We start from the raw sequence: 57671 nt of genomic DNA, 5'->3' as shown, positions 1-57671 counted from the left end.
AGCAGCTTTTTCGCCGGCCAGTTTGCGGGTCTCACCGGCAATCAGACGCGGCATCATGACATTTTCCAGGGCACTGAATTCCGGCAGCAGTTGGTGAAACTGAAAGACAAACCCGACGGTACGATTGCGAAAAGCATCAAGGGCGTGCCCGCGCAGGGCAAATAATCTTTCGCCTTCAACCCTGACGTCTCCGGACGTTGGTGCATCAAGCCCACCGAGGATATGCATCAGCGTGGTTTTCCCTGCTCCGGAGGTTCCGACCACCGCCACCCGTTCATTGCGTTTAATCTGCAGATCAATCCCTCTGAGCACCTCGATAACCCCACCCGGCGTCTGAAAGGATTTGTGCAGTTGATGCACTGCGACCATGTGAACATCAGTCATAACGCAGGGCCTCTGCCGGATCCATACGTGAAGCGCGCCAGGCGGGATAAATGGTGGCCAGCAACGAGATGGTCATAGCCATCACCACCACTGCTATCACCTCGACCACAACGATCTCTGAAGGGAAGCGCTCCATGCCGTAGACCGATTGATCAAAGATCTGAATACCAAACATACCCTCGACCCCCTTGATCAGAGCGTCGGCATAATGGGCCAGAGCCACCCCCAACCCTGTGCCCAACAGGGTCCCCATGGTGCCGATAATCAGTCCTTCAAACAAAAAGATTTTCATAATGCTGCGAGCATTAGCACCCATGGCACGCAAGATAGCAATATCACGAGTTTTTTCCATCACAACCATAATCAGAGTCGTAGCAATATTAAAGGCAGCGACCAGGACAATAATCGCCAGAACAATAAAAAGTCCGAGTTTTTCCAGCTTGAGTGCCGACAAAAAAGAGCCGTAGAGACTCTGCCAGGGGCGTACAACCGTAGGGAAAGCAAACTGCCCGGAAAGCTGATCAGCGACAGCAGGGGCGCGTTCAAACAAATCAACCTCAATTTCAATGCCGCTAACGACACCTTCAGACTCAAAAAACACCTGAGCTTCCGGCAAGGGGATATAGGCATAAAAACTGTCGATCAGGCTGCTCTGCTTGTCAAACACAGCAACCACCCGAAAGGGTTTCATTTTCGGCATCATCCCAAAAGGAGTGACGTTAAATAATGGGGGAATAACGTTCACCAACCCGCCCACATCAACACCAAGGGTTGTCGCCGTATCCATTCCAATGATAATGCCGGGACGGTCCTCCGAGTCAAAAAACAGCTGGTTGATCTGGTTACCTTCCCAGGTTCTAAGCGACTGAGCAAGGATTTTGTGGTCTTCGTCCACCCCTTTGACACTGACGGCAGCAACATTGCCGCCGGCCAGCAACATAGCCTCACGGGAAACAAACGGGGTCGCCGAGATCACATGGGGAAGTTGCCTTGCCGCGTTAACCAGTTCACGCGGGTTATCAATACCTTCACCATAGCGCTGGATCAGGACATGAGGGACATTACCGAGAATTTGCTGGCGCACGCCGTCGGTAAATCCGGTCATCACTGCCTGGACCAGAATCAACGCGGCAACGCCCAGGGTAACCCCGGCAATTGAAATAAACGAAATGACCGAAATAAAGGTCTGCTTGCGCTTGGCACGCAGATAGCGCAGGCTGATAAACCATTCATAGGACATGAAATATTAAGCCTTATCCTGCCTCGGGGCGCATTTGCGGAAAGAGAATGACATCGCGGATACTGGCGGAGTTGGTCAGCAGCATCACCAGACGGTCTATGCCAATCCCTTCACCAGCCGCCGGCGGCAGACCGTACTCCAGCGCACGGATATAATCTTCGTCCATGGCATGTGCTTCTTCGTCGCCGGCCGCCTTTTCTTTGAGTTGATCAAGAAATCTCTGTTTCTGATCGATGGGGTTGTTCAATTCGGAGAAGGCGTTAGCCAGCTCACGACCGACGATAAACAGCTCAAAACGATCAACGACATCCGGGTTTTCATCGTTTTTGCGCGAGAGGGGTGAAATCTCAGTGGGATATTGGGTAATAAACACCGGATTCCACAGCTTCGGCTCCACCACCTCATCGAAGATCTCTGCCAGCAGTTTGCCATGGCCGATGTGGCCGTCAAGTTCCAGCCCCAAGGTATCGGTGGCATACGCCAGGGAACGATCACGATCATTGAGTAATTCCAGCTCAACCTCGCCATACTTGACGATAGCATCCTTAAGGGTCAGCCGCTCCCATGGTGGAGTCAGGTCAACCGTCTTTTCACCATAAGGAATCACCAGCGAACCGCACACCTGTTGAGTCACATGACAAATCAGCTGTTCGGAAAAATCCATCAGGTCATCGTACGTAGCATAGGCCTGGTAAAATTCCATCATGGTAAATTCGGGGTTATGCTGAATCGATATCCCCTCATTGCGAAAGTTGCGATTGATTTCAAACACCCGGTCAAAACCACCAACCACCAGTCGTTTTAGATACAGTTCCGGAGCAATCCGCAGAAACAGATCCATCTTCAAGGTGTTGTGACGGGTGACAAAGGGCTTGGCGGTTGCACCACCGGCAATCTGATGCATCATCGGGGTTTCGACTTCAAGATAATCGTGCTCAAGCATGAAGTCACGGATCAGATTAACGATACGGCTGCGCTTGCGAAAAACCTCGCGCACCTCGGGATTCACCATCAGATCCAGATAACGCTGGCGGTAGCGGGTTTCGACATCGGTCAGACCGTGCCATTTCTCCGGCAGGGGCAGTAATGATTTGGTCAGCAGCTTGACTTCGCCGGCGCGGATCGACAGCTCGTCGGTCTGGGTGCGAAAGGGAACACCACAAACCCCGACAATATCGCCGATATCCAATTTCTTGAAATAATCGAAGGCGTCATCGCCAATTTCTTTTTTGGCAACGTAGACCTGAATCCGGCCGCTGCCGTCCTGCAGTTGGAGAAAAGCAGCCTTGCCGAAATCACGTCGAGCCATAATCCGGCCGGCAAAACGATATTCGACAGTGGAGCCTTCGAGGTCCTCACGCGATTCCTGCTGGTGATTGTCATTAATCTGGCCGGCGTTATGCAGTACTTTGAAATCATTGGCAAAGGGATTAACCCCGGCGCTGATAAAGGTATCGATTTTCGCTCTGCGCTGTTGCAGCAGATCGTTTAGTTCTTCCATGAGTTTCATCCTTAACTGATCAAAAAAATTAAGAGAGGAACAATAGCGCTTGTACACTGGTGCGTCAAGCAGGAAACCGGAGCTAAAACCCTAACCACGCCGAACCAAAAGCATTTAACCGACCAGGGGGAGGCTTTCCAAGGCAGCGCGAAGTTGTGGCGGCATCCTGCAGGGTTTGCGCTGCTGATAATCGAAACAAACCATCACCGTAGTGCCTTCTGCAGTCACCTCACCGGCGCGGGTGATCTGATATTCCAGGGTGAAGGCGGCACGCTTGAGGCCGGCCACCCGGACGCCGATCTGCAACTGATCGCCATGGAACATCTCCTGCCGATAATAAATGTGCGCTTCCGGCATGATCAGCCCACAGCCACCCACCTCCGTTTCGGAAAATGGGCCCAGCTGTGCTAAAAAAGCCAGCCTGGCATCCTGAAAGATGGTTAGAACGGCGGCATTACTGACATGTCCGCCAACATTGATATCACCGATGCCAACCCGATAGGAATAAGAAAACTGCTCCATAACCGCTACCTCTGACAATGACTGCAATAAAAGGTTGAACGCTGGCCGATGCGACAGGAGTGGATGGCACGACCACAATAACAACAGGGGCCGGAACGTCGACCATACACCAATAACTCCTGGCGAAAATAACCGGGGCGTCCTTCGCTGTCGGCAAAGTCGCTGATGGTGGTACCACCAGCATCGATAGCCGCCCTTAATACCTCCTGGATAGCTATCACCAGGCGTTGATAGCGTTGCCGCCCAATCCGTCCGGCCGCACGCACGGGATGAATACCGGCACGAAACAACGCCTCATTAGCGTAGATATTACCAACCCCGACAACAACCTTCTGATCCATGATAAAAACCTTTATTGGCTGCGCTTTGCCGCGTGACAGATGATACAACATCTCCCCGCTAAAGCTGTCGCTCAAAGGTTCCGGGCCAAGGTTTTTAAGCAGAGGATGGTTCAGGAGTTTGTCAGGGGAATAAACAAAGGTGCCAAAACGGCGCGGATCGGTCAAGCGCAGACAGGTGCCATCGGTAAAAATCAGGTCGACATGATCGTGCTTGTTCTCGGTGGTTCCTGCCGGAAGAAGACGCAACACTCCGGTCATCCCCAGATGGATCAACAGTCCACCCTGATCGGTTTCCAGCAATAGATATTTCGCTCGCCGCGACACCGTGGCAATAGTCTGCCCTGGAAGAATCCGACACAGTTGGGGATCCAGCGGCAGGCGCAGTTTGGGAGCACGCAGGATCAATTCCTGGATGGCTTTGCCGATGACGTGGGGAGCGATGCCGCGACAGACGGTTTCAACTTCCGGCAGTTCAGGCATAATTAGAAGCGCACCTTATGAGAAGCCTCAGCAAAATGACTGAAATCAACCAGCACGGCCGGCACTGACACATCCCGGGCATCGAGCTTCTGGGCTGAGTGATAAAGCCACCCTTGGCTGGTTTCTATCAGCAGGGCCAGTTCAACCATGCGGCTGATCGTACCTTCATGAGAACAATCCAGGACCTGAATACACTCGACCTGACCGCCATCAAGGCGGCGCTTTTGGGTACATTGCCAGGCAACAAGTGTGACGGCAGTAAGCTGTTCGAGGGCAAAAACAAGATAGCTGGACAGATCAGGAAAATGCTGGAGAAAGGGTGCCTGGGGATGATAACTCGCGTAGATGGCAGCGTAATCACCGCGACGAAGGGCCTCGAAGCGCCGGCGCAAACAAGCTGTCGGGGTCATGAAAGAGGTCATTCTTTAATTCGTGGGTCAAGGGCGTCACGAATCCCTTCCCCCAACAGATTGTAACCAAGAACGGTAATCAGTATCGCCACCCCCGGAAAAACCGACAACCACCAGGCGCTGCCAAGGGTCTGCTTACCGATAATCAGCATATTCCCCCAGGACGGAGTGGGCGGTTGGACACCGATCCCCAAAAAAGACAGGGCACTCTCGGTAAGAATGGCGCCGGCAACGCCCAGGGTCGCCGAGACCAGCACCGGTGACAGGGCATTGGGCAGGATGTGCCGAAAAATCAGGCGCACATCAGAGGCTCCCAGAACCTGGGCGGCAAGGACGAAATCGCGCTGGCGCAGGCTCAAAAATTCCGCCCGAACCAGACGGGCGACCCCCATCCAGCTGGTCAGCCCGATCACGATCATGATGTTCCAGATTGACGGATCAAGAAAAGCAATGACCGCCAGAATGAGAAAAAAAGTCGGAAAACACAGCATGATATCAACAAAGCGCATCACCACGGCATCGACCCAGCCGCCATAATAGCCGGCCAAAGCCCCGCAGAGGATGCCAATCAGGGTCGATATCCCCACCGCAACAAAACCAACCAGCAGGGAGATGCGCGCGCCATAGAGCATCCGCACCAGCACTTCTCGCCCCAGGTCGTCCGTTCCTAAGGGATGTTCCCAGCTGGGAGGCTGTAAGCTCTTACTGACATCGATGGCCGCCGGATCGACGCTGGTAAAACTCGCCGCCACCGCCATGATAAACATGAACAACACAATAGCAGCACCCGCCAGCGCCATGCGATTATTCAGCAAGCGCCGCCAGACAACGTCGCGCAAAAAACTGCTACGGGGCAAGGATCCCATCAGACGCCATTGATCCTTTCAATATCTGTCTTGGTCAACAACCCTTTTTCTCTTAATATCTGCAACAGCCGATCAAATCGAACGTCAACGTCCGGAGTTAAGTCAAGCAGGGTATTATCCATAAGGTCCTCCAACCCTGGATCTGATTCCTGAAATTGCAGATCATCATCGGTGTTCATTCGAATGGCGTGGAGAATGTCATCCTCGGTTGCCACCAACGGCAGAACCCGACAGCCGGTAATAAATTGCAGGTTTTCAATCAACCGCAGATCGGTCGGATCGGTCATCGCCACCCGCAGGATTTTTTCATTTTCCTGATAGCGCAACTGAACCGGAAAAACCGTTAATTGCTCCATTCGTTTAAGCGGCAACAACTCCATCAACGCCGGATCGATGGTTAATTCATCGAGACCGACCCGTGAATAAAGCTGTTGTGCTTCAAGAAACTCGGCTATCGTCTCTTGTGGCAGGTAGCCAAGTTTAACCAGCGCGGCACCTATCTGTCCTCCGAGATTGCGCTGATAAGAAAGGGCCGAATCGAGCTGAAATTGATCGATCAGTCCTGCCTCCAGCAGCAAATCTCCCAGCATATTCGATTTAATATCCATAGCGCCCCCGTGTGCGAAGATCTTTCATTAACCTTTTCCCGTAGTTTGTTGGCCATGACGGATGCGCGGATCAGCCAGGGCATAACAGATATCAGCGAGCAAATTCCCCAGCAAAGTCAAAACCGCACCCATGACCAGAATTCCCATGATCAGGGGATAGTCACGCATCATCACGCCATCAAAAAACAGCTTCCCCATGCCGGGAATGGCAAAGATTGTTTCAAAAATCACACTGCCGCCGATCAGTCCCGGTACCGACAAACCGAGGATAGTAATAACCGGCAACAGGGCATTGCGCAAGGCGTGCTTATAAATCACTGTATGTTCTGATAACCCCTTGGCACGCGCAGTGAGAATATAATCCTGACGGATCACCTCGAGCATATTTGAACGCATATAACGGGAAAATCCGGCCAGCCCACCGATGGCGGAAACAAAAACCGGCAGAATCAGGTGACTGATGCGGTCCAGAATCTGTCCGGAAAAACTCAGGTACTCATATCCCAGGGATTTAAGCCCCGAGATCGGCAGCACACCCAGACGCACGCCAAACCAGTCCATCAACAGCAGGGCCAGCCAGAACGACGGCATGGCAAAGCCGGTAAAGACCAGAATCGTCGTGGCACGATCAAACAGGGAGTTGCGCCGTACGGCCGAGAGGATCCCCAGGGGAACGGAAACGGCCAGAATAAAAGCGATCGACAATAGATTGATCAGAATGGTCACCGGCAGGCGTTCAAGAATCTTATCAATCACCGGACGCCGATCGCCAGCAAAGGACTCTCCGAAATCGAGCACGGCCAGACGACCAAGCCATTGTCCGTATTGAACATATAGCGGCTGGTCCAGGCCGTATTGACGGCGTAACCGCTCCTGCAATTCCGCACTGGCCTGGGGATTCATCTGGGTCTGCAAATCGGTCGGCTCCCCCGGGGCCAGATGGATCACAACAAAGGAGATCAGGGTGATTCCCAAGAGCAGCGGGATTAACAGCAACAGACGTCTGGCGAGATAAGGTAACATCGTATCCTAGCGAGTGTATTTCTGTTCGGCCGCAGGGACAAACCAGTGCTGAAAGTTGTAACGAATTCCCGCCGGTGCCGGCTCAATCCCGCGAAAGCGTCGGGACACCGCCGGTAGTGCCTCGGAAACATACAAAAAAGTGTAGGGTTGCTCCTCGGCGAGAATTTCCTGGAAACGATCATAATAGAGCTTGCGTTGCTCCTGGTCGAACACCCGGCGCCCACGCTCCAGCAGTTCATCGATCTCAGGATGCTCAAAGCCGATAAAATTCAATTGCCCTGGGGCGGTCTTGCTGGAATGCCAGATATTGTACTGATCCGGCTCCGGTCCACCGCTCCACCCGAGGATGGTCGCGTCAAAATTGCCCGGGTTGATAAAATCTTTAAGGAATGTCGCCCATTCAATCACCCGCAAACGCACATCCACCCCTATTTCGCGAAAACGCCGCTGGATAATTTCCCCGGTTTTGATGCGCAGATCATTCCCCTGATTGGTCACAATGGTAAACGCCAGGGGCTTACCATCTTTTTCGAGAATACCGTCGCCGTTTGCATCATGCCAGCCGGCCTCTGCCAGCAGTTGCCGCGCTTTTTCAGGGTTATAATGATACGGCATGACCTCCGGATTATACACCCAGGTATCAGGTTTATAGGGACCGGTAGCAGCGACACCATAACCGAGCAGGACGCCATCAATCAACTCCTGTTTATCAATCGCGTAAGCCAGGGCCTGTCGCACCCGCCTATCGGCAAACAACGGCCGCCGTAAATTATAGCCAAGGTAGGTATAGCCAAAACTTAAATATTGGTATTTATTATAATTTCTGCGGAATGCCGGGGTATCGGTCTGACGATCAAACTGCAGCGGCGTCAAGCCCATAAAATCCAGGCTACCGGTCTGCAATTCAAGAAACTGAGTCGAGACATCGGGAATAATCCGATAAACCACCCGGCGGATATAGGGTGACCCCTCGAAATAGTCCGGATTGGCCTCCAGCACAATCTTCTCGCCACTGACCCATTCACTAAAGCGATAGGGACCAGTGCCAACCGGGCTGCGTGACAGGGGGCTGCGCAAAATATCTGTATCTTCAAGCAGATGCCGGGGATGAATGGCCGTCGCCCAACTCAAGAGGGCCGGCGCATAAGGGGTATCGTAATAGGCAATAAAGGTATAGGGATCGGGCGTTTCGACCCGGGTCACCTGACTGAACGACTCGGCATAGGCGGTCGGGATCTCGGGGTCAATATACAGTTGGTAAGTAAACTTGACATCGTCAGAGATAAAGGGGCTGCCGTCGTGCCAGCGAACATCACGACGCAGATAAAAGGTCAGAATCCGGTTGTCATCTGATACCTCCCAGCGTTCGGCCAACTCACCCTCCAGCTCGAGTTGACCGTTGTAGCGCAGCAGACCATTGTAGACGAGACTGTTGATGGCACTGGAAGCAGAATCTGACGAAAGTACCGGCAGCAGATTGCTGGCATCACCAATGGACGCCTCAATGAAGGTATCACCATATTCCGGGGCCAGCGCCTCAGACATCCCGGGTAGTGACACCTCCGACTGGCGCTCACAGGCTCCCAGCAATAGCAGTAGTGCTGCAACGACACCCAATCTAAATAACATATGCAACATATCGAGCCTCCTGTTTATTGTCAGGGAATCGGCTCAATAGCGATGTTCTCTGGCGCTTGCAAAGAAAATCGCTCAGCCGGGATATCGCCATTAAGGGTCAGATCGTTAATGTTCAGCGCCAGACTGACATCTTCCTCGGGCATATGCAATGCGATGCGCCGGGGAAAACCGTCAGTTGATGAAAAACGCGAATAATTAACGGCCAGTCGGGTTTGTTGATGATGCACATATTTACTGCCGGTCAATCGCAGCTGGCCATCAAAATAGAAGGTCTGGCTGAAGAAGCCATCAACCAGCAGCAACTCCAGCAGGTCACCCCGCTGCTGTACCTGGGCCTGTTGATAATCAACAATCGGCGGTTCATAGAGCAACAAAGCCACCAGTAACTGCGGTGGCAGCGGCAACCTGACAAAGTGCGAAAAGTTTTCTTGCGTGGCGCTGCCCCGATAGAAACGTGGCGGGCTGGTCGTGTTCAACAGAACCGACAGAATCTCACCGTCGCTGGTCAATTGCATGACCAGTTGCCCGAAACCGGTCAAGGCGTCTACGCGAACGCGGTCGGGCTGCTCGGCCAGAATAAACTGCTGGGTGGAAAAATGTTTCCCCTGGGCAGTAATGGAGACCGAAGCCGCAGTGTCAAGTCGGCTGTTGCTGCCGACCCGAGCCTGTAGAATCTCCACCAGTTCGCTTGCCGCAGGCACCTCAGTCCAGAGAGGCTCGGGTGGACGGGCGCAGGCATTAAACAGCAACGGCACCAGCAACAGCAGCCACTTCATGGTCTAAACTCCCGCTGCAGTTGGTCGAGTTTCTCCTGCACCCCTTGCGCCTCGGGGTCGACCGCCAGAGCATCACGATAAGCCTGGATGGCTTCAGCATAAAGCTCCATCACTTGATAGAGATCTCCCAGATGCTCCAGGATGACCTGATCATCCGGCTGCGTAGCGGTGGCGCGCTCTAGGTGAATACGACTTCGGGAATAATCTCCAAGTTTAAAATAGACCCAGCCAAGAGTGTCTTCAATATAGCCGGCAGGTTTCAACTGCAGCGCCAGTTTTGCGCGCTCTAGCGCCAAGGGGAGATTAAGGCCGGCTTCTGCCTGGGAATAGGCCAGAAAATTTAAGGCATCGGCATGTTCAGCATCAATCAACAAAACCCTCTCCATGACCTCCAGAGCCGCCTGATGATTCTTCCGGGCCTCGAATATCAGGCCCTGCTGGTATAACAGGCGCGCGTCCTCGGGGTGGAGAGAAATCCCTTCCCGGGCAAAGTTCAGTGCCGATGTCAGATCCTGCTGCTCCTGATAAAAGGCAACCAGATAGTAATAAACCTCGCTATCATCGATCCCCTGTGCCAGCAGATCTTGCAATAACCGTGTCCCCTCGTCCACCATTCCTTCCTGCAGTTGCAGGTAAGACAATTGCAGCATGGCGTCTCGATATATGGTTGCTTCGGGTGGCACCTGTTGCAGCTGCTCTATCGCCGCCGGATAGCGCGACTGACCGATCAGGGCAAGGGCAAGAAAGTATCGATTGTTACCGGCCGCATCCCCTCTGTCGACCAGCCGGCGGAACTCTTCACTGGCTTGCTGCCACTGATTCAAGTGCAGATAGAGCAGACCGATCTGATTACCTCCCAGCAGTGACGGCAACTGCTCACGCACGATTAACAGCTGTTCAAGAGCCAACTGTGGCTGCTGGCGGGCAAGATAAAGCTGCGCCAGCTGTTGGCGAATTGATGGGGCAAAGGACACTTGGTCAAGGGTTTTCAGGTACAGACTGACAGCACTGGCCGGGTCATGTTCCTGCAATACCTGTCCCAACTCCAACACTACCGGCAAACGCACCGGATATGTCTCCAGATAGCGGCGATACACCCGGATAGCTGCATCCGGTTGCCGGCTGTCACGATAAATGCGGGCCAGAGACAGCATGGCCTGATCGGCATCCGGGCGTTTCTGCAGTAATTCTTCCAGGGTAGCCAGGGCTTCTTCAACCCGTCCAAGCTGGACAAACGCCATGGCAAGGCGCAAGTGTAAAGATTCGTTGTCCGGAGCCAACTCAAGTGCCTGATTAAAGTGATCGACAGCATCAAGTCCACGTTGCTGCATCAGGTAAATATCGCCAAGCAACAGATGTGGTTCAGGGACAAAAGGGGGCTGGTTAATCAGTTGGGTCAGTAATATCTCGGCAGCATCAGGGCGCTCCAGATGCAGATAGACGCGCGCCAGCAGCAGTTGTAAATAGGTAGATTGCGGGTCAAAGGCCAAAGCACGTTCCAGAGCACCAAGAGCAGCCTCCCAGTTATTATCGGCACTATAAAGACGAAACTGGGCAAAAGCCAAAAGCGCTTGCGAACCGGCAGTTCGTAACGAATGGTCTGTGTCGTGATCAACCGTTGCCCCTAGAGCAGCCTGACTTTGTCCCCCGGATGTCGACAAAACAGCGCCACAACCGGCCAAAGGCAGCAAAAACACAAGGAACATTGTGGTAAAATAAACAAGTCGGGCAATGCTTCGATCGTTCAAGTGGCAATCCTTAAAATAACTGTTTCTGACAAAGATGTTCTTGCCCTTACTCATACCATATGCCTGGAGATTACAAAAGAAGGCGCAAAGGGAAAACCGTCAATCAGGATCAGAAACCCTGCAGCCCCAAAACGGCCGACTTTTATTGCCGGTTGTAATTATAGATGGGGGGAGTTAGTCTGTAAAATCATGAGCTAAACCCAACCCAGGAAGATTGTAAGGCTCGCACCCCTGACGGGGGGAAGGCATCACCATGAAACAGCATCGTCCTGACAACACCCTGCGCGAAGCCTGGATCCTGTTTATGATCCTTGGAATGATTATGATTAATTTCCCCTTTATCCATATATTTAATGGCGACATGTCCCTCTTAGGCATTCCCAGACTGGTTGTCTATTTCATGTACGGCTGGCCGGCTTCTATTGCTGTTATCTGGCTCTTCGTCCGGCGCCTTGAGCAGGAAAGTCAGGCACAACAAAACAACAACAATAATGATCTGATCACCCGCTGACATTCATAATGGCCAGGCGATGGACACCATGACGGTTATTTCAGCAGAAAAAATCATTATCGTCTCCCTGTGCTACTTCGCCCTGATTTTTTTTGTAGCCTATTATGCCGACCGGCGCCGCAGGATGGGGCGCAGCCTGCTGTCCAACCCCCACATATATACCCTGTCAATCGCTATTTACTGCACCAGCTGGACCTTTTACGGCAGTGTTGGCAAGGCCGCTACTTCCGGACTTGATTATCTGCCCATCTACCTGGGGCCGACCCTGATCGCCTTTGGCTGGTGGTTCCTGTTACGCAAAATGGTGCGCGTCAGCAAAGAACAAAATATTACCAGCCTTGCTGATTTTCTAGCCAGCCGCTATGACCGCTCTGCCGTCCTTGGTGCCATTGTGACCCTGTTTGCGGTCTTCGGCATCACGCCCTACATTGCCCTGCAGCTCAAAGCCATCGCGCAAACGCTGGATATTCTCTTTTTACCATTGAAAAGCCTGCCGGAACCAACCTCCGGCCTGATCCCTTATCTGCCGGGACAAATCGACTCAGCCTTTATCATCACTCTGCTGCTGGGATTGTTCGGTATCCTCTTTGGGGCCCGTCATCTCGACTCTTCAGAACGGCATGAAGGACTGGTGGTCGCCGTGGCCCTGGAGTCCCTGGTCAAGCTGGTAGCTTTTGTGGCCGTTGGCATCTTTGTCACCTACGGGCTGTTCGACGGTTTTATCGATCTGTTCCAGCAATTTCATCAACGCTTCCCTGATCGCAGCTATCTCTTTGCCGTTGGCACAGCCGAGGTACCCTACACCAAATGGTTCACTCTGATCATTATTTCCATGGCAGCGATCATGTTTTTGCCGCGTCAGTTTCATATCATGGTGACGGAAAACGCCAACGAGGAACATATCAAAAAAGCCATGTGGCGCTTTCCTGCCTATCTGTTTCTGATCAACCTTTTCGTCCTGCCTATCGCTATGGGGGGCTTGCTGCTTAATCATGGCGACACCACCCAGGCCGATTATTTTGTCCTGACCCTGCCATTAGGCGCCAACCAGCCCTGGCTGGCCTTGCTGGTCTTTATTGGTGGACTTTCAGCTGCGGCCGGCATGGTCATGGTTTCTTCAGTGACTCTGGCTACCATGATCCTCAACCACCTGGTCATGCCGGTGATTCTCAAATTAAAACTGCGGGCACAGGATCTTTCCGGCATCCTGATCAACATCAAACGTCTTGGCATCGTTGGTGTCGTTCTGTTGGGCTACCTTTACTTTATCGTCATTGGTGATTCCTACGCTCTGGTTAATATCGGCCTGATCTCGTTTATGGCCGCGGCCCAGTTTGCCCCCGCCATGATTGGTGCTATCTATTGGAAACGCGCCAACAAATATGCCGCCACCTGGTCGATCAGTCTGGGGTTTGCGGTCTGGGTGTATACCTTGCTGATCCCCTCTTTTGCCCGCTCAGGCTGGATCAGCTCCGACCTGCTCCAATATGGCCCCCTTGGCATCTCACTACTTAAGCCTCTTGAATTGTTTGGCTTAAGTGGTTTTGACATGTATACCCACTCCCTGTTCTGGAGTCTGATGTTCAATCTGGGCGTTTATTGCATGGTATCGATTCTGACCCGACAAAGTGATGCAGAAAAAAAACGGGCGATCATGTTTGTTGATGTGTTTGTTGATCAGGACCAACCCGACGAACGCCTGACCCGCATCAGTAAGGCTCCAACGATTGTCGAATTTGTCGATCTGATGTCAAAATTTATCGGAGAAAAACCGGCCCAAACAGCCATTTCAGCCTTTCTGGCCGACAAGGAAATCGATCATCGCGGCAGTCTCAATGACCAGGATATTTTCAGTCTGAAAACCTTTACCGAACGGACTCTGGCCGGTCACGTCGGGGCTGGTTCGGCCCGCATAATCCTGGAAAACTACCTCGCGGCGCGCGGCAGTGAGATGGAAAATATTTTTGATATCTTCGGCTCTGTAACCATCGATGGGGCAATCAGTCGTGAACACTTAAGCGTCCTGTATGATGTATCTCAGCTGGTTTCCAGTGGTGACAGTTTTCAATCAAAGCTCGACCGCATCCTTGAACTGCTGGCAGAACAGTTTAAATTTGATCTCTGTGTCATCCGCTTTTTAGAACCTAAAACCCGCACCCTGCTGGTCAAAAGTCTGGTTGGGGAAACCTTCAATCATTTCGGCAAATCTGAGCGCAATCTCTCCAACGAAACCTATATCGGCCAGGCCTTCCTTTCGAATGTCACCATGGTTGTCAATGACACGGATGAGCTGGAAAAACCGGCATCATCAGCCATTATTCAGGCCGAGGGCATTACCTGCTTTGCGCATCTGCCGATTGTCCTTGAAGGGGAACCGGTGGGCATTCTGTCGGCTTTTTCACGTTCCGGCAAAGGGCTGTTTACCATCGAGTTTATTGCCTTACTGGAAAACATTGCCGGACAGATTGGTATTGCCCGGCGTAATGAACAACAGATCGGGCGACTGGTGCTGGTACGTGAGCAGGAACGGGAGATGCAGATTGCCAAAGAGATTCAGATGGCTCTTTTGCCTGCATCTTTGCCGTCCCTGGAAGATATCCAGGTCGCTGGTCTCTGCGTCCCAGCCCATCAGGTCGGCGGTGACTATTACGACTTTATTATCCGCAAGGATGGTCGCTATGATGTTGTCATCGCCGATGTCTCCGGACACAATATCGGATCGGCACTGATCATGGCAGAAACCCGCACCTTTATCCATTCCAGGGTTGATGGTATTAACAATCCGGCAGCCATGCTCCAGGCCCTCAACGATTATTTTCTTAAGGATCTTGATCGCTCTGATCTGTTTGTCACCATGTTTTATCTGCAGTACAATCTGGATGACCATCAACTGATTTACAGTAATGCCGGCCACAATCCGCCACTACTCTGGCGCCAGAAGGTGCAGCAGATTGAACCACTGGATGCAGAAGGTCTGATTTTTGGCATCCATAAAAAAATCAATTTTGAACAAAAAAATACCCGGCTGGAGCCAGGCGACATCCTGCTGCTTTACACCGATGGCATTGTCGAAGCGGAAGACAGCCATCAGAACTTGTTTGGCCAGGAACGCCTGGAAAAATTGCTCAGCGAAGAGCAGCAGTCAACGCCACAGGAACTGATCGATCAGATTCTCACTCAAGTCAGGCTTTTCACAGGCTATCGCCACTTCAATGATGATGTTACATTGTTGGCGATGAAAATCCTGAAATGACACCAGGGGTCACCAGCCATCTCACAAACTGAGGTATAATGTGACCACTATCAACATGAGTTTTTTTCGCAACCGGCAAAAAAGGAGTCTATGCAATGCAATTAAAAATCAACGAACAGGAAGACAACGTCATTATCACTGTGGAAGAAGAACGGATGGACGCTCATAACAGCGGCAACCTAAAAGAACGGATGTTGCAGCTTTTTGATGAGGGGAAATACCAGCTGGTCATCGACCTGACCGCCGTTCGCTTCATTGACTCCTCCGGCCTTGGGGCCCTGGTTTCCGGCTTCAAGAATGCCAGCGCCCGTGACGGCAGTCTCAAACTCTGCTGCCTGCAACCACAGGTGCGATCCATGTTTGAATTGACTCGCCTGCATCGCGTTTTTGAAATTTTTTCGACCCTGCAAGAGGCGCTTGACAGCCAGTCCTGAGCTATCGCCACAACCCTGCCACAACCCTGTTGTAAAGAAGGTTTTTATGCCTAAGCGGGTAGAACTCAACATCAAGGTACCCAGCCAGACTCGCTATCTCGCCCTGATAGGTCAGATAGGTGAAAGCCTGGCTTTCTCCTTGAACAACTACCAGGGAAACCGGCGTGAACTGGCCTATCATCTTAACCTCTGTTTGACAGAAGGGTTGACCAATGCCATCTGCCACGGCAACAACTCCGACCCGGATAAGGATGTCCACATCAGCATCTCGGCCTCCGATGATGACCTGGTCATCAGAATTTATGACCAGGGTCCGGGTTTTGATATCAGCGCCCGCAGAAAAACAAAAGCCCACCCCTGCGATGAGGGTGGGCGAGGTATCAACATTATTCTGAAACTGATGGACAATGTGAAGTATTTACAAGAAAACGGGGCTAATGTGCTGGAAATGACAAAAACGTTTCATTGATTAATAGAATCCGACAGGTTCAAATGCTGGAGCAGATCCAGATGATGGCTCAACACCTTAGCAACGCTTTTTTCCCGCACAAACCGCTCTCCATAGCCGGCAAAATGAAATGACCCGGCCGCAGCTGCAGCCTGATCCAGCTCTGAATCACCGATAAAAAGACAGGTGAATGGCTGGTAACCGAGTTGGCGAGCCGCCAGCAGAAGCATATCCGGCGCCGGCTTGGGCTTTTTTACATCACGGCTGGTCACCACCGCAGAAAAAAATTGATCGAGGCCAAAATGCTCTAAAATCGGCATAACGCTGCCCCCACGATTAGTAGCAATCGCCAGGGGATAGTGATTAGCGACAACCTCAAGGACCTGATGCAGATGAGGCATCGGCTTCATCAACGGAATAAATTCCCGATAATCGATCTCTGCCGCAAAGCTGAGTGCAGCAGGCACATCAGTTGCTCGCATCAAACCGGCTAATACCACGGGCGAACTGGCGGTATGGCACAGATAGGCCTTTTCCTGTTGGTCTACGGTGATCGGAGGATAGCCAAAAGCTGAAAAAATTTGATTATAATAGGCCAGATTGGCAGCGTGGCTTTCAAACAGGACCCCGTCGCAATCGTAGATAATGGCTTCAATTTCTTTCATCGTTCTGCCCTTTTAATAGCCATAACAACAAGAACCCACCAACGACCATCATCGGCAGGGATAACAGCTGCCCCATAGTTGCACCGCCCCATAAAAAACCCAGGTGGATATCGGGTTCACGAACAAATTCAACGATGAAACGGGCAAGACCATAACCCAGCAAAAAAACGGCCACCGGGACACCACGCTTAACGCCGAAGCGATGGAGACCATAAATCACCAGCAACAGCACAAATCCCTCGAGAAACGCCTCATATAGTTGACTGGGGTGGCGGGCTTGCAAGTCGGCGGCAGGAAAAACCATCCCCCAGGGCAACTCGGTAGGCCGTCCCCATAATTCTCCGTTGATAAAGTTGCCTATGCGTCCCAGTCCTAAGCCAATGGGCACAGCCGCAACAGTCAGATCACCAAGTTGCAGCAGCGGTATATTGCGCCGTCTGGCAAACCAGAACAGGACAATAAAAACCCCCATCAGGCCACCATGAAAACTCATCCCCCCTTGCCAGATATAAAATATTTCAAGGGGATGCTCAAGGTAGTATGCCGGCTGGTAAAAGAGTGTGTATCCCAGGCGACCACCGGCTACTACTCCGATAACCGCATAAAACAGCAGATCGGCTACCGCCTCACGATTGAGCGGATAGCGGCGCAGGTTACAGATATGCACCATCATGAAATAACCACCGACAAAGCTCAGCAGGTACATCATGCCATACCAGCGTACAGCCAGTGGGCCTATGGTAAAAATAATCGGATCAATTTGAGCTGCTATCATTACTTGACCTCTTTTAAAAATTGCAGAGCCTGATCCATGTCTGCCGGCATCGGCACAGACACTTCAAGCGGTTGTGCGGAAAGCGGGTGTAAAAACTTAAGCCGCTGCGCGTGCAGCATGGGACGGCTTATCATCATACCATCGAGCACCATGGGGCCGCCATAGCGCTGGTCCCCAAGCAAGGGACATCCCAACTCTGCCATGTGAGCCCGAATCTGGTGAGAGCGCCCGGTCAATATCTGCACCTCCAGTAACGAACAGCTGTTGAGCCGGGATTTCATCCGGTACCGGGTAATGGCCGGCTTACCACCTGTGGTGACGCTATGGACTCGATTTTCCCGCCGCGAGCGCGCCAACAATGAACGGATTTCGCCATGGGCAGAAGCGGGCTGTCCAGACACCAGTGCCAGATAGATTTTATCCACATGACCGTCTTTAAACAGCTCCGTCATTTTTTTATGGGCCTTAGGGTGAATGGAAAAGACGATAAGCCCGGAGGTCGAGCGATCAAGACGCTGAACCATACCTATCTCTGGTTTTTGATGGGGACGAAAAGGGTCCTGCAAATACACCTGCAGGGCTTCATAGAGGGTCCCCTTGTAACGGGCATGGGTCGGCTGGGTTTCAATTGTAGCCGGTTTATTGATAACAATCAGATAGTTATCCTGAAAAACCACATCCTGTGAGCTGATCCGCCAGGGCACCAGAGGTAGATGATCAAGGTACAGTTCAACCAGATCACCACTTGCGAGCATTCTTGAAGCTGTCCGAATGCGCTGACCATTGACATGGACTCCGCCGATGTCAATGACCTTGCGGACCAGAGAGCGTGACAACGCAGCCACCCCCTGCGGCAAAAACTGATCGAGTCGCATTCCAGAATGGACAGCATCAACCGTCAGACGATAAATATCCCATTTTTTGGTTACGTTATTCATGTGATTTAGCATCTACAAATAAAGATTAAATCTATTGACAGAATAAGCGCGAATGGTAGTATGACAACAAAGAGCGCAATCAAGTTTTCTGGGATGCGCGGGAAGTGTGCCGAGACTTTGACCAACGTTTTCTGATGACCTTAATCTGTTCGTGTGGTTATGGTGAGCAAGCCGACTCTCAAGCCGGAAGCCTGAAGTAGCCACCACAGACAAAGCTTGCTGAAGGTCATAGCCCGGTACCAACCCGTCATCCTGGAAACCATCAGATAAAAAGCCCTGAATCAGTGATTCAGGGCTTTTTCCCGTTTGTGGGACGACGACAGAAATGCGTTAAAGAGAATCCACCCGCTCACGCAACTCTTTGCCGGTTTTAAAGAAAGGTGTTTTGCGTGAAGCAATTTCAACCACTTCACCGCTCTTTGGGTTTCTGGCCTCACGGGCACTGCGCTCGCGCACAGAAAAAGAGCCAAAACCGCGAATTTCAACCCGATCACCTTGAGCCAATGCCGAACCAATCCCGTCAAAAATGACGTTAATAACTGCTTCTGCCTCTTTTTTTGTCAACAATTCATGCTCTTCCGAAAGCTTTTCAATCAATTCACTTTTAGTCATTATCAACCTTCCACATAGGTAAGTGCTGGTCACTGATTTACGGCCCAGTCCATAGATACTTAGGCCCCAAGGTATCCTTGAACCCCAGGTCGACTCCGCCGAAACGCTTCAGTAGAATATTTAAATAGCGTTGTAAAAATTCCTGTCTTTCCGGTGGCGGATAAACAAGGTCAGGCTTGCCGACGATGCCGACACGCAGTGCAGCATGATCAACAGCGTCATTAAAACTGCCAAGCTGGTCAATCAAGCCAAAGTTCAGAGCCTGACGTCCGGTAAAAATTCGGCCATCAACGTAGGGCGCAAGTTCTGCAACCGGGATATGACGACCGTCACTGACAGCTTCCACAAACTGAAGATGAACGTCAGCGATCATACCCTGCAGCAGGTAACGCTCATCATCGGTCATGTTACGGGATGCAGAACCGATATCCTTAAAGGGACCACTCTTGATAACCTCAGATTTGATCCCGACCTTGCCCATCAACTCCTGGTAGTCAGGAAAACTCATCACGACGCCGATACTGCCGGTAATTGTGCCGGGATTTGCAAAGATCCACTCCCCCGCCATCGCCAGATAGTAGCCGCCTGAAGCAGCAACGGCGCCGAACGAGACAATGAGGGGCTTTTCCTGCGCCAGCTTCTTCAGTTCGTGATAAATCTCCTGCGAGGGACCTACCGCACCCCCCGGAGAATCGATACGCAGGACAATCGCCTTAACCGACTTATCGTCCCTGAAAGTATCTATCTGTTTGATGATCAACCGCTCATTGCTGACCATGCCGGAAATGTCCAGGACACCAATGCGACTGGATGAGGTCGGCAGGAATGTGCCACTACGAAAAAAACCGGCGGCGACGAATACCAGCAGAAAAAACAAAAAGATGCCGCCAATCAGCATGGTTGCAAGAAAAAATGGACGTTTTTTCATTTCTTGCCCACAAAAAAGGGCCCAGTACAGGCTGGGCCCTTTTTTTTAGAGTTCAACAAGAATCAGTCGTCGTTTTTACGGCCCATTGCTCCCTGAAGCAACGCACCAAGGCTTGAGGTCGCCTGCTTCTGCGCACCCATGAATTCATTGACTTCAGCCTTTTCTTTCTGTTCATCAATGTTTTTAACCGACAGGGCAATCTTGCGATCAACCGTATCAACCTGCAGGACAGCCGCTTCAAGAACGGTTCCGACTTCAGCAAAATCTTTCGGATTGTCGATCTTTTCCTTGCTCAGTTCGGAAACGTGGATCAGACCCTCAATGCCTTCTTCGAGTTCAATGAAGATGCCGAAATCCGTAACCGAGGTAACCTTCCCTTTGATAATCGTGCCACGGGCATAGCGTACCGGTACCGATTCCCATGGATCAGAGCTTAACTGTTTGATTCCCAGAGAAAAGCGCTCGTTTTCGCGATCGATATTAAGAACCACCGCCTTGACCAGATCACCCTTTTTAAAGGCATCGGAAGGATGTTTAATGCGCTTGGTCCAGGACAGATCTGAGATATGAACCAGACCGTCAATCCCTTCATCAACCCCGACAAACACACCAAAGTCGGTAATATTTTTGACCTGACCCTCGATAATCGTACCAATCGGGAATTTCTCGCCGATCACTTCCCAGGGGTTGGGTTCAATCTGCTTCAGTCCCAGAGAAATACGACGATTATCTGAATCAAGGGCAAGCACTACGGACTCAACTTCATCACCAATGTTTAATACCTTGTTCGGATGCTTGATCCGCTTGGTCCAGCTCATTTCAGAGACGTGGATCAGCCCTTCAACTCCCTCTTCCAGTTCAACAAACGCACCGTAATCGGTCAGACTGACTACCTTGCCGACTACCCTGGATCCGATCGGGTATTTTGCTGCAACATCGAGCCATGGATCCGGCGCAATCTGCTTAAGCCCCAGAGACACACGCTCTTTATCACGATCGAATTTAAGCACCTTGACATTGATCTTGTCGCCGACCGCGAGGATATCCGAAGGATGCTTGACGCGTCCCCAGGACATATCGGTAATGTGCAGCAAACCGTCAATACCGCCCAGGTCAATAAAGGCACCATAGTCGGTAAGATTTTTAACAATACCCTCAACAACCTGGTTTTCTTCAAGGGTTTTGAGCGTTTCGCCACGCTGTGATTCACGCTCGTTTTCGAGCAGAACCCGACGTGACAGGACAATATTGCCGCGACGCTTGTTCAGCTTGATAATCTTGAAATCGAAATTCTGGCCGATCACCTTGTCAAGATTGCGTACCGGGCGCAAATCAACCTGAGAACCAGGTAAAAAGGCATTAACACCGATGTCAACTGACAGACCACCCTTGATGCGACTGACAATACGGCCTTCGACCACAGCCCCTTCTTCAAGAGAGTTCCAGATTTTCTGACGATCGGCTTTTTCCTTGGAGAGGACAATCAGACCACTGTCGCTCTCGCCACCGCCAAAGAGAACATCGTAGACGTCGCCTACCTTGACGTTGATCTCCCCTTTTTCGTCAGCAAATTCCCGCAAGGGAATCATCCCTTCCGATTTGTAACCGACATCAACAACAACCGCATCAGGTGTTACCTGGACAATCGTTCCTTGAACAACGTCGTTACGCTTCAGCTCGAAGCCACCCTGCTCATAGTCCTTAAGCAGTTCTTCGAAATTTTCCTCACCTTCCAGATCCTGCATTTCATTCTCGTCAAACATGTCTTTGTCTTCTACCATTGGAGATGTTACCCCCTTGCGAATTTTCCGACGCCTTGCGACGGCGGACTCAAAATTTGAGAATGCGCAAGTTAGCACAGCATTTAAAAAAAAACAAACCAATATTTTTCAAGCAGTTATTCTTATTATTCAGGGATTCCTGATTTGTTTTGGTTTTTTTCACGCGCCCTGACCAGATCTTCCATCAGCACCAGGACCTCATCAATCGTCATCCGGGTTGAATCAACAACAACCGCGTCCGCCGCCTGTTTCAGGGGAGCCTGGGTGCGATTCATATCGGCCTGATCTCGCTCACGCACTGCAGCTATCGTTTCGTGCAGATCAACGTTTATTCCTTTTTGTTGAAGTTCGGTGTAGCGCCGGCGACCACGTTCTTCGGCCGAAGCACTGAGAAAGAATTTCACCTGCGCCTCGGGAAAAACCACCGTGCCGATATCGCGCCCCTCAAGGACCACCCCGCCGGATGCCCCCAATTGGCGCTGCAGCAGCAGCATGGCTGCGCGAACGGCAGGTGACGCGGCAACCAGGGGGGTTAATTTACTGATTTCCGGTGTCCGGATTTGCTGCGTAACATCTTCCCCCATGGCATAAACTTTCAGTCCCGCAGCCGTTGCAACCAGATCGATACGCACATCACTACATAATTTTTTTAATGATTCTTCATCGTCAGGGTTTAGCCTGCGTTGTGCTACCAGGCAGGCGACAGCACGGTACATGGCTCCGGTATCAACATAAAGATACCCTAAATTCTCGGCCAAACGGGTACTGATCGTGCTCTTGCCGGCACCGGCCGGGCCATCAATCGCTACGACCAACCCTCGGGCTGAGGTCGCTTTGGGGTGTTTGTCATGGGTCATGATATCAGTCCTGACGGATCTGGTTAAGTAGATCCCAGAAGCCCGGAAAGGAGGTTTCAGTGCAGCTGGTGTCTTCAATAGTCACCTGGCCGTCGGCAACCAGCGCCGCAATCGCCATACTCATGGCGATGCGATGGTCGCCATAGGAAGTCACCTGCCCGCCAGATAGATGCCCGGTCCCGGTAATCATCATCCCGTCAGCCAGCGGCTCCGCTCGCCCCCCAAGCTGATTCAGGCAGCTGCAGACGGCCTCAATGCGATCGGTTTCCTTGACCCGCAACTCGGCAGCATCGGTAATAACCGTTACCCCGGTGGCAAAGGTCGCGGCAACGCTGATCACCGGAAACTCATCAATGGCCCGCGGCACCAGCTCTCCATTGATGTCAATCCCCGTCAATGAACTGCTTTTGACCAGCAGATCAGCTACCGGTTCGCCACACTGCTCACGTTCGTTAAGCAATTCAATCGACCCACCCATCAGCCGCAAAATATCGATAATACCGCTGCGGGTCGGGTTGATCCCGACATTTTTCAGCAACAGTTCGGCGTCAGGAACAATCAGTCCGGCAACCAGAAAGAAAGCCGCCGAGGAGATATCACCAGGCACCACCAGGTCGCGCCCTTCAAGTTCAACCGGTCCTGTTACCCGCGCACCACCGGGGAAGGACTCCAAGGGCACCCCGAAATAACGCAACATGCGCTCACTGTGATCACGCGACAGATGTGGCTCAAAAACCGTAGTAGTGCCCCGGGTCTGCATGCCGGCCAGCAACACGGCCGATTTCACCTGGGCACTGGCGATGGCAGAAGAATAGTCAATCGGCTTGAGGGCCCCGCCGACAATTGCCAGCGGGGCACGGCTATGCTGGTCGCGCCCGTAAATCCGGGCTCCCATTTGGGTCAAAGGTTCGACGATGCGCCGCATCGGGCGCTTGCGCAGATACTGATCGCCGGTCAGCACCGAAAAAAACGGCTGGGCGGCAAGAATCCCGCTGATCAGGCGCATGGTGGTGCCGGAATTACCGCAATCAATCACATTAGCTGGCTCTTGCAGTCCGCTAAGCCCGACTCCATGAACGCAGAGATGGGAGTTGTCCCGACTGTCAATCTGGACCCCCAGGGCACGAAAAGCGTTCAAAGTGGCGTGGCAGTCCTCCCCCTGTAGCAGGCCGCTGATCTGGCTTTTACCTCGCGCCAGGGAGGCGAACATCAACGCCCGGTGCGAAATTGATTTATCCCCCGGCACACGAACCTCGCCACGCAAGTTGGTACCGGCCTTAAGAGTCCTTTTTTCTAATTTTTCCATAGCTAATTGTCCTTTATAAAAAAACCAGGGCGGCGACAGAACACTAACGGGCTACTACAGAATTGCGTCGCGCATCTGCTTGGAGCGCAGAAAGAATTCAAACAGTTTGTCGCCGTCACCCGCTGCAACATCGGCTTTGAGTTCAGCAAAAAACACCTCGAACTGTTCCATCATCTCCAGCAAAGCCTCTCGATTGGTCTCAGCGATGTCGCGCCACATAGTCGGGTCAGAGGAGGCAATGCGGGTAAAATCGCGAAATCCCCCCGCAGAATATTCAAGAATATTTTCCTCGTAGTGATCATAAGAACCAACCGCGTTGACCAGGGAGTAGGCGACCATATGGGGAAGATGGCTGATCGCTGCCAGGATCCGGTCGTGCTTGTCCATCGGCATCTTAACGACGATACTTCCGGCCAGCTGCCACATCTGTTCGATCAGAGCAAGGGCCTGCGGATCGGTTTTTGCGGTTGGTGTCAGAATACAGCGCTTGCCCCGATAGAGGCCGGCAAATGCTGCCTCAGCACCGCTCTGTTCGGTACCGGCAATGGGATGGCCGGGCACGAAATGGATCACATCAGGCAATAGGGGTTCGATGTGGCGCACCACCTCTGCCTTGACACTGCCTCCATCGGTAATGATCGCTCCCGCCTTGATCGCCGGCAGACACTGCTCGACCACCGCTCCCAGGGTTTTTACCGGTGTGGCGAGAAAAATCAGGTCAGCATCTGCAACCGCCTCACGGGGATCACGGGTATAGCGATCAATAATGCCGAGCTCCACTGCTTTTTCCAGATTCGGTTTGCCGCGGCCGCAGCCAATCACCTCACCAACAGCGCCGGCCTCTTTAAGCGCCAATGCCAATGAACCACCAATCAGACCAACCCCCATGATCGCCATGCGTTTAATCAACAGATGATCAGACATCAGCCAAGCTCCGTCTGCGTGGCACCAATATGAGCCTGCGGATAGGACCCGAGAATCTTGAGAAAGTGACAGTGGGGACGCAATTCCTCAATCGCGGCGGCGATCTGTTCATCATCACAATGCCCCATCAGGTCAAGGAAGAACACATACTCCCAGGCCTTTTGTTTCATCGGCCGACTTTCAATCTTGGTCAGGTTGATCTGGCGTTTGCTGAAGGGCTCAAGCATCCGGTAGAGGATTCCCGGTTCATCCTTGATGCTGAACATGATCGAGGTCTTGTCATCCCCCCCCTTGCCTGGCGATTTTTTACCGACCACCAGAAAACGGGTGAAATTATGCGGATTATCCTCAATCCTGGCCTTGACCACCTGCAGCCCATATTGTACCGCAGCAGCCGAGCTGGCAATAGCGGCGGCACTCTCATCCTCAGCTACCATCTGGGCAGCGGCGGCGGTACTTGAGACGTCAACCAGGGGGATATCGGGCAGATTGGTTTCCAGCCAGTGACGACATTGAGCCAGAGGCTGAGGGTGGGAAATGATCTTGGTGATCTGCTCGAGACGTCCTGACTTCGACAGCAGATGGTGGGATATTTCCAGCATGATTTCGGCGATGATCTTCAACTCCGAATTGATGAACATATCCAGGGTATGGTTGACCACCCCCTCGGTGGAATTTTCCACCGGGATGACGCCGTAGTGGGCACGCCCACGCTCGACCTCTTCAAATACCGCCGGTATACTCTTGAGCGGCACCAGGGATGCTGACAAACCGAACTGCTGCATCGCCGCCTGGTGGGTAAAGGTTGACTGGGGGCCTAAAAAAGCCACCTGCAGCGGCATTTCCATATTCAGCGAAGCAGAAATAATCTCGCGAAAAACCTTGCGCACCGCGTCATTCGGGAAAGGCCCCGGATTGCTTCCGGTCAGGCGCTCATAGATTTTCTTCTCCCGACTCGGGACATAAAAAAGGCCATCATCGCGCTCCTTGAGGTGTCCGACATCAAGAACAATTCCGGCCCGCTGATTGAGCAAATCGAGCAACTGATCATCGATCCGGTCAATCTGCTCCCTGAGTTTTTGGAGTTTATCGGCTGTCGTCATTATTTACTCCATTGACGGTGGTCAGTACAGTTGGGTGCGGGAGCAGCAATGTAGCCTAAAGACCGGCAGAAATCAATTTGCCGCCGGCAGAAAGTGAAGACGGATCTGCCTTGACCCGGTTGAGGCGTGAAGCTAAACTCCGGCAGTTAAAAAATTGGTATCTGTTCAGCACCGGATCTTCGGATCCGATGTCAAGGGACGCGAGAATAGCTACAAAAATAGAAACAACAGCCTTGCTACAACCAAACAAAGGATATCAACCATGCCCGTTGCCGCCAAAGTAAAAAAATGCCTTGAAGGTTCTTCCTGGATTCGCAAGATGTTTGAAGAAGGGGACAAACTACGTAAAGAACGTGGCGCCGAAAATATCTTTGATTTCACCCTTGGCAACCCGACCATGGAACCACCGCTGGAGTTGCAGCAGGAGTTGCAGAGAATCGCCGCCACTCCGATTCCCGGCATGCATCGTTACATGAACAATGCCGGTTACGAAGAAACGCGCGCAGCGGTGGCCGAGGTGATTGCCGAGAATTGTGCCCTGCCGGTCAGTGCGGCCCACATCGTCATGACCTGTGGCGCCGGAGCGGCGCTGAATGTGGTGATGAAAACCCTGCTCAACCCGGGCGATGAGGTGATCATCTTAAGCCCCTACTTTGTTGAGTACAATTTTTACATCGACAACCATGGCGGGGTTCCGGTTGTGGTCCCCACCCTCCCCGACTTTCAACCGGATGTGAACGCCATCGCTGCAGCCATTACCGCGCGCACCAAAGCGATCATCATCAACTCCCCCAACAATCCGACCGGGGTGATTTACCCCTTTGCGGCGTTGAAGGAACTCGGCGATTTGCTGGCGCAAAAAGAGCAGGAATACGGCACCACCATCGTCGCCATTTCCGATGAACCCTATGCCCGTATCAGTTTCGGTGAAGAGGTTCCCTGCATCTTTACCGCCATCACCAACGCCGTTATCGTTACCTCTCACTCCAAAGATCTGGCCCTGCCGGGGGATCGCATCGGCTATTTGGCCGCATCACCCGCCCTGAAGAATGTCACCCTGTTTATGCAGGGCGCCGTCTTTGCCAACCGGGTTCTGGGCTTTGTGAATGCTCCGGCGCTGATGCAACGGCTGATCACCCGCCTGCAGCGGGTCAGTGTCGATGTCGCGCAATACCGGGTCAAACGCGATCTGCTCTACAACAAGCTGGTCGAACTGGGCTTTGAGGTGGTCAAACCTGGTGGCGGCTTTTATCTGTTCCCGCGCTCGCCCCTGCCCGATGAAATCGAATTTGTCCGTCGCGCCCAACAGCATGGGATTCTGCTGGTGCCCGGCAGCGGTTTCGGCGCTCCCGGCTTTTTTCGCATTGCCTACTGTTTTGAGGATGAGATGATCATACGCAGCCTGCCGGCCTGGGAAAAGCTGGCAGCAGAGCTGGGGATGGTTGCGGGTTGAGGCGGTAGCTGAGGCCACGCCCCGCGGTCTCGATGTTGATGTTAACTACGATATAAACATTAAAACGAATCGGGACGGCTCTTCCGATGTAGAGGAGCTGTCCCCCTTGATTTTTTCCTCAACAGCAGACCGATATAATTGCCTTACGTGTATTGCGGCCGGGTTGGTCTAACGCCCATATTCACGCGACAGCGTAGCTGGTCACATGTCATTAATGGTTATGCTGCAGATTCTTGCTCTACATCCCAGCCAGGAAAAACCAACACAGCTGGGTGACAGCGCAATGCTTTGGCTAATACTTTGGCGCGATCAACACCAAGGCGTACACGACCATTTTCGATGGCTGATATTGTTGATTGCGGAACGCCGGTCAGCGCTGCCAAATCGTTCTGACTCATTTCCTGCAACTCCCGCAAGATACGAACCGATTCACCAGTCGAAACATCAATTCTTTTGATCGCTTTACGATATTCACTCATTCATCACCTCCGATAGTCGTGGGGTGTCACTCGTACAACCTCTACCAACACCTGGTCTTTTTGCACCCTATAAATCACCCGATACTGAATATTCAAACGGGAAGATCGAAAACCTTTCCAATTGCCGGACAATGCCTCGTCGTGAAACCCCAGAATCAGCTTCAATCCTTGAGGACCTGAGATCTTTACAATATCCTTCCACTTCTCATAACGTTGCAGAACCTCAACCGGCGCGGAAGCCAAGGCCTTATCAACACGTTTATGTTCGAATATTTTCCACATATCAAATTTAGTATATACCCTATTTAGTCTGTGTCAAGGTACAGAAAAGGCTTCAAATTGTTACCGCATAACGATAAGCATGACCGTCGTTTCAGGCCGGGACGCGAAGCGGCGCGGTATGAAACGTACTGGTCAATGCTCTTGTTAGAGCTGAATATATTGATATCTCCATCCGCAATGAATGGGCCAGTCCCTGTAGGTGTCCATATATGCTTTTGCTGTTGATGTTCATCTTTCTGAGCAATGCGAAAAGGGGTTCGTATAATTTACCGGGAAAAACAAACTGAGTGAAAGCACACCCCTCATAAACGGTACTACTCAAGATGTCAGCGATCTTCATCCCCCTATTACCGGACAGGAGAAAACAACCGGATTACCTGTCGTGCCTGATATTCAACTGTCTCGGCTCAGTTACCCATGAAATCATCATAGCTACAGACACCTATGGGATTTCACTGTACCTAGCTTGGTTTTTTTATACGGATCCTGATATAGCACCCTTACAGTCCGTCCATCGGGCTGCGCACAGCTGCGGGGTCACGGTTTAATACTTACATGTAAATCATTGTCGTTTTGGCGCTTCAACAAAAAACGCCACCGACCGGCATAATGCCGACACGGTGGCGTTTGATATTCAGCTGAGGAAAACCAGGGCGCAATGAATTGCGCCCCTACCTTTGCACTTGATCTTCCTCCCATTGTGACGCAGCGGGCGGGGCAGCAACCCCGCGGTGTTGATGTTGATCTTAAACTATCGGCGCCGCGTGCGTCGCCCCTACCCTGCTGGAAACATCCGATCCGCCACCTGATCCACCGGACAGATCTTCCCGGTGGGGCTGACATACCGCACCTCACAACGCAGATCAAAATCTAGCTGCTGCCGCACTGCGGAACGAATCCGGGAAATCACCTGCAGGACGTCGGCAGACGTGGCACCACCACGATTGACAATGAAGTTGGCATGCTGCTGTGACACCTCTGCCCTTCCGCAGCGCAACCCCTTCAGGCCGGCCTCTTCGATAATTTTCCCGGGCGGGCCAACGCTGGCATGCATGGCACTGGTGCTTAAGAACACCGAACCGCAGTTGGGCTGTTTGCGCGGAAACTTGCGGCGGCGTTCGCGCAGGTCACGCAGCATCTCCCGACGGATTTCCGCACGATGTCCCGCAGGGCATTCCAGTTCTACCTCGACAACCACCGCGCCGCGTTCCTGCAGGGCACTGTAGCGATAATCAAACCGGCACTCTGCCGCACTTAACTGATGAATGGTGGCGTCCAGATCAACGATGGTGACACGAACGACATGCTCACCGATGCCGTGCCGGTGGCTGCCGCCATTCATCATCACCAGCCCTCCCAGGGTGCCGGGAATGCCGATACAATGTTCCAGACCGCTCAAGCCGGCGCGCATGGCAAGGCGAGCCAACTGCGGCACCCAGGCGCCACCTCCGGCCACAATCCGGGTATCAGCAATGTCAATGGAGCCCATCCGGGCGCCGATTTTTATCACCACTCCACGTACCCCGGCGTCATCAAACAGCAGATTCGTCCCCTGTCCGATCACCACCAACGGCAGTTGCTGATCCTGGATAAAACGCATAACTTCAACGACCTGGGTCTGGTTTTCCGGCTCGACTAACAGATCTGCCGGACCACCGATCTGCCAGCTGTTGTGATGACCAAGGGGTTCGTTGATAGCTACCCGAGCTACCTTGTCTGCCAACAATTCTTGAAAGTTCCTGAGCATCCCGGCTGACATTATTCCGGCTCTCCCACCCGACAAAAATCGACCACCTGAAGTTGCACCTTGGTTGTGCCCCGCCAATGGTTGATTTGTGGCCGATAGAGAACATCCACCTCGCCTGAGCACTCGCTTAAGCGCTCACCGCAACCAAAAGCAATAGCACTTAATCGGGTTCCCTGCTGTTCGAGGTCAAATTTGAGATGTTTTTCGGCAACCAGGGAACAACTTTTTACCGTACAGCGGCGGCCTAAAAAAAGCGGCTGGGGATTGCCGACGCCGTAGGGTTCCAGCACGCTGAGTTCCTCTACCGCAGCGATGGACCAAAAACTCAGGAGACATTCACCATCATGTTCAATGGCGGGGGTACAGAGTTCATCGGTCAGGCGCGCACCTGCCGCCTCCTCAAAGCGCTGGGAAAAGGCCTCCAGCTGAGCTTCCGCGATGCTCAAGCCCGCCGCCATGGTATGGCCACCATAGCCTTCGAGCAAGGGACCACATTCCTTGAGCGCCTGATAGAGATCAAACCCCTTGATCGAGCGGCCTGACCCCTTCCCCACGCCATGGTCCAAAGCAATCAGAAACGTTGGACGATGATAGCGTTCGACCAGACGACTGGCGACAATCCCGATCACTCCCGAATGCCAGTCAGCACTGGCCAGAACGATCGAGCGACGATCTTGAGGGTCTCTCTCAACACGGGAAACGGCGTCTGCCAGCACCTTCTTTTCCAAGGCTTGACGCTGCTGATTCAATTGGTCTAGCTGTTGCGCTACCGCTTGCACATCGATTTCAGTCTCGCCAAGTAATAACTTGACCCCTAAGGCAGCATCTTCCAGGCGCCCTGCGGCGTTGAGTCTCGGCGCCAGTTGAAAGCCGACACTGCCACTGGTCACAGCAGAAACACCGGCTACCTTTTTCAATGCGGCGACACCGGGGCGGCTCTCTTTATCGAGAAGACGCAATCCGGTTTTCACCAGGGTCCGATTGACCCCGGTCAAGGGTGCGATATCGGAAATGGTTCCCAGCGCTACCAGGTCGAGGGTATGGCGCAGATCCGGCTCTTTAGCGTACTGAAAAGATCCTGCGTCGCGCAGACGTTTACGCAGGGCCACGAGCAACATAAAGGCCACGCCAACCCCGGCCAGTGAGGTATAGGGGAAACGATTTGCTGACAGTTGCGGGTTGATCAAGGCAATTGCCGGGGGCAGGGAATCGCCCGGTTGATGGTGGTCGGTAATAATCAGATCAATACCCAGATCCTGAGCCAACTGCGCTTCAATGTGGGCACTGATACCACAATCGACGGATATCATCAGTCGGCAGCCATCTTCGGCAACCTGACGGATGGCATCGGCAGACAAGCCATAGCCATCCTTTAAACGTAAGGGGATATGGTAATCGATCTGACCGCCAAATGCGCGCAGACCCTCTACCAACACTGCGCAACCACTGATGCCGTCGACATCGTAATCGCCATGAATACTGATTTTTTCCCCACAGTTCAAGGCTTTTTGCAGGCGTCGACAGGCCTTGTCCATGTCCGGCAACAGATAAGGATCAGGCAGCGTTGTCAGCACCGAATGCAAAAACAATTGAGCCTCTTCAGCGGTGGGATAACCTCGCCGGCAGAGGATTGTCGCGAGCAGAGTGCTGATCTCTAACGATTCAGCCAGTTGCTGTACCATCTGTGGTTCGGGGGGAGTGGCCCGTGATAGCCAACGGCGTTGGTGGACAGGCTGCATAAGAACCCTGGAAAAGACAGTCCCCGATGCATAAAAAAGGATCGGGGACTTAAATAGAACTGAGAAAAACTAGGGACGAGGTGCCTGCGGCATGGGTGGATGATTCTTCATGAAATCGACTTCAGTGCGAATTTGTTCCACATTGCCACCGGGATTCAACGCCAGAAAACTCTCCCATGCCGCGATCGCTTTGGGGAAGTCCTGGAGATCATAGCGATACACAACACCCATATTGTAACGGCTCTGTACGTGATTAGGGTCGAGCTCAGCGGCGCGCTGAAAGTTATTGACGGCGCGATCATACCAGCCGACCCGACGAAACATGGTACCCTGATCGGTTAACACATTGGGGTCATCAGGACCGAGCTCAAGCGCCTTGTCATAAGCTTCAATCGCTTTAATCGCCTGATCAGAGCCGTAGTAATTGTTCCCCAGTTGCACCCAGGCATTGCGGTTTTCAGGCTCACGCGCGAGGATCCCTTCGAGGGTGTTAATCTGCTGCTGATAATTAACCAGAGGAACCCCTGCTGCTGAAGGAGGGGCGCCACCGCCGGCGGCAGGTTGTGCCGTGTCACGTTGCCAGTTCGAGTAGATGATCCCGCCCAGCACTCCAATGATCAGGGCCACAACGGCAAACACGATGGTTTCTTTTTTCATTGTTACTCCATTTGCTGGTGACGATGGTATAATCAGGCTGCCTTAGCCGTTTTTTTCTGCCACAACAGCAGCAGCGGACTGGCAACAAAAATAGAGGAGTAAGTACCTACCAGAACCCCGACAAGCATGGCGAAGGCAAAGTTATGAATGACCCCGCCGCCCAGAACAAACAACGACAGAACAACCAACAAGGTTGTGCCTGAGGTGATAATGGTACGGGAAAGGGTTTCATTGATGCTGCGATTGAGAATGAAGGTGAAACTTTCCTTGTTATGTTTACCGAGGTTTTCACGAATCCGGTCATAGACAATGATCGTATCATTCAGGGAATAGCCGATAATGGCAAGAAAAGCCGCAATAATGGGCAGATCAATTTCCTTGGCAAAGAGACTGAACATCCCCAGGGTAATCACCACATCGTGAACCAGAGCAATAATAGCACCAACCGCAAAACGAAACTCAAAACGCCATGAGATGTAGGCCAGAATCCCCAGCATGGCATAAAAAATAGCCCACATCCCCTTGTTACGTAAATCCTTGCCGACCTGGGGACCAACCATTTCCACCCGGCGCACCTCAACCTGTCCGGCTCCGTATGATTGTTCGAGGCTTTCTGTAATCAGCATCGAAATGCCCTGTAATTCGCCAGTAGAACGCTCAACACGAATCAAAAATTCATTAGTGTCTTCGCCAAAACGCTGGACAACAGGAACTCCCAGATCAACATCGGCAAGAGCAGCGTTGATTTCTGCAGCATGGGTCTGGCGTTCAAACTGGACCTGAACCAGGGTCCCTCCGGCAAAATCGATCCCGTAATGAGGGCCGCCGTGGCGAACCAACGAAGCAAAACCGGCCAGGATAAGCACCAGCGATATAATGAGCGCAAACTTGCGTTTGCCGATAAAATCAATATTAATACCCGGCTTAATGAGTTGCATGCCGTCTTTCTCCTTATATACTCAACCGCTTAACATTGCGGTTTTTCAAGTAAAAATCAAAGATGAAACGGGAGACAAAGATCGCGGTAAACAACGAAGCAATAATCCCGATCGAGAGAGTAACGGCAAATCCACGCACTGGCCCGGTACCAAACTGGAATAATACAAGAGCGGCCAGCAGAGTCGTCAGGTTGGCGTCAATAATGGTTGAAAAGGCTTTGCTATAACCTGACTCTATGGCCAGTTTGGGCGCTCGCCCCAGCGCCAATTCTTCGCGGATGCGCTCAAAAATAAGGACATTGGCATCAACCGCCATACCAACCGTCAGGACAATCCCGGCTAAGCCGGGCAGGGTCAGGGTCGCACCGAACATCGACAACATGCCGGCGATGAAAAACAGGTTCATCAGCAGGGCACTGATGGCAACTAAACCGGACAGCTGGTAATAGACGACAATAACCACCAGAACCATCAGGGCGCCGACCCAGATCGACTGGATTCCGCTATCAATCGAATCCTGTCCCAAAGAGGGCCCGACGGTACGATTTTCAAGTATTTCAACCGGTGCCGGCAAGGAGCCGGCCCGCAAAACAATGGCCAGATCGGTCGCCTGCTGCGAGGTAAAAGAGCCCGAAATCTGGGCACTGCCCCCGGCAATCCGCTCACGGATCACCGGCGCGGAGTAAACCGTGTCATCAAGGACAATGGCCATGCGGCGGCCTACGTTGGCAGCGGTGATCTGATCAAAACGACGTGCTCCGACAGCGTTAAAATCGATCGAGACGTAGGGTTCGTTAAAACGAGAATCAATACGGACATTGGCATCGGCCAGCAAATCGCCGGTAAGAACCGTCTGTCTAGACACGACCAGGGGAATTTCCGTCTCCACTCCGGTAGCACGATTAGTGCTTCGCTCGTACAGTAGTTCACTGCCTTCCGGCACTCGTCCAGCCAGTGCCTCTTGAATATTGGCGGTTTCATCGACCATTTTGAATTCGAGCCGCGCGGTTTTGCCCAGTAGGGAGATAGCGCGATCCGGATCCGCGACCCCCGGCAGCTGGATCAGAATCCGATTGCCGGTCTGACGCTGCAAAGTCGGCTCGCTGACGCCAAACTGGTCAACTCGATTACGCATAGTTTCCAGCGCCTGACGAACCGCATAGTCCCTGATGTTTTCAATCTCATCATCACTCAAACGAAAATGCTTTTCGATGTAACCGCCTGCGCCGGTAATAGTCGCCGGCTCAAGGGCAGGAAATTCGCTCTTCATCAGAGCCTCAACCTTACGCCCTTCATCTTCATCGTAGACCTGGACAACCAGTCGATCACCCTGTCTGCGCTCTATCCGTTTGTAGATGATATCCTCTTCTTTCAAACGGATATCAGTCTGGTCGATGATCGTATCAACGCGGCTCTCAACGGCCTTGTCGACATCGACGCCAAGCACCAGATGCATCCCTCCCTGCAGATCCAGTCCAAGCTGTATCGGCCCGAAAGTTTCCGGCCACCATGACGGCACATTACCGCGCAGCAGCGTCGGGACAAGTGCGAACAGCGACAGAAGCAGGCAGAACAAAACCACCAGGCCGCGGGTCTTAAGACTATTAGACATCTGTGTCGTATCTCCCTTGAGCAATGACAACGTGAATACTTTCCATCTTATCCATCTGAATGTCACAATGGATACGCAACTCGTTTTTTAGTTGCGGCACCGAGTTACTGCCGTACCTCAGTAATAGAGCCACGATTCAGTTTGATTTTCACCCCATTAGCAACTTCAAGGGTAACGACCGCGTCTTCTACGGCAGTAATCTTGCCATGGATACCACCGGCAGTGACCACAGATTCTCCAGATTTCAAATTGGAGATCAGTTCACGGTGCTGCTTGGCGCGTTTTTGCTGCGGACGAATGAGCAGAAAATAAAAGATGGCAAACATAGCCACCAGCATAATGATGCCGGAGTATGGGTTGCCTTGCTGGGAGGCGCCTTCAGCCATTGCGTAAGCATTTGAAATCATGTTGTTCTCCTTGTTTTTTGTTGGACAGATAGCAATCTTTGTTTAAAATACAGATGCGGGATCAGTCATCAGGAAAGATCCCGTCGGGCATAAAATGAACGCCGGTAATCGGCAAAACACCCGGCAGCGACGGCATCACGTATCTCACCCATCAGTTGCAGGTAATAATGCAGATTATGATGGGTATTAAGTACCGCTGCGAGCACCTCGTTACTGCGATAGAGATGACTCAAATAGGCCCGGCTGTAGTTCCGGCAGACGTAACAGTCACAATCAGGGTCCAGCGGCCCGGCATCGTCACGGTAACGCGCCTGCTTAATGATAATCTTGCCAAAGCGGGTAAAAAGAAACCCATTGCGGGCGTTGCGGGTCGGCATGACACAGTCAAACAGATCACAGCCCCGCGCCACCCCTTCAATCAGGTTTTCCGGGGTACCGACCCCCATCACATAGCGGGGTGCGTCAGCCGGCAGCAAGGGCAGGCTGAACTCCATCATGTCATACATCAACGCTGTTTCTTCGCCAACCGACAGGCCCCCTAAAGCGTAACCCTCAAAACCAATATCACGTAACTGCGCGGCACTGCGTTGCCGCAGTTCCTTGTCCATTCCACCCTGAACGATGCCGAAAAGTGCGGCGGCAGACCCAGGAGGAACTACGTCACGGCAACGTTTCGCCCAGCGCGCCGAACGTTCGGTGGAAGCCAGGACATATGAGCGCTCAGCCGGATGCGGGATACATTCATCAAACACCATGATGATATCGGAACCCAGGGCCAGCTGAATTTCCATCGACAATTCCGGCGTCAACTGGTGACGACTGCCATCCAGATGGGACTGAAACTGAACCCCTTCTTCGGTGATTTTACGCAGATCACCAAGGCTGAACACCTGAAAGCCGCCGCTATCCGTGAGGATCGGCCGATCCCAGTTCATAAAACGATGCAAGCCGCCGAGTTGTTCCACCAGATGATGACCGGGGCGCAGATAAAGATGATAGGTGTTGGCCAGAATAATCTGCGCACCTATCTCTTTGAGCGTCTCCGGCAACATCCCTTTGACCGTTCCTTGCGTGCCGACGGGCATGAAGATCGGAGTCTCGATGGTACCACGCGCAGTCTGAATCCGCCCGCGTCGGGCCTGGGTTGCCTGATCCTGTGCCAGCAGGTCAAAACGAAAATCAGCTGTCATCTTGCTGTCGCCACCATCATAAGATCAGCATACAATCGCCGTAACTGAAAAAGCGGTATTTTTCACCAACAGCTTGATCATAGGCACGCAGCATCAGTTCCCGTCCGGCAAAAGCACTGACCAGCATCAACAGCGTTGATTTGGGCAGATGAAAATTGGTGATCAGGGCATCGACAATCTTGAACCTATAGCCGGGAATAATAAAAATGTCGCTGTCCCCATCCCCGGCCTTGAGCAACCCTTCTTCACCGGCTGCCGTTTCAAGCGCCCTGGTAACGGTGGTTCCTACCGCAAAAACTCGTCCACCGCAGGCACGTGCCTGATTGATGGTTTGCGCCGTTGCCACCGGAATGGAATAATATTCCGCGTGCATCTTATGGTGGCGAACATCCTCAACCCTGACCGGCAAAAAGGTTCCCGGACCGACATGCAGGGTGAGATGACAGATCTCTACCCCTTTGGCACGTATCTGCTCGAGAATCTCCGACGTAAAATGCAGCCCTGCAGTCGGAGCGGCAACGGCGCCTTTTTCCCGAGCGAAAACAGTCTGATATCTTGAACGGTCGGTCAAGGTATCAGCCCGCTTGATATAAGGAGGCAGAGGCAGATGCCCAATCTCATCAATGATCTGCCAGAAATCTCCCTGACCATCAAAACGGATGTGCCGCAGGGAGTCATCGCCGGCCTGTAACACCTCGGCTGACAGCCGTTTATCAAAGATCAGCCGGGTACCGGCAGCCAGCGGCTTGGAGCTTCTGGTCATGCATAACCAGTCTTCCCCGCCAGCCGGCTCCGGACACTTGCGTACCAGCAGCACCTCAACCTGGCCGCCACTTATTTTGTTTGCGAACAAACGCGCCGGAATAACCTGGGTATCATTAACAACCAGCACATCTCCGGGGCAAAAACTATCAACAATATCAATAAATTGTCGAGAAGTAATGGAACCGGTCCGGCGCTCGACAGATAACAGCCGGGAAGCATCGCGGCGGGCAGCGGGTGCCTGGGCGATCAACTCCTCCGGCAGGGTAAAATCAAAATCAGATAACCACATCAAACCAATCCAGAATCGTTCAAATAGCGGCTAAGAAAATCATAGTTGATCCCTGTTGTCAATTGCTTTCGCCGAGTCGACACGACTTCCGAGCGCTGTTTTTTGCTGCAGCAGTAAAGACATGAAACATAACTCTCTGCGACATTTAAGTGTCAAACCATAGTCAGGGGCAACCGACGGTTCTGCCATGATGGTTCTGTGCTATTGCCCTCCTTCGTATAACACCTGCCATTGATTCTGTTGCTTTACCAGGTACAGACGTTTTCGCATATCGCCGTTAAAATTATTGGAACGATAGTGCTGAACAAAATTGGCAACAATCATCGCCGGCTCGTTGTCCTGACGGGGATACTCGTACAGCGACAGGTCACTTACGGCGATCTGCTGATAGGTTTTTGATGAAAACACCTGCTGCTTATAACGGCTCCAGCTATGATAATCGTGCCCGGCTGACCAGAAATCATCTGCATACAGGTTAAGATACCCCTGCAGATCGCCCTCTTCCCACTGGTGGCGCCACTCTTCGATAAAATCCTTAACGTCCTGATTCTGTCTTTGCCAGTCGCCAGGGGGTAGCCACTCCAGCCCTTCAGTGATGACCACCGGAGTCCGGCCAATCTGAACATATTCACGAATGTGTTCAAACTCTTCGTTGGTTAACACGACACAGCCCTCACTATCCAGCGGAGGACGGCTGAAGAGTGAGCGATCGGTTCCGTGCAGCCAGATACCAAATCCGCTTTTATTACGGCGACGGTCGTATTCGTTGGGATAATTAATGGGAAAGGCACCACTACCATACATGGGGGGGAGTTTTTCCGGGTCGATATAGCTGGTCACAAAATAGGTTCCAGTGGGGGTTTTAAGGTCCCCTTCGATCATTTTGTCTCCCACCTGTTGTCCGAGAACAATATAGAAATCATCGACAAGCCGTGGCGGCACCCCCTCTCCCTGATTACGGAACACATAAAGGCGGTTTTTACTTTTATCAATCACCAGGGCATAGGGAGTTTTCTCTCCCAGCGATACCAATGCACGAGGGCTCTGATGGTCATCCATTCGCGACAAGTAGCCGTGCAGACGGGCCCGCGCTTCACTGCGTAATTCATCCAGGCGCTGATGATAATCTTGACCCTCGAACTGTGGTACCGCCCCACCGATGGTCTTAAGCGGGGTAAAGCGTGCCAGCAACAAGTCGCCAAGGACCAGGTGGGCAAGTTCAAAGCGGGGGGCCTGGCGGGTCAGCAGCTCGATCCGGGAGATCGACTGGTCAATATGACCATGGTGAAACAGCAGTAGTCCTTGCAACAGCAAGGATTCATAGTGATTGTCTGAGTCGTCAAAACGCCCCTGCAGCCGTTCAAACAGTCCTGCCGGCGGCGCAACAGATAAGGACCCGGGTGTGGTAGCAGCAACACCCGCGAGCGGCAGTGGCTGAACAACCTCAGAAGAGGGTTGTGGCCACAGGGCAACAACCCGTACCACAGTAGCGACAATCAGCAGGACAAAAAACAGAGCAGTAACAGCGATTCTGATCATCGATACATCAGCTCCAGGGCACGCTCGCGCTCAATTGCCCAGCTGCTACCCTGCCGCCGCAGCTCAAACAGCTTGCGGGTACGATCAGAATAGCGTTCACTATGATAATCCTGAATGACCTCGAGCTGGACAAAGCTCTCAGTTTCACGGCGCAAATCGACCTCTCCCAGCGTCACCAGAATTTCTTCGGGCTGCCCTAACCGCTGACGTCGTTGTCTGATCCATTCTTCATAGTCGAGACCACCTGCGGGCTCAAACTCGTCACTGTAAAATGCCAGATATCCCTCGATATCCTGCGCTGACCAGGTGGCAGCCCAGCGCTGAAGAAAGCGGACAGGGTCTTCCGGCAAAGAAACGACCGCAGCGGCGGCAACATCACCAGGGACAACTTCCTCGCCGGCTGGACCTGGTTGTGGTTCAACGACAGGAATGGGACTATCTGCGGCCTTTTGACTTAGAATAACGGTTGATTCTGCCATAGCCGTGTCGACTTGATCAGCGCCAGCAGGAACGCCGGCGGGGACAGAAGTTCTATCCATCGATTCTTCGGGCCGGGACTTCGCAGACAGGGGGACAACAGATTCAGCCTCTGTCTGGGTGGCACCCCCTTCATTAGAGGCCGCTATGACCGGGACGCTGTCAGGATCAACTCCTGATGGCATGGAAGCAACCCCCTGGTTGGTGAAAAAATTCAACTGTAATGGCATATGCTGCTCATAATCAAACTGCAAGGCACGTCCGTAAGAACCCCGAGCGATCTCAGCATAAACCGACCCCAGATTGCGATAAATTGTTGCCGTTTGGGCATCGAGGACAATCGCCTGTTCCAGCCATTCTCGAGCGGATTCTATATCACCCCGGGCGGCAGCGACAGCTGCCAGGTTATTATGAATCTGGGGATGATCAGGAAAATTTTCCAGCAAACGCTTCAGGTCACGCTGGGCTCCCTCCAGATCACCCTCAAGCCACAACCGGGTACTGTTCGTATAGTCAGGGGGCACGGCTTCAACCGCAAACACAGGTGGAGGCGGCGCGTCACTGGACCGAGCAAGAAAAAAGTCAAAAAACAGGGCACCCAGACAGAAACCGACAACCAGGCCAACCAACATGAAAAAAAACCGACGCGGTGACGATATCTTCGATGGCGGTGACGCAGAGAAGGACAGAGAGAGCTCTTCTTCTGCCTGGCTTTGTGTCGTTGCAGCATCATCAGTCGTTTTGGCTTCGATAGCGCGCAACTGATCCTCAATGCGGGCCACCATTGCCATCGCATCCTGCTCGTCCAGCTGAATCCTGGTTTCTTCATCAGACGCAGGTGGCAAGGCATCAATACGAGCGGGAATCTGATCCAGCGCCTCAAGGCTGAGCAGTTCCTCACATTGTGACCTGACCTGGGCAAGAGACAAGCGTTCTGACGCCGGCTTTACCGTCATCCCCTTTAACAGTTCGGCACAAAATACCAGGGGGGCGGGCAACTCAGGAAAGCCGTCATTCAGATGCTGCATCCCGACCGTAAAGGCATCACTGCCCAAAAAAGGTGGGCGCCCGGTCAACAATGCATAAAACAAACAGCCGAGGCTATAAATATCTGATGCTGTTCCAGGAGGCTCACCACGTATCTGTTCAGGACTGGCATACTCTGCTTCAACCGCCGTGCGATAATCAAACACTACCAGGGAAGCCAGAGAAAAATCGGCTAGGTAGGGCTGACCGTTGTCCAGATAAAGGCTATGGGGCGACAGGGCCCCATGAAAAAGTTGCTGCCGGTGAGCCGGTTCGAGCAACGTGGTGAGAGTGTGGATCAGCTCCAGTGACGACCGTACCGAATGTTCGGCGCTCAAGGTCTTCTGCAGCGGCTCTCCTGGCGGCAGCGGGTACAGGCAAAACAGTGCGCTTTCATATTCGACGGCCCTGACCGGCACACCCACGGCAGGAATTTTTAACCCGCACAGGGTTTCCATCTGATGATGAAAGGCCTGACGCTGCGCACGACTCCAGTCAGGGGCAGTGGTGAACTGGACCAGCTTCTGTTCAACCGACCCGGTCGCAACCAGATACTCCAGATGCGAATCGAACTGCGCCAACAGACGGATCACCGTGCAATCAGCAATTGTTTGTCCCTGATCCAACATGATATCACCTGCTTAAAGAACTGAATTCTTTCGTTTCATCTTGGTCACAGGATCACCGACGCTGCGCCATGAATTACAGCTAAAACGTCACAAATAGCAAAAGTCACATCTCAGGGAAAGGTCGGTACGATTCCCAATCCATGGGTCTCGTTAAACCCATACATCAGATTCATATTATGCAGTGCCTGCCCCGCGGCCCCTTTGACCAGGTTATCAATGACAGAAACGACAATCACCCGCCCGGTGCGTGCATCAACAACCAGACCGATGTCGCAAAAATTGGTACCGCGCACATAGGCAATATTAGGCAATTCGCCTTCCGGCAGAACCCGGACAAAAGGTTCATCAGCATAACGCTGCTGGTAAAAAGCCAGCAACTCAGCTGCTGACTGCCCCTTAAGCAAGGTCGCATAGCAGGTCGAGAGAATGCCGCGGTTCACCGGCAACAGGTGTGGAGTAAAATTGATGCACACCTCGAAACCTGCCACCTGACTCAACTCCTGCTCTATTTCCGGGGTATGGCGGTGATTGCCGACACCATACGCCTTGAAACCATCATTGACCTCGCAAAACAACGAACCTTCCTTAAGACCACGCCCGGCACCGCTGGCACCGGATTTACTGTCGATGATCAAACTGCGGGCATCAACCAATTGTTGTTCCAATAATGGTGCCAGGGCGAGAATGACACTGGTGGGATAACAACCCGGATTGGCGACCAACCGAGCCGTTTTAATCGATTCACGGTAGCGTTCAGGCAAACCATAAATCGCCTCTGAAAAAAGTTCCGGGCTGGTATGGGGTTGATACCAGTGCTCATAGACGGCTTGATCGTTAAGACGGTAGTCGGCAGACAGATCGACAACCCGACAACCAGCTGCAAGGAATCCAGGCACCACAGCCATGGCTGATTGATGAGGGAGCGCGGTAAAAACCAGATCAGCCTTTTTCGCAATCGCAGCAACATCCAGCGGCTCACATACCAGATCACAAAAACCGTTCAGCGATGGGAAGACCTTATTGACTTGGACCCCTTCGTGCTGACGCGAAGTAACTGCACAAATTTCGACCTGGGGATGCCCGACCAGCAAGCGCAGCAACTCAACCCCGGTATAACCGCTGGCACCGGCAACAGCAACTTTTACCATGTCACACTCCATCGACAGGGGAAGGATGAAAAATTACGACAAAGTCAGCATGGCATAACCGTTCTTTCCCTGTTAAGCCAGCACAACGACAACCCGAATCACTTAAACTTGGACCATCTTACGCTATCTAAGGAGCAAACTGCCAGCCTCAGCAAAAAAAGGGAAACCCATAAACGGGCTTCCCTTTTTGTCGGCAATAAAAATAAAAGCAAAAATCTTGATTAACGTTTGGAGAACTGGAAGCTCCGGCGGGCAGCAGCACGACCGTATTTTTTCCGCTCCTTGATGCGACTGTCACGGGTAATAAAACCGGCTTTTTTCAACAGTCCGCGCAGGGCCGGATCAACTTCAAGCAAGGCCTTGGTAATACCATGCTTGATGGCACCAGCCTGACCGGAAATACCGCCGCCAACAACATTGACAGAAACATCGAATTTACCGAGGTTATCGGTCAGCTCCAACGGTTGACGAATAACCATTTTGGATGTTTCGCGACCAAAAAATACATCCAGCGGGCGCTTGTTGACAGTGATAACACCACTACCTGGAGTCAGCCAGACCCGGGCAATAGAGGTTTTTCTTTTACCGGTTGCATAATACTTCTGCTCTGCCATGTTAGCTATTCTCCCTTGATGCGATCTTCAATTCTTTGGGTTGCTGCGCCATGTGGGGATGTTCGCTGCCGGCATAGACCTTCATCTTAGTGAACATCTTGCGTCCGAGTTTGTTTTTCGGCAACATCCCTTTAACCGCGGCCTGAACCAGCATCTCCGGCTTTTTGGCAAGCAGTTTTTCGGCATTGATTTCTCTGATACCACCCGGGTACCCCGTGTGCCGATAATACTTCTTATCGGCCAGCTTATTACCGGTCAACTTGATCTTGTCGGCGTTGAGAACAACGACAAAATCGCCGGTGTCGACACTGGGCGTGTAGATCGGCTTGTGTTTGCCGCGCAAAATACGGGCTATTTCTGTAGCAGCGCGACCCAGAACAACATCTTCCAGATCAACGACATACCAGGCTCTATTGATATCCTGCTCTTTTGCGATTGCAGTACTCATCGCGTTCCTCTCTGAACATCTGACGTATTAAAAGGGTTTTGGGGCTCACAAAGCGGTAAATTTATCCGAGTAAATCACCCCTGTCAAGGTAATTTTCGCCTATCCTTTGTCAAACTGACTGACACATAGCATAATCGACAGACATCAGGCACAGTCCCTGGGGTGGGGCGGTGATGGCCGCAGGGGCGCGGGCAGGATCCTCCAGCATCAACTTCAGGCATTCAACCGGCCGACGACCACGCCCGACTTCGACCAGGGTTCCTACCATCATGCGCACCATGTGGCGCAAAAAACCGCTACCATAGACATCGACGTACAACAGCGCATCCGCTTCGGTCAGGTTGATTGCGTAGATCTCTTTTTGCGTCACTGTGGAACTGCAACCGGCACTGCGAAACGCCACAAAATCATGAACGCCCGTCAGGATTTTGCAGGCCTGCGTCATCAGGTCAAGATCGAGAGAAGCCTTTACCCGCCAACAGGTCCGCCGCTCCAGTGGTGATCGTACCGGGTCACGCAACAAAGTATAGCGGTAATGTTTGCCGGTAGCACAATAGCGTGCGTGGAAGTCATCAGTTACTTTTTCTGCCGCCCGCACCGCTATATCTGCCGGCAGAAATCGATTCAACCCATCGCGCCAGGCGGTCAGGGGCAGCACCCGTTCACTATCAAAATGACAAACCATGCCTCGGGCATGAACCCCGGCATCAGTACGCCCGGATGAATGGACCCGCAGCTGTTGACCGGAGAGCTGTAACAATGCCTGCTCCAGGCAGTGTTGAATCGATATGCCGTTGGGCTGCAACTGCCAGCCGACGTAAGCGCTGCCGTCATAGGCAACAGTCAGCTTGATTCTTTCGGTCATCAACCAGGGCCCTTCTAACCTTAGCCGATGGCGGCGACGATGGCGTCTCCGATGGTTACGGTGTCGACTTTCTTTTCGCCCGGATGCCCCTGATAAATATCGGCAGTACGGTACCCGTCGTTTAAAACCTTTTCTACTGCTGCGTCAATGGCATCTGCCGCATCAATCATAGCAAAGGAATAACGCAACATCATCGACGCCGACAGAATCTGCGCAATTGGATTGGCAATTCCTTTACCGGCAATATCCGGGGCACTGCCACCGGAAGGTTCGTACATGCCGAAAGTCCCCTCAGACAGGGAAGCAGATGGAAGCATCCCCAACGAACCGGTCAGCATGGCCGCTTCATCGGAAATGATATCACCAAACATATTGCCACACAGCATCACATCAAACTGTTTCGGCCAGCGCACCAGCTGCATCGCCGCATTATCAACATACATATGACTCAGCTCGACATCCGGATATTCCTTGCCGATTCGTTCAACCACTTCGCGCCAGACCACCGAGGTAGACAAAACGTTGGCCTTGTCGATGGAGCAGAGTTTCTTGTTACGCTTGCGTGCCGCAGCGAAGGCGACGTGGGAGATACGTTCAACCTCAGCTTCAGAATACTTCATGGTATCAAAACCGGTGCGCGCAGGACCCTCCCCTTCAATCCCTTTGGGCTCAGCGAAATAGATACCACCGGTCAGCTCACGCACGACAAGAAGATCGAAACCACCCTCAATAATTTCCTGCTTCAGACTCGATGCTCCGGTCAGAGCCGGAAAAATGATTGCCGGACGCAGGTTGCAGAAAAGATCGAAAGTTTTACGCAACGGCAGCAGTGCTGCCCGCTCGGGTTGCTCGTTCGGTGGCAATGATTCCCACTTGGGACCACCGACGCTACCAAACAGAATGGCATCGGCAGCCTGGCAGATGGCAACTGTAGTCTCAGGTAGGGCTTTCCCTTCCAAATCAATAGCGGCACCACCGACATTGGCCGGGGTGCGCTCAAAACGAACATCGTATCGCCGCTCAACCGCATCAAGCACCTTCAATGCCTCTGCCATCACTTCAGGGCCGATTCCATCACCCGGCAACACTGCAACCTTAAAATGTTTGGTCATTGTTCATGTCTCCTGATTTTTTCTGCATCAATAAAAAAGCCCTCAGAATTAAGGGCATCGAAGTCGCTGGGACTATAAAAAGGGGGAGAAGATTTGTCAAATTAATTCTCCTGATCCCAAACGACACCAGAGTGCCTGACAAATGCAGGGAATTCATGTTAAAGTGGGCAGCAAAATGATCGAAACAACCCCCTACCTATGACAGGAGCATAACCGTGCACAAACCATTTTTAACAGTGTTGACACTGTTGTTATTGACCGGGATGACGACACTGGCTGCCGCAACAACGCCCACCCTGACGAAAGAAGCCGCTATCGAAGCCCTTAAAGAGATTCAAGGTGAGGTCCTGGCGGTCTCTCCTTCCGACATCCCCGGCCTCTATCTGGTCAGCGTAAAAATGCAGGGTAGGAATATTCCTCTTTATCTTGATGCTACCGGCACCTACATGTTCTCCGGCAACGTCATTGACCTCAAACAACGCCGTAACCTCACGGAGGACCTGTTCCGCCGCCTCAACCCGGTTGATGTGTCAGCGATCCCCCTCGATGACGCCCTGGCTCTTGGCAACCCGCAGGCACAACAGCAGGTGATTGTTTTCACCGATCCCCTTTGCCCCTACTGCAGCCAGTTGCATAAGGTCCTCTACCAGGCCCTTGAAAAAGAGCCTGATCTGCTGTTCCAGATCGTCCTGTTGCCCATGCAACCGAACTCACAGCGCATTTCGCAAACCATTATCTGTAACAAGTCGATGGAGCAGTTAGAGCAAGCCTTTGCCGGCACAGCCCTGCCCGAACCAAACTGCGATACAGACGTCCTGCGCAAAAACCAGGAAATTGCTCAATCGCTGCAGATTACCGGGACCCCGACCCTGATCCTGCCGAATGGTCAGATCCATGCCGGGTATCGTCCTGTTGATGACCTGCTCAAACTGATTAAAGAGAATTCAGCTTCGGCGGCCTATTGATCAACCGGTAACGCGAGTCCTCCAAACCTGTTCAAAAAAAGCCGGCACCTGCTGATGGGGTGTCGGCTTTTTTGGGTGTCAGTGGATTGAATCAACTGCTCCTAATAGCGGGCGTCGGCAAACTCAACCCAGCCGCCGGCAAGGACCAGGGCCTGATCAAAGGGGCTGATATCAAAGTCGTAGTTTAAGGTCTGGCCGGCAGCCGCAGCCGTCATTTTTTGCCCTTTCAGATCAACAGTTACTTCCAGTGGTGCTGTTGTCGCCAGCGCGATCAGGGCATCAATCGCTGCCCGGGGCAGCTCAATCGCCAGCATGCCACAATTAAACATGTTCTGGCGGAAGATGCGCGCATAACTTTGGGCAATGATGGTATAAATACCATTCACTTCGAACACCCAGGGAGCATGCTCACGCGACGATCCGCAGCCGAAATTCTCCCGCGAGATCACCACCCTGGCATTAGCCAACGCCTCGCCATTGGGGTCAAAACCTTCCAGCTTGAGATCCTCCAACAGGTATGGCTTGAGCGCTTCCTTGGTCACTTCGGTCAGGTACTTAGCCGGAATAATCTCATCGGTATTAATATCAGAACGGTCAAGCACAATAGCGCGACCGCCAAATTCTTTCTGCATCAGACAATCTCCTGCCGAGCTAAAGGGTTCTGGCATCAGTAATGACACCGGTCAGGGCTGTCGCGGCGGCGGTGGCCGGACTCATCAGATGAACCATGCCACCTTTCCCCATGCGACCGTTAAAATTACGGTTGCTGGTGGAAGCACAAACCTCTCCTTCGGCCAGCACGCCGTTACTCATGCCCAGACAGGCGCCACAGGTCGGGTTGGTTACGCAGAAACCGGCATCCATGAACACCTGGATAATCCCTTCAGCCAATGCATCATTGAATATTTTCGGGGTCGCAGGCGATACGATTCCGCGCACCGTCTTTGCTATCTGACGGCCACGCAATACCTCGGCGGCCTGCCGCAAATCTTCAATCCGCCCATTGGTACAGGTGCCGATATAAACCTGGTCAACCGGGGTCCCGGCCATTTCGCTCACCGGCTTAACACAGTCAGGCTTGTAACCGTAGGTCACCTGTGGAACGAGGGTCGACACATCGATATCCAGCACCTCGACGTATCGGGCATCCTCATCCGAGCACCACTGACTGAACTCCGCCAGGGCCGCTTCCTTGCTTGAAAACTCACTGTTGATGAAGGGCCAGAGATAGTCGACCGTCACCTGATCGGGCATGCAGACCCCGGAGGTACCTCCGGCCTCGATCGCCATATTGCACAGGGTCATGCGCCCTTCCATGCTCATCTGGTCAACCACGGCACCACGGAACTCAATAACTTTATCCGTTGCCCCATTAACCCCCAGACGGGAGATGACGTAAAGGATAACATCCTTGGCAAAAACTCCGTTTGGCAGGACGCCGTCAAGATTGACTCGAATCGTTGCCGGTTCCCGAAAAGCACAGACCCCTTTGAGGATTCCCACTTCGAGATCAGTGGTACCGACTCCCGCGGCAAAGGCACCAAAGGCACCGTGGGTACAGGTGTGGCTGTCCCCCATGATGACGGTATGGCCCGGATGGATGAAGCCTTTTTCCGGAAAGAGGGCATGACAGACGCCATTGTGACCGACATCAAAAAAATCAGGAATGTCATGGCGCCGCGCCCAATCGCGCAACATTTTAGCCTGGGTTGCGGTCTTGCTGTCCTTGGCCGGGGTGACGTGATCAATAACCGCTTTGATCCGGGTTCGATCAAACACGCGATCCTTATCACGCCAGACCAGATCAGCAATAGCGACTGGTGTCGTAATTTCGTGACAGAGAACCCGATCAATATTGAGCACCTTGGTGCCCGGAAACGGCTCGTCACGCAAGTGACTGTCAAATATTTTTTCTGCTAAGGTCTTGCCCATGTACACTCCTGTTCCATTAGTGGTCACCCCACCCTAAAGGGCGGGGTGAGTCCTTTTCGTGTGGCCGGCTATTTTATTCAGTGCATTCAAATAAGCTTTGGCACTGGCAACAATGATGTCCGGATGTGCCCCTTGGCCCAGCACCTCACGCCCATCTTCGGACTGTAGACGCACAGTACATTCGCCTTGAGCATCAGTACCGCCGGTAATGGCCCCGACAGAGAAGCTTAACAGCGGTGCATTACTTTTGGTCAATTTCTTGATCGCCTTGAAGGTTGCATCGACCGGCCCATCACCCATGACCGCCGTCTTTTTCGGCTTGCCATTAATCACCAGTTCAACCGTTGCCGTTGGTGCTGCAAAAGAGCCGGAGCTGACATTCATCTGCTGCAACACAAAGGTCTCAGGTACGCGCAACACCTCATCGGCAATAATGGCATCAAGATCCTCGTCAAAGATCTCCTTCTTCATGTCCGCCAGGGTCTTAAAGCGCACAAACGCTTTTTCGATTTCTTCTCGGGTCAGGTCATGTCCCAACTGCTTGAGGCGATCGATAAAGGCGTGACGGCCGGAGTGTTTGCCGAGCACCAGTTTGTTCTGAGTCAAACCAACTGATTCCGGCGTCATGATTTCATAAGTCGTTTTTTCCATTAACACCCCATGCTGATGAATACCGGCCTCGTGGGCAAAAGCATTAGCACCGACAATCGCCTTGTTAGGCTGGACCAGGATACCGGTAATATTCGACAACAGCTTACTGGTCGGAGTGATATGCTCGGTAATCACATCCGTCTCAAAGGGGAGAATATCCTGGCGGGTTTTCAGAGTCATGACGACCTCTTCCAGCGAACAGTTACCGGCCCGCTCACCGATTCCATTGATGGTACACTCGACCTGACGTGCGCCGGCCTGCACCGCCGCAAGGGAATTAGCAACGGCCAGGCCGAGGTCGTTATGGCAGTGAACCGAAATAATGGCTTTATCAATATTGCTGACATGTTCCTTTAAATAGTGAATGATTTCTGAATATTCTGAAGGGATAGTGTAACCAACCGTATCAGGAATATTCACAGTGGTCGCTCCGGCTTCAATCACCGCCTTGATCACCTTGGCGAGAAACGGCAGGCGGGTACGTACAGCGTCTTCTGCCGAAAATTCAACATTGGGCGTATAGCCGGCCGCACGCTTGACGGCAGCCACGGCAGTATCAAGAACCTGCTGCTCACTCATCTTCAGCTTGTACTGCATGTGAATATCACTGGTCGCAATAAAGGTGTGGATCCGCCCGCGTTCACCGGCGTATTTGAGGGCGTCCCAGGCGCGATCAATATCCATATTATTAGACCGTGACAGTCCGGCAACCTGGGCCGTTTTAACCGTCTGTGCCACCTTTTTTACCGCCTCAAAGTCACCATCTGAAGCAATCGGAAACCCCGCCTCCATGACATCAACATTAAGCCGTTCGAGTTGTTGGGCAATCCGGATCTTTTCTTCAATGTTCATGCTCGCGCCGGGAGACTGTTCGCCATCGCGCAAGGTGGTATCGAAAATAATAATTCTATCTGCCTGTGCCATTGCTCACTCCTTGTCAGTATCGATCCTGCAGAGATCTGCGGGACGGTTCATTAATGTTTTATTTTGTTCAGGAAATCTGATCAACACAAGCTCACCCAGGTCCGATTCCACCCCCGAACCACCCCCTTTTCGATGAAAAATCAGGCATAAAAAAACTCTCCCCCCCGTAACCAACAGGGGCGAGAGCCTCAAAAGCTTCGCGGTACCACCCTGATTCATCTGTCGCTGTTGCCGGACAGACCTTGTTTTCCCCTTTACGCAGGGTCACGGCAAAGACTACTGATCATTCATCTCTGCAGCTCCAAGGCGAGTTCAGCGTTTTTCCGTACCGGTTCTCAGCACCACCGGCTCTCACGAACGGATGCGACGCCTACTACTCCTCTTCATCGCTTTTGCCATAACATCTATCGTCAGATTCAACCTAAAAGCGTTAATCAAGTCAAGAAGTTTTATAATCACGTTCTGATTTTCTCATTTTTTCCCCTGAGACAATCAAGAGTCAACCGCAGGAGGAGGATCCTGGTGTGGCTTGTTACGACGGGAATAATAATAAACGACCGGCCCCGAGACAAGATAGACCATGCCGATCAAGAACAGCATGACTTCTGGTTTGGCAATAATCACGATCAACAGCATGATCGACAAAACCAGCATCCGAAAGGGCTGACGTTTGAAGAGTTCCGGATCCTTGAAGGAGATATAGGGAACATTGCTGACCATAAGAAATGCCAGGACAAATACCAACAGCACCATCGACACCATACGGATGGTACCGGTTCCACCAAGCTGATAAAACAACAGGACGCAGGTTGCTACGATACAGGCGGCGGCCGGAATCGGCAAACCAACAAAGCGCCGCGATTCAACCGTGGTCACCTGGACATTAAAGCGGGCCAGCCGCAAGGCCCCGCAGATAACAAAAAGAAACGCTGCCAGCCAGCCCAACTTGCCATAAGGACGCAGTGCCCAGTCGTAAAGCAGAACCGCCGGAGCAACACCGAAAGAGATCACATCGGCGAGGGAATCAAGCTCAACGCCAAACTTACTGGTCGTACCGGTCAGGCGTGCAACCTTACCATCCAGGCCATCAAAAATAGCGGCCAGCAGAATAAACCAGGCAGCACGACTGTAATTACCGTCAATCGTCGAGATGATGACATAGAAGCCGGCAAAGATCCCTGCTGCAGTGATCAGGTTCGGCAGCAGATAAACACCTTTGCGTAGATTCTCACGCTTTTCGTTCCGCAACTTTTCGTCTACCATTAGTTAAAACGTCCCACAATGGTTTCTCCTGCGACCGTTCGCTCACCCAGGGTAATACTGACATCAATCCGACTGGGCAGATAGAGATCCACCCGTGAACCAAAACGGATCAGCCCATAGCGGGCACCGCGCTCAAGTATATCACCGATGACCGGATAAGTTATAATCCGCCGGGCAATCAAACCGGCAATCTGGACAAAAAGAATATTGGGGCCGGCACCGGTTTCGAGCAGAATCCCGGACTGCTCGTTGCTTTCACTGGCCTTGTCGTAGGAAGCGTTGACGAATTCTCCTTTATTGTAAAACATATCAACAACCTTGCCGGCACAGGGCGCCCGATTAATATGGACATCAAACACCGACATAAAAATACTGACCTTGGTGACACGGGCATTGAAGAACCGCTCTTCATCAACCTCCCCGACAAAAATCACCTTGCCATCGGCAGGAGCCACAAGAACCCCCTCTTCCACTGGAACGACCCGCACCGGATCTCTAAAAAAATACGCGGTAAAAAGGGTCAGGAACAACAGGATCAGGGTGACAAAGGTCCAACCCAACAAGGCAAAGACGAGGGTCACAAAGCCAAACAGGACAATAAAAGGATACCCTTCACGAGCAATAAACTGGTCTGCTTTATACATAATACTCCCTGTAAAGAACGGTTTTTAGTTACTATCAGCCACTAACACCCTTGGCACCACGGCCAATAACAACCGGCCCGGAGCGCACCACCTCCTTGATTCCCATGGGGCGCAACAATTCCAATATACCATTAATCTTGGCGGGCGCGCCGGTAATTTCAATGGTATAGGTTTTGGGCGTAACGTCAATGACCTTGGCGCGAAAGATATCAACGATCCGTAACGCTTCGGCACGGGTATCAGCCTCTGTCGCGACCTTAATCAGTGCCAACTCTCTGGCGATAAAATCTTTACTAGTAAAATCGACAACCTTGATGGTTGAAATCAGTTTGTTCAGTTGCTTGGTAATCTGTTCGAGGACCCGATCGTCACCCGTAGTGACAATTGTCATCCGTGAGGTATTGGGTTCCAGGGTCGGGGCAACAGAAAGGCTTTCGATGTTAAATCCCCGCCCGGAAAAAAGCCCCGACACGCGTGAAAGCACTCCAAATTCATTCTCAACCAGCACAGAAATTGTATGTCTCATCCTCGTTTACTCTCCTCAGAGGCATTGAACCCATTTCATCAATAATCCATCAGGAAGCCAGTACCATTTCGTGGATCGCCTTACCGGCCGGTACCATCGGTAGCACATTTTCTTCACGTGATATCTTGAAGTTCATCAGCACCGGACCCGGGGTAGCGAAAGCTTTCCGGATAACCGTTTCTACCTCATCAACCTGAGTGGCATTAAATCCGACCGCGCCATAAGCTTCCGCCAGCTTAACAAAATCGATCGGCAGTTCCATAACGGTTTGACTGTAACGCTTGTTGAAAAACATCTGCTGCCACTGGCGCACCATCCCCAGATAATTATTATTCAAAATGACAATCTTCACCGGCAACTGGTACTGCACCAGGGTCGCCAGCTCCTGTGAATTCATCTGAAATGATCCATCACCGGAAATATCAATCACCTGCCGCTCGGGGAAGGCAACCTGGGCCCCTAACGCTGCCGGTAGGCCGAACCCCATGGTTCCGAGGCCACCGGAAGTCAAAAAGGTCCGGGGCTGGGTGAAACTGAAGAACTGCGCGGTCCACATCTGGTGCTGACCGACTTCGGTGGTAATGATCGCATCGTCTTGGGAAAGTTCCCGCAACGTCTGAATCACGTACTGTGGCTTGATCACCGTATCGGAGGGCTGATAAGCCATGGGGTGGCGTTCCTGCCATGTCGCAATGTGTGCTTGCCACGCGCGCAGCTGCTCACGGAACACCCCGAGGTGTTCGGTCTTCTGGTCAAGGGAATCGTTCAACTTGCTCAAAACATCGAGCAAATCGCCCACAATCGGCAGATCAACAGCAACGTTTTTCTTGATCGAGGTGGGATCAACATCGACATGGATAATTTTTGCCTTTTCGGCAAAACTGTCGATACGGCCGGTGACCCGATCATCAAAACGTGAGCCGATAGCAATCAGCAGGTCACACTCGGTCACCGCCATGTTGGCACAGAAGGTTCCATGCATACCCAGCATCCCGAGAGCCAATGGATGGCGCTGGGGAAAGGCCGACATCGCCATCAGGGTAGTGGCAACCGGGATCCGGGTTAATTCTGCCAACGCCAGCAGCTCGGCATTTGCTCCGGACAGGTTAATACCACCGCCGACATACAGAACGGGACGGCGCGCTGCCAGGATCATTTCTGCGGCTTTTTCAATCTGCCGGAGATTCCCTGAATAGGTGGGCTTATAGCCACGTAGCTCAACCGTATCAGGATAGGTGAAATCATGGGTAGCAACCTGAATATCCTTGGGAAGATCAATCAATACCGGCCCGGGACGGCCGGTGCGGGCGATGTAAAAAGCTTCCTTCACGGTTCGGGCAAGGTCACGGATATTCTTGACGAGAAAATTGTGTTTGGTGCAGGGGCGGGTAATCCCGCAAATATCCGCTTCCTGAAAAGCATCATTGCCGATCAGCGGAGTGGGGACCTGACCGGTGACAATAACCATGGGGATGGAGTCCATGTAGGCGGTGGCAATTCCGGTCACGGTATTGGTCGCGCCGGGCCCACTGGTGGCAATGACAACACCGACCCGCCCGGTACAACGGGCATAACCGTCAGCGGCATGTACCGCTGCCTGCTCATGCCGGGTAAGAATATGATGAATCGATGAGTCATAGAGATCATCGTAAATATTGATGACCGCACCACCGGGATAGCCAAAAATGGTATCCACGCCCTCACATTTTAACGACTCGAGCAAAATTTGCGACCCGGTCAGATTCATTTTATTCTCTCCTCGATGTGACTTCAGTAAGCATAAAATATACTCATAAAAACAGCGTATCAGCTGTCAACCACCTTTAGTCGGCGTTACATACGGCGCCGGTTGACGCGTTGGTAACGACTTTCGCATAACGTGCCAGCCAGCCGGTCTTGATCTTGGGTTCCGGCGCCCGCCATGCGCTGCGACGCTGCTCCAGTTCAGCTGGTGCGACCTTGAGTTCGAGCGAACGGGCAGGGATATCCAGCGCAATGGTATCGCCATCGCGCACCAGCGCGATCGGCCCTCCCTGGGCCGCCTCGGGCGAGATATGACCGATGCAAGGGCCCCGGGTGCCACCGGAAAAACGTCCGTCAGTAATCAGCGCGACGCTGTCTCCCAGCCCTAATCCCATCAGGGTTGCGGTTGGAGCAAGCATTTCTCGCATCCCCGGTCCACCTTTAGGCCCTTCATAACGAATCACGACCACATCACCGGCGACAATCTCACCAGCCAGCAATGCCGCCATGGCATCTTCCTCTGAATTGTAGCAGCGGGCGCGACCACTGAATGTCATCATTTTTTCCGACACCCCGGATTGCTTGACAATTGCTCCTTGCGGCGCCAGGTTGCCTTTTAAGACCGCCAACCCTCCCTCCGGACGAATCGGCGACGATACAGGGCGCACGACATCTTCATCAACTTCTGCCACCGAAGCAATCAACTGGGCAATGCTCGGTCCCAGCAGGGTGGGATTGTCAATGATCTGGTCGCGTAACTGGTAGAGTACCGCCAGAACCCCGCCGGCAGTATCGAGGTCCTCCATAAAGTTCGGCCCGCCGGGATTCATGTGCGCCAATTGCGGCGTAGTTTTACCCAGCTCGTCAAACAATTCCAGGGGCAAGGGAATTTTGGCCTCGTGAGCAATAGCCAGCAGATGCAGAACCGTATTACTCGAGCCACCGAGGGCCAGGTCGACCCGGATCGCATTTTCAAAGGCGGCGCGGGTAAGGATCTGGCGCGGAGTAATCTGATCGCGCACCAGCCCGACAATGCGCTCGCCTGAGGCAAACGCAATTCGCCGCTTCAACGATGATACGGCACTGGCCGTACCACAGCGGGGCAAACTCATGCCGAGGGTTTCAGTCAGCACCGCCATAGTATTGGCGGTAAACATCCCCTGACAGGAACCGGCTGTCGGGCAGGCACTCTCTTCACACTCAAACAGCTGTTTTTCATCAATCACTCCAGCCTTGTATTGCCCCATCGCCTCAAAGGTATCAGTGACGAAGGAAAACCGCCGGCCGTTGCGACCGGTGCCGGTCAGGGAGGGCCCGGCAGTGACCACGATACAGGGGATATCGAGGCGCGCCGCAGCCATCAGCATCCCCGGCGTGATTTTGTCGCAGTTGGTCAGCAGGACCAGACCATCGAGACGATGGGCTTCGGCGATCGACTCAACCATATCAGCAATCAATTCCCGCGTCGGCAAGGAATAATGCATCCCTTTGTGTCCCATGGCAATGCCATCACAGACACCGGGAATCCCGAAGATAAAGGAATAGCCGCCCCCCGTATGAACGCCCTTTTCAATGAAACGCTCCAGGTCACGCATCCCGGTATGGCCGGGAATCAGATCGGTAAAGGAGGAAGCGATTCCGATGAAAGGACGATCCATCTGATCATTAGGCACACCGGTACTTTTCAACAATGCACGGTGGGGGGTGCGTTCAAACCCCTTGGTAATGGCATCACTTCTTTTGGTCATTTTTTTACCTGTCTTATGGTTAAGAGCGAAAGATGAGAAATGAAATTTGTAAATAGCTTCCCCTCAAATACAGCAAAGGGCTTAAGCGCTCGCTTAAACCCTTTGCTGTATGAAAACAAATCCTAATGTTGGTACACGATCAAACGGTAACCGACTGAACGATGGTCTCCATTTCATCCTTGCCGATCAGCTTTAATTTTTTGACCTTGTTTTTTTCGATTTCTTCGTCGGCGGAAAGAAAGGGACGTTTTTCGAATTCCTGAAGCTGTTTTTCAAGTAAGTTATGGTTTTCGTAGAGCATACGGAACCTTGGGTTGTTGTCAATAAGGCTCTGCAAAAGGGTTTGATCAATATCCATCGGAACCTCCACGTTGTTGACGTTTAGGGGCTTTAGACCTGTTTGAAATTAACCAGATCAGTTGTAAAAAGTCAACACCTAACCCGGCGCTAACAAACATTGTTGGTCTGCCGGTTAAGCTCCGCATCCGATGGCCGGATATAGGTCGGCACGACCTGTTCAGGGCGCTGGGCCAAGCCTTTGAAATAATCCTGCAAGGCCAGAGCGGCTACCCTGGAGGCCTGGATGGGGTGACAGCAGGCAGGTGCGCGGGCGCTCGGCTCAAAGCCATGCTGCAGGATCAGATGATAATAAACGGCAACCCCATCACCAACAAAACAGCTATCCAGCGGAAGATCAGCCAGAGCCTCGTGGGGAGCAATCACCCGGGCCTGATTTAAAGGGCGGGGAAAGCCATCATGCAGTTGAAACAGCTGGGTATAGACCTCTTTTTTTCGCGCATCGACAAAAACGCAAACCGGGCGGCGCAACAGAGGAAGATTCATCGCAACGGCGGTCAGAGAAGAGACACTGACCACTGGCAGATTGAGCACCTGGGCCAATCCTTTAACGGTTGCCACGCCGATACGCACGCCGGTAAAGGCGCCGGGCCCCGTCACCACAGCCAGCAGATCCAAATCTGCCGGCCCCCAACCGGCCGCTCTGAGCAGATCATCAATCTGGGCCAGCAGGCTCTGGCTATGGGTGCTGCGCAGATGAAGGGCAGATTCCGCCACCAGCCTCTCGCCCTGACACAGAGCGACGCTGCTCACCTGTGATGAGGTATCCAATGCCAGCATTCGGGGATTATCAACCATCATCATTCAACCCCAAAGACGGATAATATCGTTGTAAAACGCCAGCACCATCAGCATTAACAGCATCGCCAGACCAACCTGCTGAGCGATCTCACGGGCACGCAGGGAAACCGGACGACGGGTAATCAACTCAAAGAGATAAAACAGGATATGACCACCATCGAGGATCGGGATCGGCAACAGGTTCAATATCCCCAACTGGATGGAAATAAACGCCAGCACCGTCAAAATCGCGGCAATGTCAGTCTGAGCGGCCTGCCCAGCCACCTGGACCACGGTAATAGGTCCACCAATGTTTTTTGCCGAGACATTTCCGGTGAAGAGCTTTTGAATAAACACGATGGTCAATTCAATCAGTTCGCCGGTCTTTGCCGCTCCTTCACGAAAGGCGGCAACGGGGCCAAAACGCTTTAACTCGAGCTCATGCAGCGGCGCGACACCCAGCAGAAAATCACCATCGACTTCACGCTGTTCCGGGATCATGACGACAGAAAAATCACGCCCATCACGTGCCACCAGGACGTCAACCGGGGCCCCTTGCGTTTGTTGAATCAGTTCGCGCAGGTCGTACCAGGAAGACACGGGGTGACCGTCAATCCGCAGAATCTGATCGCCGATTTGTATTCCCGCTT

The 57671-nt window shown here is 52.5% G+C and carries 56 protein-coding genes, 1 other RNA gene and 1 other annotated feature (2 of these 58 cut by a window edge); of the genes, 7 read left to right on the top strand and 50 right to left on the bottom strand.

Annotated elements, in window-relative coordinates; all coding sequences use genetic code 11:
* The 12 genes from ICT70_RS09990 to ICT70_RS09935 form a co-directional block, all read right to left on the bottom strand.
* Positions 1-384 carry the 5' portion of an ABC transporter ATP-binding protein gene (locus tag ICT70_RS09990; RefSeq protein ID WP_420488579.1) on the bottom strand. The gene continues 315 nt to the left of window position 1, outside the view, so the window shows 384 of its 699 coding nt (coding positions 1-384); it begins with the start codon at positions 382-384; the stop codon falls past the left edge of the window.
* Entirely contained in the window at positions 377-1624 is a 1248-nt protein-coding gene (locus ICT70_RS09985) for a lipoprotein-releasing ABC transporter permease subunit (RefSeq protein ID WP_191156126.1), read from the bottom strand. The genes ICT70_RS09990 and ICT70_RS09985 overlap by 8 nt, the downstream gene beginning before the upstream one ends.
* Before the next feature lie 13 nt (positions 1625-1637).
* On the bottom strand, positions 1638-3125 hold the full coding sequence (gene lysS / locus ICT70_RS09980) for a lysine--tRNA ligase (protein WP_191156124.1): 1488 nt from the start codon (positions 3123-3125) through the stop codon (positions 1638-1640).
* Positions 3126-3239: 114 nt separating this feature from the next.
* Positions 3240-3647, bottom strand: coding sequence for an acyl-CoA thioesterase (locus ICT70_RS09975; protein WP_191156122.1), 408 nt, complete (start codon positions 3645-3647; stop codon positions 3240-3242).
* 5 nt (positions 3648-3652) lie between these two features.
* On the bottom strand, positions 3653-4468 hold the full coding sequence (gene mutM / locus ICT70_RS09970; RefSeq protein WP_191156120.1) for a bifunctional DNA-formamidopyrimidine glycosylase/DNA-(apurinic or apyrimidinic site) lyase: 816 nt from the start codon (positions 4466-4468) through the stop codon (positions 3653-3655).
* Between the two features lie 2 nt (positions 4469-4470).
* Positions 4471-4878 (bottom strand): hypothetical protein, encoded by a 408-nt coding sequence (locus ICT70_RS09965; protein WP_191156118.1) that lies wholly within the window; start codon positions 4876-4878, stop codon positions 4471-4473.
* 8 nt (positions 4879-4886) lie between these two features.
* A complete protein-coding gene (locus ICT70_RS09960; RefSeq protein ID WP_191156116.1) occupies positions 4887-5744 on the bottom strand; it encodes an ABC transporter permease in 858 nt (285 codons plus the stop codon).
* Complete coding sequence (locus ICT70_RS09955) at positions 5744-6352, bottom strand: GspE/PulE/PilB domain-containing protein (RefSeq protein WP_191156114.1); 609 nt, start codon at positions 6350-6352, stop codon at positions 5744-5746. Before ICT70_RS09955 ends, ICT70_RS09960 begins: the two co-directional genes overlap by 1 nt.
* A gap of 27 nt (positions 6353-6379) precedes the next feature.
* Positions 6380-7375, bottom strand: coding sequence for an ABC transporter permease (locus tag ICT70_RS09950; protein ID WP_191156112.1), 996 nt, complete (start codon positions 7373-7375; stop codon positions 6380-6382).
* A 6-nt stretch (positions 7376-7381) separates the two neighbouring features.
* Entirely contained in the window at positions 7382-9013 is a 1632-nt protein-coding gene (locus ICT70_RS09945) for a peptide-binding protein (RefSeq protein WP_337906843.1), read from the bottom strand.
* Positions 9014-9033: 20 nt separating this feature from the next.
* Entirely contained in the window at positions 9034-9789 is a 756-nt protein-coding gene (locus ICT70_RS09940; RefSeq protein WP_191156110.1) for a DUF4292 domain-containing protein, read from the bottom strand.
* Complete coding sequence (locus tag ICT70_RS09935) at positions 9786-11537, bottom strand: tetratricopeptide repeat protein (RefSeq protein WP_191156108.1); 1752 nt, start codon at positions 11535-11537, stop codon at positions 9786-9788. Before ICT70_RS09935 ends, ICT70_RS09940 begins: the two co-directional genes overlap by 4 nt.
* A 253-nt stretch (positions 11538-11790) precedes the next feature.
* On the opposite strand from ICT70_RS09935, the gene ICT70_RS09930 reads away from it, so the two are divergent.
* From ICT70_RS09930 to ICT70_RS09915, 4 genes are all read left to right on the top strand, one after another.
* Positions 11791-12048: a hypothetical protein gene (locus tag ICT70_RS09930; RefSeq protein ID WP_191156106.1), complete on the top strand. Its 258-nt coding sequence runs from the start codon at positions 11791-11793 to the stop codon at positions 12046-12048.
* A 28-nt stretch (positions 12049-12076) separates the two neighbouring features.
* The gene (locus ICT70_RS09925) at positions 12077-15301 is read left to right on the top strand and encodes a SpoIIE family protein phosphatase (RefSeq protein WP_224746957.1); all 3225 of its coding nucleotides are present in this window, start codon (positions 12077-12079) and stop codon (positions 15299-15301) included.
* 95 nt (positions 15302-15396) lie between these two features.
* Positions 15397-15735 (top strand): STAS domain-containing protein, encoded by a 339-nt coding sequence (locus ICT70_RS09920; protein WP_191156102.1) that lies wholly within the window; start codon positions 15397-15399, stop codon positions 15733-15735.
* 46 nt (positions 15736-15781) lie between these two features.
* A complete protein-coding gene (locus ICT70_RS09915) occupies positions 15782-16204 on the top strand; it encodes an ATP-binding protein (RefSeq protein ID WP_191156100.1) in 423 nt (140 codons plus the stop codon).
* Here ICT70_RS09915 and ICT70_RS09910 read toward each other — a convergent pair.
* The 3 genes from ICT70_RS09910 to ICT70_RS09900 are packed head-to-tail and all read right to left on the bottom strand — an operon-like array spanning position 16198 to position 18561.
* Complete coding sequence (locus ICT70_RS09910; protein WP_191156098.1) at positions 16198-16848, bottom strand: HAD family hydrolase; 651 nt, start codon at positions 16846-16848, stop codon at positions 16198-16200. The genes ICT70_RS09915 and ICT70_RS09910 overlap by 7 nt on opposite strands.
* The gene (gene lgt / locus ICT70_RS09905) at positions 16835-17623 is read right to left on the bottom strand and encodes a prolipoprotein diacylglyceryl transferase (RefSeq protein WP_191156096.1); all 789 of its coding nucleotides are present in this window, start codon (positions 17621-17623) and stop codon (positions 16835-16837) included. Before lgt ends, ICT70_RS09910 begins: the two co-directional genes overlap by 14 nt.
* Positions 17623-18561, bottom strand: coding sequence for an RluA family pseudouridine synthase (locus ICT70_RS09900; protein ID WP_224746956.1), 939 nt, complete (start codon positions 18559-18561; stop codon positions 17623-17625). The genes lgt and ICT70_RS09900 overlap by 1 nt, the downstream gene beginning before the upstream one ends.
* 82 nt (positions 18562-18643) lie before the next feature.
* Between ICT70_RS09900 and ssrS the strand changes: the two genes are divergently transcribed.
* Positions 18644-18824, top strand: a non-coding RNA gene (gene ssrS / locus ICT70_RS09895) — 6S RNA.
* 67 nt (positions 18825-18891) lie between these two features.
* Here ssrS and ICT70_RS09890 read toward each other — a convergent pair.
* From ICT70_RS09890 to pheA, 7 genes are all read right to left on the bottom strand, one after another.
* Positions 18892-19173, bottom strand: a complete 282-nt coding sequence (locus ICT70_RS09890; RefSeq protein ID WP_191156094.1) for an integration host factor subunit beta — start codon at positions 19171-19173, stop codon at positions 18892-18894.
* Positions 19174-19210: 37 nt separating this feature from the next.
* Positions 19211-20101 (bottom strand): signal peptide peptidase SppA, encoded by an 891-nt coding sequence (sppA, locus tag ICT70_RS09885; protein WP_191156092.1) that lies wholly within the window; start codon positions 20099-20101, stop codon positions 19211-19213.
* Between the two features lie 62 nt (positions 20102-20163).
* Positions 20164-21882 (bottom strand): 30S ribosomal protein S1, encoded by a 1719-nt coding sequence (locus ICT70_RS09880; RefSeq protein ID WP_191156089.1) that lies wholly within the window; start codon positions 21880-21882, stop codon positions 20164-20166.
* A 125-nt stretch (positions 21883-22007) separates the two neighbouring features.
* Positions 22008-22739, bottom strand: a complete 732-nt coding sequence (cmk, locus tag ICT70_RS09875) for a (d)CMP kinase (protein WP_191156087.1) — start codon at positions 22737-22739, stop codon at positions 22008-22010.
* A 4-nt stretch (positions 22740-22743) separates the two neighbouring features.
* Entirely contained in the window at positions 22744-24045 is a 1302-nt protein-coding gene (aroA, locus tag ICT70_RS09870) for a 3-phosphoshikimate 1-carboxyvinyltransferase (protein WP_191156085.1), read from the bottom strand.
* Between the two features lie 54 nt (positions 24046-24099).
* Complete coding sequence (locus ICT70_RS09865) at positions 24100-24969, bottom strand: prephenate dehydrogenase (protein ID WP_191156083.1); 870 nt, start codon at positions 24967-24969, stop codon at positions 24100-24102.
* A complete protein-coding gene (gene pheA, locus ICT70_RS09860) occupies positions 24969-26072 on the bottom strand; it encodes a prephenate dehydratase (protein WP_191156081.1) in 1104 nt (367 codons plus the stop codon). Before pheA ends, ICT70_RS09865 begins: the two co-directional genes overlap by 1 nt.
* 262 nt (positions 26073-26334) lie before the next feature.
* Here pheA and ICT70_RS09855 point away from each other — a divergent pair, with 262 nt between their 5' ends.
* Complete coding sequence (locus ICT70_RS09855) at positions 26335-27525, top strand: pyridoxal phosphate-dependent aminotransferase (RefSeq protein WP_191156079.1); 1191 nt, start codon at positions 26335-26337, stop codon at positions 27523-27525.
* 218 nt (positions 27526-27743) lie between these two features.
* On the opposite strand, the gene ICT70_RS09850 is transcribed toward ICT70_RS09855, so the two are convergent.
* The 17 genes from ICT70_RS09850 to leuB form a co-directional block, all read right to left on the bottom strand.
* The gene (locus tag ICT70_RS09850) at positions 27744-28004 is read right to left on the bottom strand and encodes a helix-turn-helix domain-containing protein (protein ID WP_191156077.1); all 261 of its coding nucleotides are present in this window, start codon (positions 28002-28004) and stop codon (positions 27744-27746) included.
* 3 nt (positions 28005-28007) lie between these two features.
* Positions 28008-28286 carry a type II toxin-antitoxin system RelE/ParE family toxin gene (locus ICT70_RS15250; RefSeq protein WP_191156075.1) on the bottom strand — a complete coding sequence of 93 codons (279 nt, stop codon included), beginning with the start codon at positions 28284-28286 and terminating at the stop codon, positions 28008-28010.
* Positions 28287-29061: 775 nt separating this feature from the next.
* Entirely contained in the window at positions 29062-30045 is a 984-nt protein-coding gene (gene murB / locus ICT70_RS09840) for a UDP-N-acetylmuramate dehydrogenase (RefSeq protein WP_224746955.1), read from the bottom strand.
* Positions 30045-31772: a single-stranded-DNA-specific exonuclease RecJ gene (recJ, locus tag ICT70_RS09835; protein ID WP_191156071.1), complete on the bottom strand. Its 1728-nt coding sequence runs from the start codon at positions 31770-31772 to the stop codon at positions 30045-30047. The genes murB and recJ overlap by 1 nt, the downstream gene beginning before the upstream one ends.
* Before the next feature lie 69 nt (positions 31773-31841).
* Positions 31842-32429 (bottom strand): tetratricopeptide repeat protein, encoded by a 588-nt coding sequence (locus ICT70_RS09830; protein WP_191156069.1) that lies wholly within the window; start codon positions 32427-32429, stop codon positions 31842-31844.
* Positions 32430-32461: 32 nt separating this feature from the next.
* Positions 32462-33367, bottom strand: a complete 906-nt coding sequence (secF, locus tag ICT70_RS09825; protein ID WP_191156067.1) for a protein translocase subunit SecF — start codon at positions 33365-33367, stop codon at positions 32462-32464.
* Between the two features lie 13 nt (positions 33368-33380).
* A complete protein-coding gene (gene secD / locus ICT70_RS09820) occupies positions 33381-34979 on the bottom strand; it encodes a protein translocase subunit SecD (protein ID WP_191156065.1) in 1599 nt (532 codons plus the stop codon).
* Between the two features lie 104 nt (positions 34980-35083).
* Entirely contained in the window at positions 35084-35386 is a 303-nt protein-coding gene (gene yajC / locus ICT70_RS09815) for a preprotein translocase subunit YajC (protein WP_191156063.1), read from the bottom strand.
* A 68-nt stretch (positions 35387-35454) separates the two neighbouring features.
* Positions 35455-36576, bottom strand: a complete 1122-nt coding sequence (gene tgt / locus ICT70_RS09810; RefSeq protein WP_191156061.1) for a tRNA guanosine(34) transglycosylase Tgt — start codon at positions 36574-36576, stop codon at positions 35455-35457.
* A gap of 16 nt (positions 36577-36592) precedes the next feature.
* The gene (gene queA / locus ICT70_RS09805; RefSeq protein WP_191156059.1) at positions 36593-37630 is read right to left on the bottom strand and encodes a tRNA preQ1(34) S-adenosylmethionine ribosyltransferase-isomerase QueA; all 1038 of its coding nucleotides are present in this window, start codon (positions 37628-37630) and stop codon (positions 36593-36595) included.
* Positions 37631-37831: 201 nt separating this feature from the next.
* Positions 37832-39169 carry a L,D-transpeptidase family protein gene (locus ICT70_RS09800; RefSeq protein ID WP_191156057.1) on the bottom strand — a complete coding sequence of 446 codons (1338 nt, stop codon included), beginning with the start codon at positions 39167-39169 and terminating at the stop codon, positions 37832-37834.
* The gene (locus ICT70_RS09795) at positions 39166-41301 is read right to left on the bottom strand and encodes a protein kinase domain-containing protein (RefSeq protein WP_191156055.1); all 2136 of its coding nucleotides are present in this window, start codon (positions 41299-41301) and stop codon (positions 39166-39168) included. Before ICT70_RS09795 ends, ICT70_RS09800 begins: the two co-directional genes overlap by 4 nt.
* Positions 41302-41411: 110 nt before the next feature.
* Complete coding sequence (gene argC / locus ICT70_RS09790; protein WP_191156053.1) at positions 41412-42449, bottom strand: N-acetyl-gamma-glutamyl-phosphate reductase; 1038 nt, start codon at positions 42447-42449, stop codon at positions 41412-41414.
* A 221-nt stretch (positions 42450-42670) separates the two neighbouring features.
* Positions 42671-43063, bottom strand: a complete 393-nt coding sequence (rpsI, locus tag ICT70_RS09785; protein WP_191156051.1) for a 30S ribosomal protein S9 — start codon at positions 43061-43063, stop codon at positions 42671-42673.
* Between the two features lies 1 nt (position 43064).
* Entirely contained in the window at positions 43065-43511 is a 447-nt protein-coding gene (rplM, locus tag ICT70_RS09780; protein ID WP_191156049.1) for a 50S ribosomal protein L13, read from the bottom strand.
* Between the two features lie 109 nt (positions 43512-43620).
* Positions 43621-44376: a tRNA pseudouridine(38-40) synthase TruA gene (truA, locus tag ICT70_RS09775; protein WP_191156047.1), complete on the bottom strand. Its 756-nt coding sequence runs from the start codon at positions 44374-44376 to the stop codon at positions 43621-43623.
* Positions 44377-44396: 20 nt separating this feature from the next.
* Positions 44397-45488 (bottom strand): 3-isopropylmalate dehydrogenase, encoded by a 1092-nt coding sequence (gene leuB / locus ICT70_RS09770; RefSeq protein ID WP_191156045.1) that lies wholly within the window; start codon positions 45486-45488, stop codon positions 44397-44399.
* Positions 45489-45703: 215 nt separating this feature from the next.
* Between leuB and ICT70_RS09765 the strand changes: the two genes are divergently transcribed.
* Positions 45704-46453 (top strand): thioredoxin fold domain-containing protein, encoded by a 750-nt coding sequence (locus tag ICT70_RS09765; protein WP_191156044.1) that lies wholly within the window; start codon positions 45704-45706, stop codon positions 46451-46453.
* 101 nt (positions 46454-46554) lie between these two features.
* Here ICT70_RS09765 and leuD read toward each other — a convergent pair whose 3' ends face one another.
* The 11 genes from leuD to rseP all read right to left on the bottom strand — a co-directional run.
* Positions 46555-47085: a 3-isopropylmalate dehydratase small subunit gene (leuD, locus tag ICT70_RS09760; RefSeq protein ID WP_191156042.1), complete on the bottom strand. Its 531-nt coding sequence runs from the start codon at positions 47083-47085 to the stop codon at positions 46555-46557.
* A 19-nt stretch (positions 47086-47104) separates the two neighbouring features.
* Positions 47105-48385 (bottom strand): 3-isopropylmalate dehydratase large subunit, encoded by a 1281-nt coding sequence (locus ICT70_RS09755; protein ID WP_191156040.1) that lies wholly within the window; start codon positions 48383-48385, stop codon positions 47105-47107.
* A 33-nt stretch (positions 48386-48418) separates the two neighbouring features.
* Positions 48419-49960, bottom strand: coding sequence for a 2-isopropylmalate synthase (locus tag ICT70_RS09750; protein ID WP_191156038.1), 1542 nt, complete (start codon positions 49958-49960; stop codon positions 48419-48421).
* 172 nt (positions 49961-50132) lie between these two features.
* Positions 50133-50356, bottom strand: a binding site (T-box leader).
* A 96-nt stretch (positions 50357-50452) separates the two neighbouring features.
* Positions 50453-51223, bottom strand: coding sequence for a CDP-diacylglycerol--serine O-phosphatidyltransferase (gene pssA, locus ICT70_RS09745; protein WP_191156036.1), 771 nt, complete (start codon positions 51221-51223; stop codon positions 50453-50455).
* Positions 51223-51867, bottom strand: coding sequence for a phosphatidylserine decarboxylase family protein (locus ICT70_RS09740; protein ID WP_191156034.1), 645 nt, complete (start codon positions 51865-51867; stop codon positions 51223-51225). Before ICT70_RS09740 ends, pssA begins: the two co-directional genes overlap by 1 nt.
* Before the next feature lie 34 nt (positions 51868-51901).
* Positions 51902-52393: an acetolactate synthase small subunit gene (ilvN, locus tag ICT70_RS09735; RefSeq protein WP_191156031.1), complete on the bottom strand. Its 492-nt coding sequence runs from the start codon at positions 52391-52393 to the stop codon at positions 51902-51904.
* Positions 52394-52442: 49 nt separating this feature from the next.
* Entirely contained in the window at positions 52443-54140 is a 1698-nt protein-coding gene (ilvB, locus tag ICT70_RS09730) for a biosynthetic-type acetolactate synthase large subunit (RefSeq protein WP_191156022.1), read from the bottom strand.
* A gap of 76 nt (positions 54141-54216) precedes the next feature.
* The gene (ilvD, locus tag ICT70_RS09725; protein WP_191156020.1) at positions 54217-55884 is read right to left on the bottom strand and encodes a dihydroxy-acid dehydratase; all 1668 of its coding nucleotides are present in this window, start codon (positions 55882-55884) and stop codon (positions 54217-54219) included.
* Between the two features lie 139 nt (positions 55885-56023).
* Positions 56024-56242 carry a DUF465 domain-containing protein gene (locus ICT70_RS09720; RefSeq protein WP_191156019.1) on the bottom strand — a complete coding sequence of 73 codons (219 nt, stop codon included), beginning with the start codon at positions 56240-56242 and terminating at the stop codon, positions 56024-56026.
* An 89-nt stretch (positions 56243-56331) separates the two neighbouring features.
* On the bottom strand, positions 56332-57045 hold the full coding sequence (gene tsaB / locus ICT70_RS09715; protein ID WP_191156016.1) for a tRNA (adenosine(37)-N6)-threonylcarbamoyltransferase complex dimerization subunit type 1 TsaB: 714 nt from the start codon (positions 57043-57045) through the stop codon (positions 56332-56334).
* Positions 57046-57671: the 3' portion of an RIP metalloprotease RseP gene (gene rseP, locus ICT70_RS09710; protein WP_191156014.1), read on the bottom strand. Its footprint extends 694 nt past the window's final position; 626 of the gene's 1320 nt are visible here — the last part of the coding sequence; the start codon falls outside the window, past its right edge — the gene reads right to left on this strand; the stop codon is at positions 57046-57048. It abuts the gene before it with no gap.

Origin of the sequence: Pelovirga terrestris (assembly GCF_014773365.1) — a bacterium.
Taxonomy (GTDB): domain Bacteria; phylum Desulfobacterota; class Desulfuromonadia; order Desulfuromonadales; family Geopsychrobacteraceae; genus Pelovirga; species Pelovirga terrestris.
This window is presented reverse-complemented; position numbering and strand designations above follow the sequence as displayed.

Bases quoted from the DNA above. Each gene is read 5' to 3' on its own strand.
- ICT70_RS09985 (WP_191156126.1), bottom strand. From the start codon at position 1,624: ATGTCCTATGAATGGTTTATCAGCCTGCGCTATCTGCGTGCCAAGCGC.
- lysS (WP_191156124.1), bottom strand. From the start codon at position 3,125: ATGGAAGAACTAAACGATCTGCTGCAACAGCGCAGAGCGAAAATCGAT.
- ICT70_RS09975 (WP_191156122.1), bottom strand. From the start codon at position 3,647: ATGGAGCAGTTTTCTTATTCCTATCGGGTTGGCATCGGTGATATCAAT.
- mutM (WP_191156120.1), bottom strand. From the start codon at position 4,468: ATGCCTGAACTGCCGGAAGTTGAAACCGTCTGTCGCGGCATCGCTCCC.
- ICT70_RS09965 (WP_191156118.1), bottom strand. From the start codon at position 4,878: ATGACCCCGACAGCTTGTTTGCGCCGGCGCTTCGAGGCCCTTCGTCGC.
- ICT70_RS09960 (WP_191156116.1), bottom strand. From the start codon at position 5,744: ATGGGATCCTTGCCCCGTAGCAGTTTTTTGCGCGACGTTGTCTGGCGG.
- ICT70_RS09955 (WP_191156114.1), bottom strand. From the start codon at position 6,352: ATGGATATTAAATCGAATATGCTGGGAGATTTGCTGCTGGAGGCAGGA.
- ICT70_RS09950 (WP_191156112.1), bottom strand. From the start codon at position 7,375: ATGTTACCTTATCTCGCCAGACGTCTGTTGCTGTTAATCCCGCTGCTC.
- ICT70_RS09945 (WP_337906843.1), bottom strand. From the start codon at position 9,013: ATGTTGCATATGTTATTTAGATTGGGTGTCGTTGCAGCACTACTGCTA.
- ICT70_RS09940 (WP_191156110.1), bottom strand. From the start codon at position 9,789: ATGAAGTGGCTGCTGTTGCTGGTGCCGTTGCTGTTTAATGCCTGCGCC.
- ICT70_RS09930 (WP_191156106.1), top strand. From the start codon at position 11,791: ATGAAACAGCATCGTCCTGACAACACCCTGCGCGAAGCCTGGATCCTG.
- ICT70_RS09925 (WP_224746957.1), top strand. From the start codon at position 12,077: ATGACGGTTATTTCAGCAGAAAAAATCATTATCGTCTCCCTGTGCTAC.
- ICT70_RS09920 (WP_191156102.1), top strand. From the start codon at position 15,397: ATGCAATTAAAAATCAACGAACAGGAAGACAACGTCATTATCACTGTG.
- ICT70_RS09915 (WP_191156100.1), top strand. From the start codon at position 15,782: ATGCCTAAGCGGGTAGAACTCAACATCAAGGTACCCAGCCAGACTCGC.
- ICT70_RS09910 (WP_191156098.1), bottom strand. From the start codon at position 16,848: ATGAAAGAAATTGAAGCCATTATCTACGATTGCGACGGGGTCCTGTTT.
- lgt (WP_191156096.1), bottom strand. From the start codon at position 17,623: ATGATAGCAGCTCAAATTGATCCGATTATTTTTACCATAGGCCCACTG.
- ICT70_RS09900 (WP_224746956.1), bottom strand. From the start codon at position 18,561: ATGAATAACGTAACCAAAAAATGGGATATTTATCGTCTGACGGTTGAT.
- ICT70_RS09890 (WP_191156094.1), bottom strand. From the start codon at position 19,173: ATGACTAAAAGTGAATTGATTGAAAAGCTTTCGGAAGAGCATGAATTG.
- sppA (WP_191156092.1), bottom strand. From the start codon at position 20,101: ATGAAAAAACGTCCATTTTTTCTTGCAACCATGCTGATTGGCGGCATC.
- ICT70_RS09880 (WP_191156089.1), bottom strand. From the start codon at position 21,882: ATGGTAGAAGACAAAGACATGTTTGACGAGAATGAAATGCAGGATCTG.
- cmk (WP_191156087.1), bottom strand. From the start codon at position 22,739: ATGACCCATGACAAACACCCCAAAGCGACCTCAGCCCGAGGGTTGGTC.
- aroA (WP_191156085.1), bottom strand. From the start codon at position 24,045: ATGGAAAAATTAGAAAAAAGGACTCTTAAGGCCGGTACCAACTTGCGT.
- ICT70_RS09865 (WP_191156083.1), bottom strand. From the start codon at position 24,969: ATGTCTGATCATCTGTTGATTAAACGCATGGCGATCATGGGGGTTGGT.
- pheA (WP_191156081.1), bottom strand. From the start codon at position 26,072: ATGACGACAGCCGATAAACTCCAAAAACTCAGGGAGCAGATTGACCGG.
- ICT70_RS09855 (WP_191156079.1), top strand. From the start codon at position 26,335: ATGCCCGTTGCCGCCAAAGTAAAAAAATGCCTTGAAGGTTCTTCCTGG.
- ICT70_RS09850 (WP_191156077.1), bottom strand. From the start codon at position 28,004: ATGAGTGAATATCGTAAAGCGATCAAAAGAATTGATGTTTCGACTGGT.
- ICT70_RS15250 (WP_191156075.1), bottom strand. From the start codon at position 28,286: ATGTGGAAAATATTCGAACATAAACGTGTTGATAAGGCCTTGGCTTCC.
- murB (WP_224746955.1), bottom strand. From the start codon at position 30,045: ATGTCAGCCGGGATGCTCAGGAACTTTCAAGAATTGTTGGCAGACAAG.
- recJ (WP_191156071.1), bottom strand. From the start codon at position 31,772: ATGCAGCCTGTCCACCAACGCCGTTGGCTATCACGGGCCACTCCCCCC.
- ICT70_RS09830 (WP_191156069.1), bottom strand. From the start codon at position 32,429: ATGAAAAAAGAAACCATCGTGTTTGCCGTTGTGGCCCTGATCATTGGA.
- secF (WP_191156067.1), bottom strand. From the start codon at position 33,367: ATGCAACTCATTAAGCCGGGTATTAATATTGATTTTATCGGCAAACGC.
- secD (WP_191156065.1), bottom strand. From the start codon at position 34,979: ATGTCTAATAGTCTTAAGACCCGCGGCCTGGTGGTTTTGTTCTGCCTG.
- yajC (WP_191156063.1), bottom strand. From the start codon at position 35,386: ATGATTTCAAATGCTTACGCAATGGCTGAAGGCGCCTCCCAGCAAGGC.
- tgt (WP_191156061.1), bottom strand. From the start codon at position 36,576: ATGACAGCTGATTTTCGTTTTGACCTGCTGGCACAGGATCAGGCAACC.
- queA (WP_191156059.1), bottom strand. From the start codon at position 37,630: ATGTGGTTATCTGATTTTGATTTTACCCTGCCGGAGGAGTTGATCGCC.
- ICT70_RS09800 (WP_191156057.1), bottom strand. From the start codon at position 39,169: ATGATCAGAATCGCTGTTACTGCTCTGTTTTTTGTCCTGCTGATTGTC.
- ICT70_RS09795 (WP_191156055.1), bottom strand. From the start codon at position 41,301: ATGTTGGATCAGGGACAAACAATTGCTGATTGCACGGTGATCCGTCTG.
- argC (WP_191156053.1), bottom strand. From the start codon at position 42,449: ATGGTAAAAGTTGCTGTTGCCGGTGCCAGCGGTTATACCGGGGTTGAG.
- rpsI (WP_191156051.1), bottom strand. From the start codon at position 43,063: ATGGCAGAGCAGAAGTATTATGCAACCGGTAAAAGAAAAACCTCTATT.
- rplM (WP_191156049.1), bottom strand. From the start codon at position 43,511: ATGAGTACTGCAATCGCAAAAGAGCAGGATATCAATAGAGCCTGGTAT.
- truA (WP_191156047.1), bottom strand. From the start codon at position 44,376: ATGACCGAAAGAATCAAGCTGACTGTTGCCTATGACGGCAGCGCTTAC.
- leuB (WP_191156045.1), bottom strand. From the start codon at position 45,488: ATGACCAAACATTTTAAGGTTGCAGTGTTGCCGGGTGATGGAATCGGC.
- leuD (WP_191156042.1), bottom strand. From the start codon at position 47,085: ATGCAGAAAGAATTTGGCGGTCGCGCTATTGTGCTTGACCGTTCTGAT.
- ICT70_RS09755 (WP_191156040.1), bottom strand. From the start codon at position 48,385: ATGGGCAAGACCTTAGCAGAAAAAATATTTGACAGTCACTTGCGTGAC.
- ICT70_RS09750 (WP_191156038.1), bottom strand. From the start codon at position 49,960: ATGGCACAGGCAGATAGAATTATTATTTTCGATACCACCTTGCGCGAT.
- pssA (WP_191156036.1), bottom strand. From the start codon at position 51,223: ATGGTAGACGAAAAGTTGCGGAACGAAAAGCGTGAGAATCTACGCAAA.
- ICT70_RS09740 (WP_191156034.1), bottom strand. From the start codon at position 51,867: ATGTATAAAGCAGACCAGTTTATTGCTCGTGAAGGGTATCCTTTTATT.
- ilvN (WP_191156031.1), bottom strand. From the start codon at position 52,393: ATGAGACATACAATTTCTGTGCTGGTTGAGAATGAATTTGGAGTGCTT.
- ilvB (WP_191156022.1), bottom strand. From the start codon at position 54,140: ATGAATCTGACCGGGTCGCAAATTTTGCTCGAGTCGTTAAAATGTGAG.
- ilvD (WP_191156020.1), bottom strand. From the start codon at position 55,884: ATGACCAAAAGAAGTGATGCCATTACCAAGGGGTTTGAACGCACCCCC.
- ICT70_RS09720 (WP_191156019.1), bottom strand. From the start codon at position 56,242: ATGGATATTGATCAAACCCTTTTGCAGAGCCTTATTGACAACAACCCA.
- tsaB (WP_191156016.1), bottom strand. From the start codon at position 57,045: ATGATGATGGTTGATAATCCCCGAATGCTGGCATTGGATACCTCATCA.